The 55,382-nt window shown below is 68.7% G+C and carries 60 protein-coding genes, 4 pseudogenes and 1 riboswitch; of the genes and pseudogenes, 35 read left to right on the top strand and 29 right to left on the bottom strand.

All coding sequences use genetic code 11. The features are described 5' to 3' along the window. Positions 1-56: 56 nt before the first annotated feature. The 4 genes from E1258_RS01010 to E1258_RS00995 are packed head-to-tail and all read right to left on the bottom strand — an operon-like array spanning position 57 to position 5,239. A complete protein-coding gene (locus E1258_RS01010; protein ID WP_132395910.1) occupies positions 57-452 on the bottom strand; it encodes a hypothetical protein in 396 nt (131 codons plus the stop codon). Between the two features lie 60 nt (positions 453-512). Continuing rightward, positions 513-1,268: a thioesterase II family protein gene (locus tag E1258_RS01005; RefSeq protein ID WP_207919354.1), complete on the bottom strand. Its 756-nt coding sequence runs from the start codon at positions 1,266-1,268 to the stop codon at positions 513-515. A gap of 1 nt (position 1,269) precedes the next feature. Beyond that, a complete protein-coding gene (locus E1258_RS01000; RefSeq protein WP_132395908.1) occupies positions 1,270-4,380 on the bottom strand; it encodes a non-ribosomal peptide synthetase in 3,111 nt (1,036 codons plus the stop codon). Positions 4,381-4,420: 40 nt separating this feature from the next. Continuing rightward, positions 4,421-5,239, bottom strand: a complete 819-nt coding sequence (locus E1258_RS00995; protein ID WP_132395906.1) for a hypothetical protein — start codon at positions 5,237-5,239, stop codon at positions 4,421-4,423. Between the two features lie 261 nt (positions 5,240-5,500). Between E1258_RS00995 and E1258_RS00990 the strand changes: the two genes are divergently transcribed. Then, entirely contained in the window at positions 5,501-5,707 is a 207-nt protein-coding gene (locus E1258_RS00990; RefSeq protein ID WP_132395904.1) for a hypothetical protein, read from the top strand. Between the two features lie 249 nt (positions 5,708-5,956). Next, a pseudogene (locus tag E1258_RS00985) lies at positions 5,957-6,031 on the top strand (glyoxalase); the annotation flags it as partial. A 56-nt stretch (positions 6,032-6,087) separates the two neighbouring features. Here the strand turns inward: E1258_RS00985 and E1258_RS00980 are convergent. Next, positions 6,088-6,510, bottom strand: coding sequence for a MarR family winged helix-turn-helix transcriptional regulator (locus tag E1258_RS00980; RefSeq protein WP_132395902.1), 423 nt, complete (start codon positions 6,508-6,510; stop codon positions 6,088-6,090). Positions 6,511-6,597: 87 nt separating this feature from the next. Here E1258_RS00980 and E1258_RS00975 point away from each other — a divergent pair, with 87 nt between their 5' ends. Then, positions 6,598-7,596 (top strand): NADP-dependent oxidoreductase, encoded by a 999-nt coding sequence (locus E1258_RS00975; RefSeq protein WP_132395901.1) that lies wholly within the window; start codon positions 6,598-6,600, stop codon positions 7,594-7,596. Between the two features lie 226 nt (positions 7,597-7,822). Here the strand turns inward: E1258_RS00975 and E1258_RS34230 are convergent, their stop codons facing one another. Continuing rightward, positions 7,823-8,017 carry a thioredoxin domain-containing protein gene (locus E1258_RS34230; RefSeq protein WP_243715099.1) on the bottom strand — a complete coding sequence of 65 codons (195 nt, stop codon included), beginning with the start codon at positions 8,015-8,017 and terminating at the stop codon, positions 7,823-7,825. A gap of 526 nt (positions 8,018-8,543) precedes the next feature. Here E1258_RS34230 and E1258_RS00965 point away from each other — a divergent pair. The 4 genes from E1258_RS00965 to E1258_RS00950 all read left to right on the top strand — a co-directional run bounded on the left by E1258_RS00965 (position 8,544) and on the right by E1258_RS00950 (position 12,266). After that, positions 8,544-8,888 (top strand): helix-turn-helix transcriptional regulator, encoded by a 345-nt coding sequence (locus tag E1258_RS00965; RefSeq protein WP_132395899.1) that lies wholly within the window; start codon positions 8,544-8,546, stop codon positions 8,886-8,888. Then, positions 8,888-9,658: a cation transporter gene (locus E1258_RS00960; protein WP_132395897.1), complete on the top strand. Its 771-nt coding sequence runs from the start codon at positions 8,888-8,890 to the stop codon at positions 9,656-9,658. Before E1258_RS00965 ends, E1258_RS00960 begins: the two co-directional genes overlap by 1 nt. 331 nt (positions 9,659-9,989) lie before the next feature. Then, the gene (locus E1258_RS00955) at positions 9,990-10,778 is read left to right on the top strand and encodes an AraC family transcriptional regulator (RefSeq protein ID WP_132395895.1); all 789 of its coding nucleotides are present in this window, start codon (positions 9,990-9,992) and stop codon (positions 10,776-10,778) included. Positions 10,779-10,874: 96 nt separating this feature from the next. Continuing rightward, positions 10,875-12,266: an aminotransferase class V-fold PLP-dependent enzyme gene (locus E1258_RS00950; RefSeq protein ID WP_207919353.1), complete on the top strand. Its 1,392-nt coding sequence runs from the start codon at positions 10,875-10,877 to the stop codon at positions 12,264-12,266. A 557-nt stretch (positions 12,267-12,823) separates the two neighbouring features. On the opposite strand, the gene E1258_RS00945 is transcribed toward E1258_RS00950, so the two are convergent. Next, positions 12,824-13,540: an NUDIX domain-containing protein gene (locus E1258_RS00945; protein WP_243715098.1), complete on the bottom strand. Its 717-nt coding sequence runs from the start codon at positions 13,538-13,540 to the stop codon at positions 12,824-12,826. Further along, positions 13,537-13,914 carry a DUF4406 domain-containing protein gene (locus E1258_RS00940; protein WP_243715097.1) on the bottom strand — a complete coding sequence of 126 codons (378 nt, stop codon included), beginning with the start codon at positions 13,912-13,914 and terminating at the stop codon, positions 13,537-13,539. The genes E1258_RS00945 and E1258_RS00940 overlap by 4 nt, the downstream gene beginning before the upstream one ends. Before the next feature lie 57 nt (positions 13,915-13,971). On the opposite strand from E1258_RS00940, the gene E1258_RS00935 reads away from it, so the two are divergent. After that, a complete protein-coding gene (locus E1258_RS00935) occupies positions 13,972-14,727 on the top strand; it encodes a DeoR/GlpR family DNA-binding transcription regulator (RefSeq protein ID WP_132395891.1) in 756 nt (251 codons plus the stop codon). A 275-nt stretch (positions 14,728-15,002) separates the two neighbouring features. Here E1258_RS00935 and E1258_RS00930 read toward each other — a convergent pair whose 3' ends face one another. Beyond that, positions 15,003-15,476, bottom strand: a complete 474-nt coding sequence (locus tag E1258_RS00930) for a DUF3618 domain-containing protein (RefSeq protein WP_132395889.1) — start codon at positions 15,474-15,476, stop codon at positions 15,003-15,005. After that, complete coding sequence (locus tag E1258_RS00925; RefSeq protein WP_132395887.1) at positions 15,473-15,904, bottom strand: phage holin family protein; 432 nt, start codon at positions 15,902-15,904, stop codon at positions 15,473-15,475. The genes E1258_RS00930 and E1258_RS00925 overlap by 4 nt, the downstream gene beginning before the upstream one ends. Before the next feature lie 831 nt (positions 15,905-16,735). Here E1258_RS00925 and E1258_RS00920 point away from each other — a divergent pair. From E1258_RS00920 to E1258_RS00910, 3 genes are read left to right on the top strand one after another with little or no spacing between them, the layout of a single operon-like run. After that, positions 16,736-17,191, top strand: coding sequence for a hypothetical protein (locus tag E1258_RS00920; RefSeq protein WP_132395885.1), 456 nt, complete (start codon positions 16,736-16,738; stop codon positions 17,189-17,191). Then, entirely contained in the window at positions 17,188-17,643 is a 456-nt protein-coding gene (locus E1258_RS00915; RefSeq protein ID WP_132395883.1) for a phage holin family protein, read from the top strand. Before E1258_RS00920 ends, E1258_RS00915 begins: the two co-directional genes overlap by 4 nt. After that, on the top strand, positions 17,624-18,244 hold the full coding sequence (locus E1258_RS00910) for a DUF3618 domain-containing protein (protein WP_165949590.1): 621 nt from the start codon (positions 17,624-17,626) through the stop codon (positions 18,242-18,244). Before E1258_RS00915 ends, E1258_RS00910 begins: the two co-directional genes overlap by 20 nt. A gap of 143 nt (positions 18,245-18,387) precedes the next feature. Here the strand turns inward: E1258_RS00910 and E1258_RS00905 are convergent, their stop codons facing one another. Then, complete coding sequence (locus E1258_RS00905) at positions 18,388-18,894, bottom strand: alpha/beta hydrolase (RefSeq protein ID WP_132395879.1); 507 nt, start codon at positions 18,892-18,894, stop codon at positions 18,388-18,390. A 244-nt stretch (positions 18,895-19,138) separates the two neighbouring features. On the opposite strand from E1258_RS00905, the pseudogene E1258_RS34225 reads away from it, so the two are divergent. Together E1258_RS34225 and E1258_RS00900 are read left to right on the top strand one after the other, a co-directional pair. After that, positions 19,139-19,210, top strand: a pseudogene (locus tag E1258_RS34225) (hypothetical protein); the annotation flags it as partial. Between the two features lie 55 nt (positions 19,211-19,265). Beyond that, complete coding sequence (locus E1258_RS00900) at positions 19,266-19,775, top strand: helix-turn-helix transcriptional regulator (protein WP_243715096.1); 510 nt, start codon at positions 19,266-19,268, stop codon at positions 19,773-19,775. Positions 19,776-19,840: 65 nt separating this feature from the next. Here E1258_RS00900 and E1258_RS00895 read toward each other — a convergent pair. Then, positions 19,841-20,140, bottom strand: a pseudogene (locus tag E1258_RS00895) (response regulator transcription factor); the annotation flags it as partial. A 32-nt stretch (positions 20,141-20,172) separates the two neighbouring features. Between E1258_RS00895 and E1258_RS00890 the strand changes: the two are divergent. From E1258_RS00890 to E1258_RS00870, 7 genes and pseudogenes are all read left to right on the top strand, one after another. After that, positions 20,173-20,712: an ABC transporter permease subunit gene (locus tag E1258_RS00890; RefSeq protein WP_132395877.1), complete on the top strand. Its 540-nt coding sequence runs from the start codon at positions 20,173-20,175 to the stop codon at positions 20,710-20,712. 36 nt (positions 20,713-20,748) lie between these two features. Beyond that, positions 20,749-21,549 (top strand): alpha/beta fold hydrolase, encoded by an 801-nt coding sequence (locus tag E1258_RS32980; RefSeq protein ID WP_165949589.1) that lies wholly within the window; start codon positions 20,749-20,751, stop codon positions 21,547-21,549. A 340-nt stretch (positions 21,550-21,889) separates the two neighbouring features. Further along, on the top strand, positions 21,890-22,282 hold the full coding sequence (locus tag E1258_RS32975; protein ID WP_165949588.1) for an alpha/beta hydrolase: 393 nt from the start codon (positions 21,890-21,892) through the stop codon (positions 22,280-22,282). Positions 22,283-22,696: 414 nt separating this feature from the next. After that, positions 22,697-23,278, top strand: a complete 582-nt coding sequence (locus E1258_RS00880) for a hypothetical protein (protein ID WP_132395873.1) — start codon at positions 22,697-22,699, stop codon at positions 23,276-23,278. Positions 23,279-23,501: 223 nt separating this feature from the next. Beyond that, a pseudogene (locus E1258_RS35630) lies at positions 23,502-23,699 on the top strand (FAD-dependent monooxygenase); the annotation flags it as partial. Positions 23,700-23,725: 26 nt separating this feature from the next. Beyond that, on the top strand, positions 23,726-24,085 hold the full coding sequence (locus E1258_RS32970) for a hypothetical protein (RefSeq protein WP_165949585.1): 360 nt from the start codon (positions 23,726-23,728) through the stop codon (positions 24,083-24,085). Between the two features lie 290 nt (positions 24,086-24,375). Next, complete coding sequence (locus E1258_RS00870; protein ID WP_132395871.1) at positions 24,376-25,389, top strand: hypothetical protein; 1,014 nt, start codon at positions 24,376-24,378, stop codon at positions 25,387-25,389. Positions 25,390-25,676: 287 nt separating this feature from the next. On the opposite strand, the gene E1258_RS00865 is transcribed toward E1258_RS00870, so the two are convergent. The 5 genes from E1258_RS00865 to E1258_RS00835 form a co-directional block, all read right to left on the bottom strand. Beyond that, entirely contained in the window at positions 25,677-26,000 is a 324-nt protein-coding gene (locus E1258_RS00865) for a sensor histidine kinase (RefSeq protein ID WP_165949587.1), read from the bottom strand. 484 nt (positions 26,001-26,484) lie between these two features. Continuing rightward, positions 26,485-27,369, bottom strand: a complete 885-nt coding sequence (locus E1258_RS00855) for a fructosamine kinase family protein (protein WP_207919350.1) — start codon at positions 27,367-27,369, stop codon at positions 26,485-26,487. Positions 27,370-27,559: 190 nt separating this feature from the next. Beyond that, the gene (locus tag E1258_RS00850; protein WP_243715095.1) at positions 27,560-28,126 is read right to left on the bottom strand and encodes a hypothetical protein; all 567 of its coding nucleotides are present in this window, start codon (positions 28,124-28,126) and stop codon (positions 27,560-27,562) included. 737 nt (positions 28,127-28,863) lie between these two features. Further along, complete coding sequence (locus E1258_RS00840) at positions 28,864-29,451, bottom strand: hypothetical protein (protein ID WP_243715094.1); 588 nt, start codon at positions 29,449-29,451, stop codon at positions 28,864-28,866. A gap of 23 nt (positions 29,452-29,474) precedes the next feature. Then, positions 29,475-30,029, bottom strand: coding sequence for a C39 family peptidase (locus E1258_RS00835; RefSeq protein WP_165949586.1), 555 nt, complete (start codon positions 30,027-30,029; stop codon positions 29,475-29,477). 250 nt (positions 30,030-30,279) lie between these two features. On the opposite strand from E1258_RS00835, the gene E1258_RS00830 reads away from it, so the two are divergent. Continuing rightward, a complete protein-coding gene (locus E1258_RS00830) occupies positions 30,280-30,495 on the top strand; it encodes a hypothetical protein (RefSeq protein WP_207919349.1) in 216 nt (71 codons plus the stop codon). A 260-nt stretch (positions 30,496-30,755) separates the two neighbouring features. Here the strand turns inward: E1258_RS00830 and E1258_RS00820 are convergent, their stop codons facing one another. After that, positions 30,756-31,100 carry a hypothetical protein gene (locus E1258_RS00820; protein ID WP_132395860.1) on the bottom strand — a complete coding sequence of 115 codons (345 nt, stop codon included), beginning with the start codon at positions 31,098-31,100 and terminating at the stop codon, positions 30,756-30,758. Between the two features lie 322 nt (positions 31,101-31,422). Continuing rightward, positions 31,423-31,490: riboswitch (guanidine-III (ykkC-III) riboswitch) on the top strand. 11 nt (positions 31,491-31,501) lie between these two features. Here E1258_RS00820 and E1258_RS00815 point away from each other — a divergent pair. Then, positions 31,502-32,380 carry an MBL fold metallo-hydrolase gene (locus E1258_RS00815; protein ID WP_132395858.1) on the top strand — a complete coding sequence of 293 codons (879 nt, stop codon included), beginning with the start codon at positions 31,502-31,504 and terminating at the stop codon, positions 32,378-32,380. Positions 32,381-32,941: 561 nt separating this feature from the next. On the opposite strand, the gene E1258_RS00810 is transcribed toward E1258_RS00815, so the two are convergent. Next, positions 32,942-34,132 carry a low temperature requirement protein A gene (locus E1258_RS00810; protein ID WP_132395856.1) on the bottom strand — a complete coding sequence of 397 codons (1,191 nt, stop codon included), beginning with the start codon at positions 34,130-34,132 and terminating at the stop codon, positions 32,942-32,944. A 587-nt stretch (positions 34,133-34,719) separates the two neighbouring features. Here E1258_RS00810 and E1258_RS00805 point away from each other — a divergent pair. Next, positions 34,720-35,307: a GIY-YIG nuclease family protein gene (locus E1258_RS00805; RefSeq protein ID WP_243715093.1), complete on the top strand. Its 588-nt coding sequence runs from the start codon at positions 34,720-34,722 to the stop codon at positions 35,305-35,307. Between the two features lie 138 nt (positions 35,308-35,445). On the opposite strand, the gene E1258_RS00800 is transcribed toward E1258_RS00805, so the two are convergent. Continuing rightward, entirely contained in the window at positions 35,446-36,135 is a 690-nt protein-coding gene (locus tag E1258_RS00800; protein WP_132395852.1) for an NAD(P)/FAD-dependent oxidoreductase, read from the bottom strand. Positions 36,136-36,210: 75 nt separating this feature from the next. On the opposite strand from E1258_RS00800, the gene E1258_RS00795 reads away from it, so the two are divergent. From E1258_RS00795 to E1258_RS00780, 4 genes are all read left to right on the top strand, one after another. Then, on the top strand, positions 36,211-36,930 hold the full coding sequence (locus E1258_RS00795) for a helix-turn-helix domain-containing protein (protein ID WP_132395850.1): 720 nt from the start codon (positions 36,211-36,213) through the stop codon (positions 36,928-36,930). A gap of 10 nt (positions 36,931-36,940) precedes the next feature. Next, a complete protein-coding gene (locus tag E1258_RS00790; protein WP_132395848.1) occupies positions 36,941-37,822 on the top strand; it encodes a hypothetical protein in 882 nt (293 codons plus the stop codon). A 508-nt stretch (positions 37,823-38,330) separates the two neighbouring features. Further along, the gene (locus E1258_RS00785; protein WP_132395846.1) at positions 38,331-39,050 is read left to right on the top strand and encodes a TetR/AcrR family transcriptional regulator; all 720 of its coding nucleotides are present in this window, start codon (positions 38,331-38,333) and stop codon (positions 39,048-39,050) included. A gap of 5 nt (positions 39,051-39,055) precedes the next feature. After that, the gene (locus E1258_RS00780; RefSeq protein ID WP_243715092.1) at positions 39,056-40,033 is read left to right on the top strand and encodes a VOC family protein; all 978 of its coding nucleotides are present in this window, start codon (positions 39,056-39,058) and stop codon (positions 40,031-40,033) included. Between the two features lie 371 nt (positions 40,034-40,404). On the opposite strand, the gene E1258_RS00775 is transcribed toward E1258_RS00780, so the two are convergent. Beyond that, positions 40,405-41,007, bottom strand: a complete 603-nt coding sequence (locus E1258_RS00775) for an ABATE domain-containing protein (RefSeq protein ID WP_132395842.1) — start codon at positions 41,005-41,007, stop codon at positions 40,405-40,407. A 21-nt stretch (positions 41,008-41,028) separates the two neighbouring features. On the opposite strand from E1258_RS00775, the gene E1258_RS00770 reads away from it, so the two are divergent. Next, positions 41,029-41,412, top strand: coding sequence for a VOC family protein (locus E1258_RS00770; RefSeq protein WP_243715091.1), 384 nt, complete (start codon positions 41,029-41,031; stop codon positions 41,410-41,412). Here E1258_RS00770 and E1258_RS00765 read toward each other — a convergent pair. Then, positions 41,381-42,259 (bottom strand): alpha/beta fold hydrolase, encoded by an 879-nt coding sequence (locus E1258_RS00765; RefSeq protein WP_132395840.1) that lies wholly within the window; start codon positions 42,257-42,259, stop codon positions 41,381-41,383. The two genes, E1258_RS00770 and E1258_RS00765, sit on opposite strands and share 32 nt — an antisense overlap. A gap of 104 nt (positions 42,260-42,363) precedes the next feature. Between E1258_RS00765 and E1258_RS00760 the strand changes: the two genes are divergently transcribed. Then, positions 42,364-44,331 carry a BTAD domain-containing putative transcriptional regulator gene (locus E1258_RS00760; protein WP_132395838.1) on the top strand — a complete coding sequence of 656 codons (1,968 nt, stop codon included), beginning with the start codon at positions 42,364-42,366 and terminating at the stop codon, positions 44,329-44,331. 497 nt (positions 44,332-44,828) lie between these two features. Then, positions 44,829-45,491: an organomercurial lyase gene (gene merB / locus E1258_RS00755; RefSeq protein WP_132395836.1), complete on the top strand. Its 663-nt coding sequence runs from the start codon at positions 44,829-44,831 to the stop codon at positions 45,489-45,491. 330 nt (positions 45,492-45,821) lie between these two features. On the opposite strand, the gene E1258_RS00750 is transcribed toward merB, so the two are convergent. The 3 genes from E1258_RS00750 to E1258_RS00740 all read right to left on the bottom strand — a co-directional run bounded on the left by E1258_RS00750 (position 45,822) and on the right by E1258_RS00740 (position 47,112). Further along, the gene (locus E1258_RS00750; protein WP_132395834.1) at positions 45,822-46,187 is read right to left on the bottom strand and encodes a hypothetical protein; all 366 of its coding nucleotides are present in this window, start codon (positions 46,185-46,187) and stop codon (positions 45,822-45,824) included. A 41-nt stretch (positions 46,188-46,228) separates the two neighbouring features. Next, on the bottom strand, positions 46,229-46,552 hold the full coding sequence (locus tag E1258_RS00745) for an ABC transporter ATP-binding protein (RefSeq protein ID WP_243715090.1): 324 nt from the start codon (positions 46,550-46,552) through the stop codon (positions 46,229-46,231). Positions 46,553-46,758: 206 nt separating this feature from the next. After that, on the bottom strand, positions 46,759-47,112 hold the full coding sequence (locus tag E1258_RS00740; RefSeq protein WP_132395832.1) for a helix-turn-helix domain-containing protein: 354 nt from the start codon (positions 47,110-47,112) through the stop codon (positions 46,759-46,761). A gap of 75 nt (positions 47,113-47,187) precedes the next feature. On the opposite strand from E1258_RS00740, the gene E1258_RS00735 reads away from it, so the two are divergent. Then, the gene (locus E1258_RS00735) at positions 47,188-48,156 is read left to right on the top strand and encodes an NAD(P)-dependent oxidoreductase (protein ID WP_207919348.1); all 969 of its coding nucleotides are present in this window, start codon (positions 47,188-47,190) and stop codon (positions 48,154-48,156) included. Between the two features lie 254 nt (positions 48,157-48,410). Here E1258_RS00735 and E1258_RS00730 read toward each other — a convergent pair whose 3' ends face one another. Then, the gene (locus tag E1258_RS00730) at positions 48,411-49,073 is read right to left on the bottom strand and encodes an NADPH-dependent F420 reductase (RefSeq protein ID WP_243715089.1); all 663 of its coding nucleotides are present in this window, start codon (positions 49,071-49,073) and stop codon (positions 48,411-48,413) included. A gap of 91 nt (positions 49,074-49,164) precedes the next feature. On the opposite strand from E1258_RS00730, the gene E1258_RS00725 reads away from it, so the two are divergent. After that, complete coding sequence (locus tag E1258_RS00725) at positions 49,165-49,530, top strand: helix-turn-helix domain-containing protein (RefSeq protein WP_132395828.1); 366 nt, start codon at positions 49,165-49,167, stop codon at positions 49,528-49,530. 378 nt (positions 49,531-49,908) lie between these two features. On the opposite strand, the gene E1258_RS00720 is transcribed toward E1258_RS00725, so the two are convergent. Then, a complete protein-coding gene (locus tag E1258_RS00720) occupies positions 49,909-51,012 on the bottom strand; it encodes a winged helix DNA-binding domain-containing protein (RefSeq protein WP_132395826.1) in 1,104 nt (367 codons plus the stop codon). A gap of 75 nt (positions 51,013-51,087) precedes the next feature. Continuing rightward, a complete protein-coding gene (locus tag E1258_RS00715) occupies positions 51,088-52,203 on the bottom strand; it encodes an epoxide hydrolase family protein (protein WP_132395824.1) in 1,116 nt (371 codons plus the stop codon). Positions 52,204-52,265: 62 nt separating this feature from the next. Between E1258_RS00715 and E1258_RS00710 the strand changes: the two genes are divergently transcribed. Then, entirely contained in the window at positions 52,266-53,222 is a 957-nt protein-coding gene (locus E1258_RS00710; protein ID WP_132395822.1) for a YafY family protein, read from the top strand. Here the strand turns inward: E1258_RS00710 and E1258_RS00705 are convergent. Then, entirely contained in the window at positions 53,215-54,036 is an 822-nt protein-coding gene (locus E1258_RS00705) for an AraC family transcriptional regulator (RefSeq protein WP_132395820.1), read from the bottom strand. The two genes, E1258_RS00710 and E1258_RS00705, sit on opposite strands and share 8 nt — an antisense overlap. A gap of 110 nt (positions 54,037-54,146) precedes the next feature. Here E1258_RS00705 and E1258_RS00700 point away from each other — a divergent pair, with 110 nt between their 5' ends. Beyond that, complete coding sequence (locus E1258_RS00700) at positions 54,147-54,509, top strand: VOC family protein (protein ID WP_132395818.1); 363 nt, start codon at positions 54,147-54,149, stop codon at positions 54,507-54,509. Positions 54,510-54,554: 45 nt separating this feature from the next. Then, positions 54,555-54,989 carry an SRPBCC family protein gene (locus E1258_RS00695; RefSeq protein ID WP_132395816.1) on the top strand — a complete coding sequence of 145 codons (435 nt, stop codon included), beginning with the start codon at positions 54,555-54,557 and terminating at the stop codon, positions 54,987-54,989. The last annotated feature ends 393 nt before the right edge of the window (positions 54,990-55,382 follow it).

Raw genomic sequence — 55,382 nt, 5'->3', positions numbered from 1 at the left:
ACAAGCGGCGGCGCAAATGGGTTGAGGTGCCGCATTCGGTAATCTTGCCGCTGCCTTCAAGTGGTTCGCAAGTGGCGCCCGTCGCAGGCAAAGTGATATTCATCGCAGTCAAAGTGCGGCTTGATTGTGCCCGAATGGTTCCTTAAATTCGTCCCAAAGCGGTCGAATCTTCCGCCGACCCATGAGGGTGGGGTGAGAAGGGGGTGTTCTACTGGTCGGTAAAGACTAAGATTCCGCGGAATTTGGAAGTGTGCGGGATTTGATCCAGGCGAGAAGAAGTGTTGATTATGCGACACAGGCGGCGGGCGGGCGGTGGGAACAGTCACGTAGTCATCGATGAGCGCCTTCTTGTCGAACTCGGCGTTGATCTCGACCAATGCCGGATCGGCGACATCTTCGCCGCCGCGTTGCACCTGACCCATTTTCGCGGACAAGATGCTCGTGGAGATCACCTCAGCGACCTCTCCGCGCACGCGGAGAGGTACCGTGCAGCTGCGGAGGTGGTACGGGATTCAGGTGCGGGTCACGGCGTCTGCGGCCGCGGCCAGGATACGGAGGACCCTCGGCGCCTGCTCGACGACGAAGAAGTGACCACCGGGCAGGACCTGCACCTCGACCTCCGCGGTGCTGTGCTCCCGCCAGGCCCGCGCTTCTTCGAGGGTCACCTGCGGGTCGGCGTCGCCGGTCAGCACGGTGATCGGGCAGCCCAGGGGCGCATCGTGCGTGTGCCGATACGTCTCGATGGCCCGATAGTCGGCCCGCACCGACGGCATGGCCAGTCGCATCACCTCGGGGTTGGCCAGCGCGTCGGCGTTGGATCCGCTGAGACGGCGCAGCTCCGCGATGATCCCCGGATCGTCCCGCAGGTGCACGGTCTCCACACGGTGTCGCGACGGTGCCCGCCGGCCGGAGGCGAAGAACCGTATCGGCGCGCGGGCACCCGCCGTACGCAGGCGTTGGGCCAACTCGTAACCGACGACCGCGCCCATGCTGTGCCCGAAGACCATCAATGGGCGGTCGTCCAGGGCGGACATCACCTCGGCGAGCTGGTCGGCGAGCGCGGCGATGGTCGGCAGCGGCCGTTCCCGGTGCCGGTCCTGGCGTCCCGGATACTGCGCCGTCACCACCTCCACCCGCGGCGCCAGCGCCCGTGAGACCGGCCGGTAGAAGCTGGCCGAACCACCGGCGTGCGGCAGCACCAGCAACCGGACTCCGGCTTCCGGCGCCGGCTCGAACCGACGCAGCCAGGTGTCGACATCGGGTCGCACCCTACTTCTTCCCGCGCAGCAGGGCCGCCAGCTCGGCCGGGGACGGGTTGACGAAGACGTCGGCAAGTTTGAGCCGCACCCCGGTCGCGCCCTCGATCCGCTGCACCAGCTGGGCCGCGAGCAGCGAATGCCCGCCACTGACGAAGAAGTGCGTGTCCGGTGTGACGTCGGCTCGTTCCAGCAGCTCCCGCCAGAGCGTCAGCAGCAGCCGGATGGTCTCGTCCGCCGGCTCCTGCGAAGCGGGCGCCGTGACGTCGCCCCGGACCCGGCCCTGCTGGGCCAACCGGGTCAACGCGAGCGTGTCCACCTTCCCGTTGACGTTGCTGGGCAGCGCGTCCATCACCACGACGTCCTGCGGCATCCAGGAGCGCGGTAGCCGCTCGGCGGCCAGCCGCCAGGCATGCTCGGCGAGGTCCGGGCCCGCCGCGGACTCCAGGAAGGCGACCAGGATCCCGTCCGCCCCCGGATCGCCGGCGACCACCACCGACGCGGCCTTCACCTCCGGGTGGTCGGCCAGCACCGCCTCCACCTCGCTCAGCTCGATCCGGTTGCCGCGCAGTTTGATCTGCCGGTCGCCGCGCCCGAGCACCTCCAGAGTGCCGTCGATACGCCACCGGGCGACATCGCCGGTCCGGTAGAACCGCCCGTACTCCGGGTGGTCACCGAAGCGCCTCGCGTTCAACTCGGGGCGCTCGTGATAGCCGAGCGCCACCCCGTCCCCGGCGATGCAGAGCTCACCGCGCAGCCCGATCGGCAGCGCGCGGCCGTACGGGTCGGCGACGAAGATCTCGGTGTTCGCGATCGGCCGGCCGATGTCGACCACCTCCGGCGCCGGAGTGCCGATCTCCCCGGACGTGGACCAGATCGTGGTCTCGGTCGGCCCGTACACGTTCCAGAGCCGGCAGCCGGTGCCGGCCAGACGGGCCGCCAGCGGTGCGGGCAGCGGCTCCCCGCCGCACAGCACTCGCCGCCCGCCCAGCGTCCCCGCCAGATCGTCGACGATCAGCCGCCAGCTCGTCGGCGTCGCCTGCAGGATGGTCACGCCGTGGCGCTGGACCAGCGCGGCCAGCGCGGCGCCGTCGGTGCGCGTCTCGTCCGGCGCGGGAACCAGCCGCCCGCCGGTAACCAGCGGCAGGAACAACTCCAGCGCCGAGATGTCGAAGGCGAACGTGGTGAGCCACAGGGTCGCGTCGTCCGGGCCGGCATCCAGCTGCCCGGCGAAGTACTGGACCAGGTTGCCGAGGCTGCGATGACTGATCCGGGTGCCCTTGGGCCGGCCGGTGGACCCGGATGTATAGATCAGGTACGCGCACTCCGCCGCTGCCGGCAGTACCGCCTGCCGCGGCACGGCTGCCTCGTCGGTGCACGCGACCATCGGCAGCACCGGCACGTCCGGCAGGCTGACTCCGGGTGCCACCAGCACCGCCCGCGCCTGCGCGTCGGCGAGCTGGTAGGCGATCCGCGCCGCGGGATGGTCGGGGTCCAACGGCAGATAGGCCGCCCCCGCCAGCCACACGCCGAGCACCGCGGCGGCCAGCTCCGGCCCGCGCGGTGCGGCCAGCGCCACCACGTCACCGGCGGAGACGCCGTGGCCGGCCAGCGCCGCCCGGGTCCGCTCGGCCGCGTGCCAGAGCTGGCCCCGCGTCACCGTACGTTCGTCGTCCCGACAGGCCACCAGGTCCGGGCCGGCCGCGACCCGGACGGCCACCGCCTCAAGGACGGTCGCGAGCTCCACCGGGGCGGCCGTGTCGTTGGCCGCGTCGATCGCGGCCCGGTCCCGGGGCGCGAAGACGTCCAGCTCACCCATCGCGGTGCCGTCGTCGTCGGCGAGCGCCACCAGCAGGGCGTCGTAGCGTTCCAACATCAGCTCGACCTCGTCGCGGTCGAGCACCTCGGCGTAGTAGACGGCCCGAACCCGGACGGCCTCCGCCGTGGACAGGATGAAGAACTCCAGATCGAACTTGCTCGCGCCGTTCTCCACACCGATCGGCGTGGCACGCATCCCGTCCAGGTCGAACGGCTGCAGGCCACCCGCCGGCACGTAGTTGAACATGTGCCGGAACAGCGTCGTACGCCATCCGCCGCCGACCCGCGACACCTCGGGAAGCAGGTGGTCCACCGGTACGTCCGCGCGGGCGAGCGCCTCGAAGAACACGCCACGCGCCCGGGCCACCAGGTCGGCGAACTCCCGCTCCAGGTCGACCTGGAAGCGCAACGGCACGGTGTTGATGTGGTAGCCGATCGCACGCGGCGCGTCGGGTGGCCGTACGTTGACCGGCGTGCCGATCACCAGATCCGCCGGCCGGGCGGGCTCGTCGGCCAGCGGCACCGCCAGGCCGGCGCCGTGTCGGGCGAGAAGCAGACCGTACGCCGCCAGCATGATCACGGCCTCTGGCGCGCGCAGGCGCTTCTCCAACCGCCTGATACCCTCGCGGGCCTGGGCCGAGAGCAGTCGGCTCAGCTGCCCGCCGGTCAGGGTGGGCTGGGCCAGGTCGGGTCTGCCGCACCACAGGTTCAGGGCGTCGGAGTCGACGTCCCGAACCTGCGCACGCCAGTAGTCCAGGCTGGTGTCCCGGGGGGCGACCTCGGGCGTTGCCGGCACCGGGACGAGCAGCGCGCCGGGCACCGCCGCGCCGGCGCGCAGCGCCTCGTACGCCTGGGTGAACTCCTCGACGAAGATGGACGTCGACACCGTGTCGAACACCAGGTGGTGCACCACCAGGCAGACGATGTCGCCCTGCGGCCCGCGGAAGAGGCCGAGGCGCAGCAGCGGCGAACCGTCGACCGGGAACGGGCGGGCGGCGTAGGCGTCGAGAGTGGCGGAGACATCCTGCGGGTCGTACTCGTCGGTCTCGACCATCACCCGGACCGTCTCCAGCAACCGCTTGCGCAGCTCACCGTCGGCCTCGTCGAAGACCGTACGGAGGATCTGGTATCGCCGCACGAGCAGGTCGAGGGCCGCCTGGGCGGCGTCCGGGTCCAGCAGGCCGGGCACCGCGAAGGCGAACGAGATGTTGTTCGCCGGGGTTCCGGGCACCAGGGTCTCCAGGACGCGGAGCGACTTCTCCTTCAGCGTCGCTTCCTGTCGGGCGGTACCGGTCTGAGGTTGCATCGGGGTTCCCCTCACGCTGCGACGCGTCGGCAGAAGCGGGTCATCGAAGAAGTTCGTCGACCGCCTTGGCGACGCCGGTGTCGCGCAGAAGGTCGGCGTGCACGAGGTCGAAACGGACCTCGTCGGCGACCAGGCCGGCCCGGTCTGCCTCGGCAACCAGGTTGAGGCCGTTGTTCGGCGATGCCGAGCTGATCGCGGTGGCGGCGGTCCAGACGGGGGCGGGCTCGATCTGGACCGCCGCGGCCAGGAAAGCCAGGAACGAGCCGAAGGTGGCGGCGAACTCGTCTTTGCGCGTGTCGTCGATGCCCAGCCGGTCGAACGCCGGACCGGCTTCGCTCCGAAACACGCCCTTCAGCTCCTGGCCGAGCAGGCGCAGGTCGCTCTGCCGCCGCTGGGCCTCCCAGCCGAGCTTCTGCGCCGTGGCGATCTCCTCTGCGGACAGCACCGTGGACATGTTGCCGATCACCTTGTGGAACTGGCCGTACATGCCCAGCGGGGTGACCGCCTCCGGGTCGAACAGCACCACCCTCGGCCGCTCCTGCCACTGGGCGATCCGCTCCGCCAGCGTCACCGCGTAGTTGCTGCCGGCGCAGTACCCGAAGCAGGCCCGTACCACCGGCCGGTGCTCCTCGACGTCGGCGAGCCACCATCGTGCGTAGTCGGTGCCGCTCATGTCGGCCTCCGTACCGACCGGCGGCGGCACCGTCTCCCAGATCGCGTGACCGGAGGTCAACCGGGGCGCGAGGTCGGTGAACCCGGCCTCCGGCCGCCCGGTCGCGAAGAAGTCGACGGCGAGGACGACCTCCGGCGCCGGGCCCTCGCCCGGGGCCAGGACGTTCCAGTTGCGCAGCGGAGCCATCGTCTCCTCCTCGAGCACGGCACGACGAGCGATCAGGCATCACCCGTGCGTCACGCTATTGAGGCCCGTCGCGGCGGAGAACCCCTATCGACCCGAACGCCGCCAGGACGGCGAGGTCAGCCGTTTTGCGACTGGACGGTCTACCCGGGCAGCCGGTCCCGACTCGGGTCGGTCTGCGCGCTACCGTCTGCGTATCGCGGCGGCCGCGCTTCAAGATCCGCAGCGAGTAGCCCCAGTCCTGATCAGCACGAGGAGACACCGATGACCGACGCCACCAGCGACGCCGATCCCACCGCTGACGTCGAGGCGGGAACCGAGGAGCAGCCGCAGCCCTTCGAGAACCGGGCGGCACGCCGGTCCAAGGGCAAGGCCACCCCCAACCACACCGGGGGTACCGCGAGCCGCGCCCACGGCCGTTCCGGCACGGTGCAGAGTCCTCGCCAGTACGGCAACCGTCGAAGCGGCTGATCTTCGGACCTCCTGGTCACGGCCGTGTTCAGTAGCTGCGGCCGCTACCGGCGTCCAGCCGCAGTGGTGGTTGCAGGCCGGCGAGGGCCAGCCACTCGGTGACCCTGAGGGCACGGCCTAGTCCCGGCGCTGTTGCAACAGCACACTCGACTCGGCAGGAGCCTGCGTCGTCCTCCGAACGGGCCGTGACCGTCGGGCAGCGCGTGACTCTCGGCAGAAGCGGATGCCTGTCGCTGGCGTGCGGTCCGTTCCTTCTACCGCCGGCTCGGCCTGGAGTTCCCGGCCGGTGCCGAGCAGGAGCCGCACGCCGAGACGACAGTCGCCGCCGCACGCATGAAACCGTTGGGTCCCACCTTGATTGGGTGGGCTGCGGGTGCGCGTCAGCTCAGGGCTTTTCGCAGCAGCGCCGTCAACTGGTCCTGTTCGTCTGGTGAGAGTCGTCCGACCGCCGTGCGGGCGAAGGTGAAGGCTGTTGTGAACCGGTGGTTGATCTCGTCTCCTCGGGGAGTTCGCGCGACGAGTCGTGCGCGGCGGTCCCGGGGGTTCGGTTCGCGGGTCACGAGGCCGAGCGCTTCGAGACGCGCGACGATCTGGGTGATGTTGGAGGCATCGCAGCCGAGTTCCTCGGCCAGGGCGCCCATGCCGCGTCGCTCGTCGAGTCGCCCGAGCACACATGCCTGCGCCGGGCTGAGCGACAGCTCGGCCGCAGCCGCCTCGTAGGCGCGCTCGTAAACGTCGACCAGTTCGAACAAGACGGCCTCGGCCTCCGATGAGGTGGTTACGGGCCCGTTCGGCAGCGCCATGGCACCCAGCCTAGAGGAGATGCTTGATTCGCTCAAATAGCTGTGATCCAATATTCCTTGATTCAATCAAGTAATGAAGGAGGGGCGATGGACAGCAGAGTCGAGCGCACCGCGGGCGGCGTGGTCGTGGAGCCGCGGATGAACGCGGTCGTCCTTGACCGGTTCGGCGGAGTCGACGAGCTCTCGTCGCGCCGAATACCGCTCCCGGAGGTTCGGGACGACGACGTCCTCATCCGGGTGGAGTTCGCCGGGGTGGGGTCCTGGGACAGGGTCGAACGGGAGGGGGACTACGACGGAGCTTTCGGCGTAGCGTCGACCTTCCCCTATGTCCTCGGCTGGGACGCGGCGGGCACGGTGGCCGCGGTCGGACGCAACGTCACCCGGTTCGACGTGGGCGAGCGTGTCTACGCTGCGGCGATGCCGGTGCCGCGGGGCGGCTTCTACGCCGAGTACGGCGTCGTTGAGGCGGAGTTCGTGGCGCGTGTGCCCGACCGATTGCCGACCGAACAGGCCGGCGCGATGGCTTGGGATGCCCTGACTGCGCTGAGTGGTCTTGAACTGCTCGGCCTGCGGCCGGACGAGACGCTCATGGTCTTCGGGGCCAGCGGGGGTATCGGGCACATGGCCGTGCAGCTGGCGCGGCACAGCGGCATCCGAGTGTTGGCCGTGGCCTCTGGCGACGACGGTGTCGCCCTAGCCCGGCGGCTAGGCGCTGACCACGCCGTCGACGGCCGCAAAGACGATGTGCTGGCTGCGGCATTCGAGTTCGCCCCAGGCGGCTTCGATGCTGCTCTGGTCACCGTGGGAGGCGAAGTTGTTGAACGGTCTCTTCGCGCGGTCAAGAAGTCGGGACGGATCGCTTGGCCGAACGGTGTCCTGCCCGTGCCTGTGACGCCGCCGAGCGCGACGGTGTCCCACTACGACGGAGATCGAGGCCGCACCGCCACCGACCGGCTGAACGCGATCATCGAGGCGAGCTCCTTTGAGGTCCACGTCGCCCGGACCTTCCCGTTGGAGCGAGTCGGGGATGCGCATCGCACTCTCGACGATCACTATGTCGGGAAGCTGGCCCTCAAAGTGGGATAGGACGCACAAACGGTCGTTCGACATGTAACGCAGGCTGCTCAGCTCTGAACGGTCGCACTCGCCTCTACGAGGTAGCGGTGCAGCGAGGTCCTGGGGGATGCCGGTCTTGGTGGCGATGGTGTGCTGAGGCTGGCGACCCTGGCCAGCATCCAGGCGATCAGCCGGTCGCTCAGCGTGGATGTGTCGCCAGGCGCGTGCCCGGGGGCCGTGCCGGCAAGGGTGGTGGTCACGAGTTCAGCGAGGCGTCGATGGCGGACTTGAGCCCGGCGTAGTCGGGGCGGCCGTCGAACTTCTCGCCGGTGACGAAGAAGGTCGGGGTGCCCTGCACGCCGAGCGTTTCGCCGTCGGTGGCGTCGGCTTTGACGGCCTTGACCCGGGCGGCGACCTCCGTGCTGGCCACGTCGGCCTTGAAGCGGGTCATGTCCAGGCTTCAGCTCCTGGGCGTAGGTCTCGAAGACGGCGGCCTGTGGCTGCTGCTGGTGGCCCCAGACTGTCGCGGTGTCGAACAGCTTCCGGCGTGGTGTCGCCGACGCGGTTGACGAGCACCACGCCGGTGAGCACGGCGAGTGCGACGGCTAGCACGCCGAGGGTCACCCTCAGGCTCGTCTGATGCGCGTCTTGCGGATCTTGCGCGTCGCCTTGGCCGCCCGCGCGGCCTTGGACGGGGCCGTGCCCGCCGTCGTGCGCGCCGCGGCCTTGCCGCCGCTCGCACCCGATCCCGGACGCCGGTCCGGGCGTCGCCGGCTTCTGACAAGCCCTCGGTCGTGCGCTTACGAGCGTTGGCGTTGTTCGCCGCCATCAGCATCCCTTCGTCGGCGTGCCCGTCCGCTCGGGCGTCTTCCCCACAACCCCGCGAGGACAGTGGCCGCATTACTCAGTGGCTGAGCGACGGCTGGGAGTTCGCTGTCAGGCCGTCTACCGCACCGCTGTGATCAGTACAGCGTTTCATGTACCGTCTCGGTGTGGAGACGTTGACGTACGGGCAGGTCCTCGCTCGCTTCGGCCACGCCCTGTCGGATCCGACCCGGGCGCGGTTGCTACTGGCGCTGCGCGACGGGCCCGGGTATCCCGCGGAGCTGGCCGAGTTGCTGGGCACCACCCGGCAGAACTTGTCCAACCATCTCACCTGCCTGCGAGGTTGCGGCCTGGTCGTCGCCGCACCGGAGGGCCGGCGCATCCGCTACGAGCTGGCCGACCCGCGCCTTTCGCACGCCCTCGGTGACCTGCTCGGCCTGGTCCTCGCGGTCGACCCGGCCGCGTGCCCGGACTCCGACGAGAAGGACTGCTGCTGATGAGCCTGCCGCTGATCCAGCTGGCCCCGGCCGGGCCCTCGGCCGCCCGCCGGGCGGTGCTCGCCCGCCGGGTGCGGCTGTTCGTCGCCGCGACGATCACCTACAACGTCATCGAGGCCGTCGTGGCCATCACCGCCGGCACCCTGGCCTCATCGACCGCGCTGATCGGCTTCGGCCTCGACTCGATCATCGAGGTCGCCTCCGCAGCCGCGGTCGCGTGGCAGTTCGCCGGCCGCGCCCCCGAAGCCCGCGAGAAGACGGCGCTGCGCATCATCGCCGTGTCGTTCTTCGCCCTCGCCGCCTACGTCACCGTCGAGTCGGTGCGTGCCCTGCTCGGCGGCGCCGAGGCCGAGCACTCCTCGACCGGCCTGGTCCTGGCCGGGCTGTCGTTGCTGGTCATGCCGGTGCTGTCGTACGCGCAGCGCCGCGCCGGCCGCGAACTCGGCTCCCGTTCGGCGGTGGCCGACTCCAAGCAGACGCTGCTGTGCACCTACCTGTCCGCCGTCCTGCTCGTCGGCCTGGCGGTCAACAGCCTGTTCGGCTGGTCCTGGGCCGACCCGCTCGCCGCCCTGGTCATCGCCGCCGTCGCGGTCAAGGAAGGCCGCGAGGCGTGGAAGGGCGACAGCTGCTGCGCCCCGAACGCTGCCCTGCACGCGACCGCAGGCGCCACCACCAGTGACGCGCCGGCCGAGGCGGCCACGGCCGCCGCCGGTGAGGCGGACGCGTGCGGTTGCCAACCGGGCTGCTCGTGCTGCGGGACGTCGTCATGATGCTGCGCCGGATACCCGCGCCGGTCCGCACGGCCTTCGCGGCCGAGCTGCACACCACGCGCCGCTGACCCGACCTTCGACAGGTAGTGCGGGTCCTTGTCCGGGTTGCCGTGGTCGCCGGTGCGTTCACGGGCGTCGCCGGTCTCCTGCGGGGTGGGGTTCTTCCCACGCTCCGGCAGCTACCGCACCACCAGCCAGTGACGGCGACCTGTTGCCCGACCGTCACCATCGGGGGGCTGCTCCACAGCGGCGGGGCTACCACCTCCGGCTACGGTCGACGGGTAGCGGAGCCGCGGCATTGCTGTGATCACCCCGCACGGACGGAGTCAGGATGCTCGACGTGGTCAAAGCTCTGACGCTGGCCTTCGATGGACACCGCTTCCCTCGGCATGCCCACGAGCACTGGTCGATCGCGGTCATCGACGGCGGCGGTGGGTCGTTCCGATGCTCTGGTGCCGGCCACCGGTTCGCGTCCGGCAGCGTGACCGTCCTGCATCCGGCGGAGGCCCACGACGGTGCCCCGGGCCCAGGCGGTATCCGGTACCGAAGTCTGGCGGTACCGGAGGCGGTGATCAAGGACGCGCTGGGGACCAGTGGAACGCCCTCGTTCGTCAACCGAGTGTTCCAAGACGACGCCGCCTATGCCCTTCTCGGTCGGGCCCATCGCGCTCTGACCGGCAACCCCCCCGACCTTTGGTCGGACGGGGTCGTCGTTGACGCACTCGACCACCTGTTCGGGGCGCATGCCAGCGGCGGTCGCGGTCGAGCCTCGGGCGGCCACGCGTCGGTGGTGGCGGCAGTCAGCCGGTACGTGGACGAGCGCCTGGACTCGCCCATAACGCTCGCGGACCTGGCGGCCCACCTGGAAATCAGCCCCGTCGTGCTGCTTCGGCGCTTTCGGGCCGAGGCTGGCATGGCGCCGTACGAGTACGTGGTGTCGCGGCGGGTGGACGTCGCACGGGGCTTGCTCGCCCGCGGCGTTCCGATCGCCGACGTGGCGGTGCACGCCGGATTCGCCGACCAGAGTCACCTCACGCGGCACTTCAAGCGGGTCGTCGGGATCACTCCCGGCGACTATCTACGGCGTCCAGCCGTGTCGAGATCGTTCAAGACAGGCTGACTCCGGGCCGCCAGGATCGGTCAGGTTCAACAAGCCCGGATCTGGAAGGCCCTGATGTCGGAGATTTCGCTACCCCTCCGTTTGCCCGCCGGGAGCATGCGCAAGATCGGCTATCGAGCAGTGGACGAGATCGTGCACCACTTGTCGACGTTGAGGGAACGCCCGGTCGGCCGGCCGCACGACAGGGCCGAGCTGGAACGGACCCTGGACGTCGACATCCCGACCGGACCGACCGAGGCGCAGGACGTCCTCGACCACGTCGTCCGGCTCCTTTCGAGCACGATCACCCACACCGACCACCCCCGGTTCATGGCCTACGTTCCCGGCCCCTCCACCTTCGCGGGCCCCTTGGCGGACTTCCTCGCGTCGGGCTTCAACGTCCACGCGGCAGGTTGGATACTCGGGGCTGGCCCGGCGATCGTCGAGCAGGCCACGATCGACTGGCTCCGCCGGATGTGCCGGCTACCGGAGACCTCCGGCGGTCTGTTCCTCAGTGGCGGCACGATGGCGAACCTGGTCGCGCTCCACGCCGCCCGAGTGGACCGGGGTGCCGCGGCCGGCGGGCAGGAACTCGTCGTGTACGTCACCGCGCAGACCCACGCGTCGATCCGGCGGGGCCTGAGCTTCCTTGGTTTCGACGATCGCCAGGTGTGCACGGTGCCAGTGGACGCAAGATATCGGCTCGACCCGAGCGCATTGGACGCGGCGATCCGGCGTGACCGGCAACTCGGGCGGTGGCCGCTCTGTGTCGTGGCGACGGCCGGCACCACGAACGCCGGCACGGTCGACCCGCTGCCGGCGATCGCCGAGGTCTGCGAGCGTCACGGCGTATGGTTGCATGTCGACGGCGCGTACGGTGCTCCCGCGATGCTCACCGAGGCGGGCCGGAAGGTTCTCGCTGGCCTGGACCTGGCCGACTCAATCGCCATCGACGCTCACAAATGGCTATTCCAGCCGTACGGCTGCGGCTGCCTTCTGGTCCGCAACGCTCGTACGCTGACAGCTGCATACAGCCTGCACGCGGAGTACCTGACAGAGAACCGCCTCGGCGACGAACCGCTGAGCTACTACGACTACGGTCCCGAGCTCACCCGTCGGTTCCGGGCACTCAAGCTGTGGATGTCGCTACGTACGTTCGGGGCCGACGCGTTCCGCGATGCCGTCGCGCACGGCCTCGCGCTGGCCGAGCGAGCCCAGGCGCTGCTGGCCGCCCGTCCGCACTGGTCGGTCACGACGCCGGCGCAGCTCGGTATCGTGACCTTCCGGCCGCACACTTCGGAGCTGCCGCCAGCCGACATCGACGCACTGACCAGGGACATCGCCGCGAAGACGCTGCCCGACGGGTTCGCCATGGTGTTGTCCACGGAACTCGGCGGCAGGCCGGTTCTGCGGCTGTGCACGACGCATCCCGAAACCAGCGAGGACGACTTGGTCGCGGTCATCGACCGGCTAGAAGCGCTGGCTGCGGAAGGTGTCGCCTGGCCGTAGGAACGAGGGTTGGCTGGATAGCTGGCCGTCATCAGGGGCGCGTCTCAGGTGGCGGTCGGTTGATCTCTGTGGTAGATCTTTCCGCCACGGGTCGGCGGGGTGGACCGAGCCGGCGACATGTCAATTGGTTGGTGGTGCCAGGGGCCCCGCTTCGTGGTACCGGCTCTGGCCCGACCACCTCGCCAATCACCAGATTGCCCAGCCGTCGCGGTCGCCTGTACCGCCGTCGACCGCACGTCGTTGTTCTGTTCGGTGGCGGCGCTTCGCGGAGCCACGGCAGGGTGTCCGGGTGTTCGGCCCAGCCCGCCGCGACCCGCCGTCGCCGCGGTGGCGGCGGCGGATCAGCGTCGAGGCCGGGCTCAGGTGGTCGAGGAGTGCACCGGCTCCAGTCGGTGACGGCGGCGTCGGTCAGCTCGTCCAGCGGCCGTGTGCGGCCGGCGATCGTCAGCCGGGGCCTGCACCCGACGGTGGATCTCTACCGTTGGGGCACGACGCCGACGGCTCCGATCGGAGCACCTGGTTCGTCACCGGCCTCCACCCACCTTCCGCTCCGGCCGTCAGCGAACGGCGCGGAACGGGCCGCGCAGTGCGGCCCACTGCAGCAACATGATGGTCTTCGCATCGACGATGCGCCCGTCATGCGCCATGTCGAGCGCCTCCGCGAACGGCAGCTCGACGACGGTGATGTCCTCGCCCTCGTCGGCGACCCCGCCACCGGCCCCGGTACGCGCGGCCGGCGTGTACCCGGCGGCGTAGCAGTGCAGCCGTTCGGTCACGGAGCCAGGGCTGGTGTACACGTCGAACACGCGCTCGAGCTCACCGACGGTGACGCCCAGCTCCTCGGCCGTCTCCCGGCGGATCGCCGCGTCGGGGGCGTCGTCGTCGAGGAGCCCGGCCGCGGTCTCCAGCATCATCCCGTCGGGGTGCCCGTTGACGTAGACCGGGTAGCGGAACTGGCGGGTGACCAGAACCGTGCCGCGGTCGACGTCGTAGAGCAGGACGGTCGCGCCGTTGCCCCGGTCGTAGGTCTCGCGTTGCTGCCGGCTCCAGGTGCCGTCGGCGTGCCGGTAGTCAAACGTGGTGCGCCGCAGCACGCACCACGCGCTGGCGAGCAGTTCTACGTCACGGACGACCACGTCGGGGTTGCCGGTGAGGTGACGACCGGCCCGGTCCAGACCCGTGCGGCCGCGCGCGTCGGGCACGTCAATGCCCGGCACGCCGGTCGGCCTCGACGGCGCGTCCGGCTCGGTCAGTGCCGACCCGCCGCCGCTCACGCCGCGACGCCCGGCACGTCGGCGATGTCGTAGTACACCGGCACCCCGCGCTCGCGCGCGATGGCCACGTCCTGATCGGCGCCGGTGGAGACCCCGGGCAGTCGTAGCACCGCGTCGCAGTGTTGCAGCAGCCGTTGCGCGGTGGGGTAGAGCACCTCCTGCGCGATCGGGTCGCCGACGCCGTCGGCACCCGCGCCACGCAGCACGGGCAGGGCGACCCACTCGCCGATCATCGGTACATGCCCGGCCCGGAAGATCGGCCAGGCCGCTTCCTCGAGACGGTGCAGGTTGGCCGCCAGCAGGTCGGGGTGGTCGCCGGTGCCCGACCGGTACGGGCCGGCGATGAGGATCATCAGGGGTTTCGCTGTGGTCATGAGCATGAGACTATCGGCAGATCGTGCATAAACAAAGAACAACGTGAAGGAACGTGCATGTTGGCTGCGCAACGTCGAGACCTGCTGCTGGACCGGCTGCGCCGGGACCGGCGGGTCGTCGCCAAAGACATCGCGACCGAGCTCGGCATCTCGGAGGACACGATCCGCCGCGACCTGCGCGACCTGGCCGCCGCCGGGATGTGTCAACGGGTGTACGGCGGCGCGTTGCCCGCCTCGCCGGCGGTGGCCGACTACCCGACCCGCCGCCAGGTCGGGGTCGACTCCAAGGAACGGGTCGCCACGGCCGCCGCCGCGCTGGTGCAACCCGGCATGACGATCGTCGTCGATGGCGGTACCACCGCGCTCGCGGTCGCCCGGGCGCTGCCCGCCTCGCTGCGGGCCACCGTGGTCACCCACAGCCCGACCGTGGGTGCCGCGCTCGCCGAGCACCCCGGCGTCGAGGTGTACCTGCTCGGCGGTCGGCTGTTCAAGCACTCCGTGGTCGCGTGCGGCGCAGCCGCTGTGGAGGCCGCGCAGGCCGTCAACGCGGACCTGTTCCTGCTCGGGGTCACCGGAGTCCACCCCGATGCCGGCCTGACCACCGGCGACGCGGACGAGGCCGCGATGAAACGCGCCCTCGCGCAGCGGGCGGCCGACACCTACGTGCTGGCGAGCGCGGAGAAGATCGGCGCGGCGTCGCGGTTCGTTGTCCTGCCGCTGACCGCCGTCGCGGGCATCATCACCGACGCGCCGCCGGAAGATGACACCCTGCGGCGACTCGTCGACGGCGGCATCACGATCGTCCATGCCTGAGCGGCGGTGTCACTCGGCGTCGTCGTGGTCCGGTGCGATGAGTGCCCGCCGTACGGCCGCGCGCTGGGCCGCGACCGGGTAGGTCGCCGGGAGTCGACCGCGCTGAGCGTGTTGAGCCCTTCGACGAGCGCCAACCGCGGCGGCGGATGTGCCCCGACGATGGGCGCTTGACGAGGAGTTGAAGCAAGTCGTCATGTCGTCGCCGCGAGGGCACGGTCGGGACGACCAGTTGGAGGGCGGGTGGCAAATTCTTGCAGTTTTGCGGTGTCGGTCGGTCACTTCTGCAGGCGGCGTCGATAAGCCATGACCGCGAGGGTGGCGGCGGTGCCGGCGGCGGCGAGGACCGGCGCGGGTTTCGCGCGCACCGAGCTGCCGATCTTGGTTGTCGCGGCGCGGGCGGAGCTGACCAGGGTCGACTTGGCCTTACCGGTGTTCTGTGCGCCGGCTTTCGCTGAGTCGCGTACTGCGGCGCTGGCATGTTGGGCTTTCTGCGAAACCGGCTTGGCGCGCTGGGATGCCTTCTGGTTCATCGTTCGGGCTAACTGCGTCGCTTTGGTCTTCGCCGACTGGCTGGCCTGGGTGACACGCTGTCGCAGTCCGCCGATGGCGGTAGTGGCTTTGGTGCGTGCACGGGTCTTGACGTCGGTCTTGGCGGTCAGTGCGGCTACGGTCTCACCGAGTTCCGCGCGTGTCTGCTGGATGTCGCGTCGGGTCTGGTCCGGGTCGCTGCTTCCCGGTGGCGTCCTCATGGCTGCCTCCGACTCGCTGCGCTACGTATCGCCTCGGTGTCGGCTCGCACGCTGTCTCTGGTCGTCGTGGGCGTGATGGGCATGGCCTTGCCGACCTGCTTCTTACCGCGTTGGGCCGTGATGGCGGCGGCGGTGGCAAGGATCACCGTGACGATCAGTGCGGCCACAGCATCGGGCATGATCGCGGCTAGGGCCAGCACGATCGTGGCGGCGGCGGTCCCGCCGGCGAGGAGCCCGAGCACCGCACCGCCACCGAGCAGTCCAGCACCGACGCCCGCGCGCTTGCCCTTGGCGGTCATCTCTGTCCGCGCCATCGTCAGCTCGTCGCGCACCAACCGGGTGATCTGCTCAGTGGCGCGCTGCACCAACTCGGTGGCCGGCGTGTCAGCAGACGCAGCGCCGGGGTTGCCGCCAGGTCGTTCTGGCATCATTAACCTCATCTCTCACACAACGGAGTAGTCCGAGGCGCTGCCCGGGTCAGCCGTGCTGCGCTGCAGACATGCTCACAGCCCCCTGAGACGGGGCGTCGATACGCCCGCCGAGCGACGGATCAAGGCCTTCGTCGAACTTCCCGGCGACATCACCCGTCGGGAAGCCGCCATCCTGCCGGCGTCGCAGCCTGGACGTGCACGCCACTCCGGTCACCGCCCCAGCCGCGAAGGCAAGGATGAGCGCTTGCCGCGCGGTGGATTTTCTCTTCCGTGCCATGACTACCCCTTGGGTCCAACGTGCCCGCATAGTCTTGATTGTTGGGCTCGGCCGACGAAGCTACGCACCAAATCGGCAGACTTGCATAAAGGTGGGCGCCGCCTGCGTATCGGTCGCGGTGAGCTGCCGTTTTCTCACGCGGGGACGTGGCGGTGAGGAAGACCGGGACCATCAGCGGCGGTTCGCTTGTCGATCTCTGTGGCATCACGGGGTCACGGTGCGCTGCCGCGCGGAGTCGGATGGGGCAGCCAACCGAGGGGCTGGCCCTAGCGGCCAAGCGGTGAGACGCCCGTCTGCCCGGCGGATCCGGGCTGGGTCGTTTCCCTACACCGGCCCGCACCCGACTTTGGTCAACCTGGCGGGGTCGGGGTGTGACCTGCGCGGTTTGGGGTATCCGCCGCTTCGGCTGACGGGGCTGTTTCGCCCACGAAGGGGGCACACGTATGACCAAGCAACAGAGCCCGGCAATGGGCAGCGTCCAGTCGCAGGTGCAGGCGGCTCGTTCGCAGGCCCCCGCGGCTGCTCACAGTGTGCAGCATGCGGGTAGCGAGATGGCGCATGGTGCGGTCGAGCAGGGCAAGGTCACTGCCGCGGAGGCGAACCGGCAGGTGCGCAACCTGCTCGGTCAAGCCACTAGCCAGCTCAACCAGCAGGCCGACACCCAGCAGAAACGCGCAGCCGCCGGGCTTCGGGCACTCGGCGACGAACTGGAGTCGATGTCCAGCCAGGACGAACGGCACGGTCTTGCCGGCGATTTGGCCCGGCAGGCGGCGGAGCAGGCCCACCGGGCCGCGCACTGGCTGGACGAGCGCGAGCCCGGTGCCGTGGTGGCAGAGGTACGCGACTTCGCACGCCGCCGGCCCGGTCTGTTCTTGGCTGGGGCGGCGGTGGCCGGGATGCTGGCCGGGCGATTGACCCGCAGCCTCGCCTCGGACGGCGAGGCAGGTGCCGGCGGGTCCGAGGGACAACAACCCCCGTCGTCGCACAGAGGTCAGGTGGGCACATGAGCGCCTCAGCACGGGGCCGAGCCGAAGCTGCGCCCGACCGCACACAGGCATCCCTCGGCGAGTTGCTCGGGAACGTCACCCGTGACGTGTCGACGCTCGTGCGTCAGGAGGTTCAGCTCGCCAAGGCCGAGGTGCGCCAAGAAATGCGCGCTGCCGGTCAAGCGGCCGGCATGGTCGGTGGTGCCGCCCTGGCGGGGTTCATGACCCTGCTGTTCCTGTCGTTCGCGCTCTGGTGGGCGCTGGCGAACGTTATGGATCAGGGGTGGGCGGCACTGATCGTCGCCGGAATCTGGGCCGTCATCGGTGCAGCCCTGTTCACGGTGGCGCGCGGCCGGCTTCGTCGGGTCAAGCCCGGCCTGCCCCGTACCACCGAAACGGTCCGCCAGGTTCCGGGCGCCTTCACCCACCATCGCAACGCAGAGAGGAACGACGGTGACAGCCGATCCAGATGACATCCGCTCCGACATCGAGTTGACACGCACCCGTCTCAGCGGCGACGTGGACGTGCTGACCGACAAGGTAAATCCACGTCGGGTCGCCGATCGAAAGGTGCACGAGGCGCGGGGCCGGCTATCCGCCCTCAAGGATCGGATCATGGGCAGTGCAGCCCACGCGGGTGAGACCGGCCGGGCGAAAACCTCGTCGGCCGCCCACCAGGTGGCCGCCGCCGGCTCACATGCCAAGGAGACGGTGGGAACACTTCCGCAGAAACAACGCGAAGCCACCCAGGGCAACCCGCTCGCCGCTGGACTCATCGCGTTCGGGCTCGGTGCTCTCATCTCGTCCCTGCTGCCCCCGTCAGAACCGGAACGACGGGCGGCCGGTCAGGCGAAGGGCAAGGTCACCGAGCACTCCGAGGAAATCAAACAACAGATGCAGACCACCGCCCACCAGATGCAGGACAACCTACGTCAACCCGTGCAAAAAGCAGCCGGCGCAGTCAAAGACCAGGCAGCCAAGAGCGCCTCGACAATGCGCGAACAGGGACAGGCCACCGCCGGGGAACTACGCGGGCAGGCAGAACAGACCAAGGAGAACATCCGCCGCCAGTAACGGGCGCAACCTGCGAGGCCGTGGGGAGTGTAGCGGCCCTCTAACGCAGTCCCGCCACCAAGAGCGAACGTGTACACCGCTACTGCTGCCGCTAGCTGGCCAGAGCGCCCGCCGACGATCGCGATCGTCGGCGGGCTCGCTGATCAGGCCCCAGCAGATGGCTCGGGCAGCCTCATGGGCCAGCCCTCAACAGGCCATGTCGCCCCCGGGAGCACTCCGGTGACGAAATAGTCGACGACGGCGCCGTTGAGGCAGGCGTTGCCGAAGTGCGGGAACGGCGCATGGGTCTGCGCGTCGATCGTGACCAGCCGAGAGCCGTGGACCGCCGCAGCGACCGCGCGTGATTTGGCGATGGGCACGGACACGTCCCGCAGCGCGGCCGTCACCAGCACACCCGGCGCACGGTTGCCGGCCAGCGGCACCGGGTTGTCCGCACCGGACGGCCAGAAGGCGCAGGCGTTGATGTTCGCGTTGGCCGGGCCGAAGCTTGGGTACTGGGCTGAATACCGGCGCACGTCGACCACATAGGTGTGCAAGGCGCGCGGCCAGGCGTTGTCGCCACACCGGTAGGCCATGTTGACCGCCGTGTGGTTGTCCGTTGGTACGTCGGGCACGCCCGGCCGCGCGGAAGGGTAGAGCGGGAACGGCACCGGCGGCGGCGAGCCGTCCCGAATGGCCGCTGCGGGTGGATTGGAACGTGGTCATCGAGCCCGACTACCGGCCGGGGGATGGTGTGCTCCACTACACGGTGCATCCCCGTAAGCGCATACTGACCGCGAGACTGCGGTGGCATGCCCCGGTGGGGGGCAGGAGTTCGCCTCCGTACCGGGGTCGGCGGGTTTCAGGCGGTCCTGCAAGGCTCCTGCTGGCTACGCCCTGTAGAACGCAGAGCCCGTGCCGCTGGGCGTGGGCGATGTGGTGTTCCTGCCCCACGGCAGTGGGCACACCCTGGCCGACAGCCCCGAAACCTTGGCGACGGCCCCCGCCCGCGACCCCGACGACCCCGGAACTGCGCTCGGCCGTGGGGCTACTGGCCGCCGAACTGGAGCGCCCGCGCCTCGGCACGGACGCGGCCGTCCCCGCGCTCCTGGACACATTGCTGCTGTACATCCTGCACATCTGGTTCAACGAACAGCCCGCCCGGGGCAGCACCACCGGCTGGGCCGCCGCGCTCAACGACCCGCCGGTAACCGCCGCCCTCCACGCCATCCACCGGGCCCCGGCGGCGCCGTGGACAGTGGCGAAACTCGCCGCGGAAGCGGGGCTCTCCCGCGCACCGTTCGCCAGGCGCTTCGCCACGCTGATCGGCCAACCACCCCTCAGCTACCTGACCTGGTGGCGGATGACCACGGCCGCGCGCCTGCTGCGGGCATCGGACGCACCATCGAAATCCATCGCCGCCCAGGTGGGCTACGCCTCCGAGTTCGCCTTCGCCAACGCGTTCGAGCGCACGCACGGGACAGCCCCCGGCACGTTCAGACGGCGGAGCTGCATCCGCGCAGGCATCCTGGGCACGCTCAGCTGTACGTGACTGGGCACATCCCGAATGCACTCCGACAGCGGGTAACCGTTGCTGAGACCGCTCCTAGCCTTGGGCTAGGTGCCGAGGTACTTGAGCACGGCCAGCACCCGGCGGTGGTCCGTGTCGGTGGGCGGTAGGTCGAGCTTGGTGAAGATGTTGCTCACATACTTCTCGACCGCGCTGTGGCTGACCTTCAATGCCTCCGTGATGCCGGTGTTGGAGCGGCCCTCCGCCATCAGCCGCAGCACGTCCTGCTCGCGTGGTGTCAGGCGCTGCACCGGGTCGTTGCGGCGCACCAGTAGTTGGGCGACAACTTCGGGGTCCAGCGCGGTGCCGCCGGCGGCCACCCGGCGCAGCGCGTCGAGGAAGTCCGACACTGGCGCAGTTCGCGATCGGCGTCCTGGGCATGCTGTTCATCACCGGCGAGTACGCCACCGCGTCGATCCGGGTGAGCCTGGCGGCGGTGCCCGGCCGCCTGCCGATGTTGTGGGGCAAGGCGGTCGCGTTCGGACTGACCACCGTCGTGTTCTGCGTTCCGGCCGTGCTGGCGTCGTTCCTCGCCGGCCAGTCGATCCTGTCCGCCAAGGACCTGGATATCGGGCTCGGCGAGCCCGGTGTAATGCGGGCCGTGCTCGGCAGCGCGCTGTTCCTGACCGCGGTGGGCCTGCTCGGCCTCGGTCTGGGTGCCCTGCTGCGCGACACCGCCGGCGGGATCTCGGCCCTGTTCGGGCTGCTGTTCGCGCCGCAGCTCGTGCTCGCGCTGCTGCCGGAGTCAGTGTCCGACGCGGCGTACCGGTATCTGCCGACCCCGGCCGGCGCGGCCGTCAGCTCTGTCCACCAGGACCCACTCGCGCTCAGCCCATGGACCGGGTTCGCTCTGTTCTGCCTCTACACCGCAATCGTGCTCGGGCTCGCCGCGTGGCAACTGTGCCGCCGGGACGCCTGAGCCGTCCACCTCCACAATCCGATCAGGAGAAATCCGATGAACCGACCACGACGGCGCACGCTGCTTGTCGCGGTGCTGGCCACGACCGCGGGACTCGCCGCGTATGCCGGCACGACGCAGGACGCCGGGCTCGCCCCGTACCACCATCAACACGTCAACTGGAAGTCGTGCCAGCGCGGCGCCGACGACACCGACGGCCGCGCGCTCGACGAAACCGGCGTGCAGTGCGCCGACATCCGCGTGCCGCTGGACTACCGCCGGCCCCGCGGGCGCACCATCACGGTCGCGATCGCCCGCAGCAAGGCCACCGACACGGCCCACTACGCCGGGCCATTGATCTTCAACCTGGGCGGCCCGGCCAACCCGGTACTCTCCACCGTGCCGCTCGCCAGGGAAGGGCTGGGCGCGACCGGGGCCAAGTTCGACATCATCGGCATGGACATCCGCTTCTCCGGGCGCAGCACGCCGATCGACTGCGGCTGGCCGGCCAGCTGGCTGCCGCGCTCCGCTGGCGCCGGCCGGGAGAGCTTCAACCGGATGGTCACGCTGTCGAAGGACCTCACCCGCCGGTGCGCCCGGACCAACGCCGACGTGCTGCCATACGCGTCCACGGCCAACGCCGCCCGCGACATGGACGTCATCCGGGCCGCGCTCGGCGCGCCGGAGCTGTCGATCCTCGGCTACTCGCAGGGCAGCTACCTGGGCGCGCAGTACATGCAGCGATTCCCGCAGCGAGCCGGGCGGATGGTGCTCGACAGCGCCATCGACCCGGATCACCCCGGCGTCACCTCCTTCCCGGACCGGACAATGGCGGTACGGCGCGAGGCGGCGCTGTGAGAGTGGGCCGCACTGGTCGCGGCGCACGAGGACCAGCTCAACCTCGGCACGACGACCGGGCAAATGCTGGGCACGGTGGACCGGGTCTACCGGGCCGCCGCGCACACGCCACTCGGGTGGGCCAGTACCTGGTGGACGACACCGTCATTCCCGGACTGATCGTCAACCTACTGGTCGACGACAGCGAGGAGTGCGCCCTCGAACTCGCGGCCACCGTGCAGGTGCTGGTACAGGCGGCCGACACCGGCAACGCCGAGCCGACGGAGACCCTCGCGACCGCGCTGGCGGGGCAACCGACCGGCCGGGACTCCGCGCAGCACAGCGCAGCGACCGCCATACAGTGCGGCGACGCGCCGGTATCGCGCAGCGTCCAGGCGTACTGGCGTACTGGCGCGACATTCAGGCGGTACGCGCCGAGGCACCCCTGTTCGGCCCGCTGGGCAGCAACATCACGCCGTGCGCGTTCTGGCCCAACCCGCCGCGGGAACGCCCGATCCGGATCCGCAACGGGGTGCCGGCCCTGGTCGTCCAGGCCGCCGGTGACGTCAGCGCGATCCTGAAGATGGGCCAGGCCATGCACCGCGCCCTCGGCGGTTCCCGCATGATCACCCTGGCCGGTGCCCGCGACCACGGCGTCTACCTGTTCCGAGGCTCCGGATGCGTCGACGCGGCCGTGAACGCCCACCTCGACACGGGCAATCTGCCCGCGGCCGATCTGACCTGCTTCCAGTAGCCCCGGTTCCCGCACCGCGCCGAAGTCCGGCTCCTGTGCCTGTGAATCGATCACAGTGGCCGACCCGGGGTGTCGGCCAGGCCCGACCAGCACTGAGAATCGTCGATGTTGTGGGAGTGGATCCGGGCGTGGTGGAATGGCTCACATCGCCGCAGCGCGGGGGCAACCGTGCTGGGAACGGCCGACACGGGAGCATTGCAGTGCCCGCAGCACGCAGCTACGCCAGAATCTCGCGTGCCGCACTGCCGGGCCATCGCTACGACGACGGGCGTCTGCCGGGCAGGGCGTTTTCTCGCCCGTCGTACGTACTCCCAGTACCCCCCCGGTGGCCGACGCGTTCGACGTCTGACACGTCGGGGGTGTCCGATGCGGTCTGCCAACGCACCAGAACCGGCGACGAGGTGAGAAGCAATCATGGTTGCTCAGCAGAGTTTCGCGGGGTGGTACCGAAACCGCCTGGTGTGGGTGGCGGTGATCCTGCTGGCGACGTTGGCCGGCACGATCGTACTGGTCAACCGGGCCGGCCCGGAGGCGGAGCCGGCGGATGTGCAGGCGCAGATCATGACCCGGATGCGGGCCACGCTCGAACGGGCGGACCCGGGGCAGCACAACCACGCCGGACACGGCGGCCAGCAGGCGGCGACCGGGAAGGAGAAACCGGCGGTGATCTGCGGGGTCCGCGTCTACGGCTACGAGCCGGCCGAGGTCACCGCGCTCGCCGAGGTGCGGACGGTCTACGGCTTCCACCTCTGCGGCATCGCTGAGCAGAAGCGCCCCTGGGACGTGGCAGTCAAGCTGGCCGGCCCGGTGATCATCGACATGTCCAGCGAGCCCCCGGGCATCCAGGTGGTCGAGGCGACCGCCGACACCAGGTTTGTCGACCGGCTGCGGGAGATGTTCCCGGACAAGTACGAGGAGTTGGCGCTCAAGGAGGCGCTGGCCGAATCGGAGATGGCCGACCTGCGCCGCCGGTACGACGCCGCCGCCGGAATCTGACCATGCTGGACGGCCGGACTGCGCGGTGGTACCCACACCTGCCCACCCTCGGGTGAACGCGCGAAACGAGAGCCGTGTGCGGGTACGACGGGTCCAGTGGCGCCTGGGGCTCGTCTAGGCCGGTTGTCCTGCTGGCAAAAAGTAGGTCTCCACAAGTCCTGCCACCTGGCGAAGTCCACGCCGACGAGGGTCGACGGCGGGCCGCCAGGGTCGTGCCAGCGGCATGTGCGGTCGATGCCAGTGGGCCGCGGCAGTCTGCATGTCGAGGGCGGAGCCGGCACGGCCCCGGTCCGAGACGGAAGGACAAGGCATGAGCGATCTTGTGCTGCACGACGTCGTCATCGTCGGCGCTAGCCCGGTCGGGCTTCTCCTCGCAATCGAGCTCGGGACCGCGGGGGTGAAGCCGCTCGTGCTGGAGCGGCTCGTGAAGCCCGACCGCGGAATCAGGTGCGCTCCAGCACCGCCTGCTTCCTGGACCTGGCCGGCGCGCCGATGCCGTCACCGACCGGCAAGGGCTGGTTGCTCCGGTTTTCCGCCGACCAGCAGGGCTGCCGCTACTGGTATCTGTATCTGGCCGAGGGCGGCGCCGACCACGCCGTCCTTTCCACCATGGAGTTCGACGACCCGCAGGACCGCGGACCTTCCGACCCGGAGACGGAGGCACCGAACGACATCAGGTTCTGCGCCGAGTCGTTCGAGGCGTTCATCTGCCGGTACTGGCTGGAGAACGAGATCTTCTTCGCCGATGTCGACGGGACGCCGCTGCCCGAGGGGGCGGCCGAATACCTCGAGCGCTATCGGAAGTGACGAGCTCATCTAAACGACAGGGGCAGCGGGCGACCAGAAATGTGCGGACGGATCGCGTCCCTTATACGCGCGGACATTTCTGAGGCGGGCCCCGCGGGTCGCGGTGATCATGGCCAAACCGCCTGGGCGGCGCCGTTGTCGAGCCGCTCACCCAGGTGGGCATTGGTAGGGTTGACCCCCGGGCAAGTCCGGGGGTCTGCGGGATGGTGATGCCGGAGCGTAATCGTCGAGGCTGATGGCACGCGGCATCAAGACGGACGGCTGCGGATCCTCATCTTCGGGAGCGCCACATGACCATTGGCACCATGTCGCTCAGCGTGACGCGTGGCTGGCATCACCCGCTGATGGCGCACGCGACGCTCATGTTCGCCCTGGCTGCGGTGTCCGCCGTCGGTCTGTTCGTCGACGATCGTCTCCTCATGGGCGAGCCGGTCTGGATGAAGCCGATGAAGTTTGGCTTCGCCATGGGGGTGTACGGCCTGACGCTGGCGTGGCTGCTCAGCAAGCTGGACAAGGGCAGACGCATCGGCTGGTGGCTGGGCACCGTCTTCGCGGTGGCCGGTCTGATGGACGTCGCAGCCGTTGCCTACGCTGCCGCGCACGGCACCTTCAGCCACTTCAACGACAACACCGACCCCGTCGCCCGGACGGTGCAGACGGTGTTCTCGTTCGCAGTCATGCCGCTGCTGCTGACCACCCTGGTCATCGCGATCCTGGTCCTGATCCAACGCACAGGCGACCTCGCCGCGACCCGTGCCTTGCGCGCCGGACTCGGGCTGGCCGTCGCCAGCATGGCCGTGGCCCTGTGGCTCAGCGGTCCCTCAGGCGAGTCGCCCCGCACGGTGACCGACGCCAGCGGCCACCCGGTATCCATGACCGGTGGCCACGGCATCGGCGACCCCGACGGTCACGGAATGCCCCTGACCAACTGGAGCACGACCGGCGGCGACCTGCGTGTACCGCACTTCATCGGCCTGCACGCCATCCACGTGCTGCTGCTCCTCACGGCCGTCCTGCGGGTACTCGCGACCGACCGCAACTGGCTAAGCGACCAACGGGTCCGGGCCCGGCTGGTCGGCGTCGCGGGACTCGGCTACACCGGCGTGTTCACAGTGCTCAGCTGGCAGGCCAAGCGAGGCCAGTCAGTGATCCACCCCGACCGGCAGACACTGACCGCCTTCGCTGGCGTAACGGTACTCACCCTTGTGGCGGCGGTCGCAGTGACCATCGCCGCGCGTCGGAAATCCGAGCCGCCCACCGCCGAGAGACAGCGCGACGACGTGCCGAGCATCCCGACCCGCTAGGCGGCCAATGGATCACGGTCGCATGACCCGCCTGATCAGGTGCGCGGTTCTGCCGCCGATCGTGCGCGCAGATCCGCCGGACGGTTCCACGGGATGACCTGCCCTTGATCCTTCTTGATTCTCGGCACCGAGCGGCTACTGGTCCGACGCATCTGGACACTCGGCACCTCCCGTGCTACCGGTAGCGCTGCCACACTGCCGATCGATCACCAGCCAGCGTAGTCGGGACCGGGGTGCCGCACACTGTTAGCGACCTGGTCACCGGCTTTGAGCTTGACAGCGGGGCGTCAGTGCTCAGCGGCTGGTAGCCCGGCACGGACCTCGGTGCCGCTGCCGGGCGCCGCGGCTACCTGGAGCGTGCCACCGAGCGCGGCGACCCGGTCGGCGAGCCCGGCGAGCCCGGAGCCGGGTCGAATGGCCGCGCCGCCGACCCCGTCGTCGGTGATCTCGATACGCAGCACACCGCGGGCGTGGTGCAGCCGGACGATGGCATGGGTGGCATTGGCGTGCTTGATGACGTTGGTGAGGGCCTCGCTGATCACGAAGTAGGCCGTCGTCTCGACGGTGGCGGGCAGGCGACCGGTGAGCCGGCTGTCGACTCGGACGGGCACGCCGCTGCTCAGTGCCAGATGCTCCAGCGCGGCGGGCAACCCCTGGTCGGCCAGGACCGCGGGGTGGATGCCGCGGGTCAGGTCGCGTAGCCCGGCGACTAATTCAGGGTTTGCAGGACGAAGAACTCATCGCCGAGCCGCACCCCGAACGCCGACCCGGCGTGCCCGAGGGCGACCACCAGCGCGACGCCCAGTTAGGAGCGAGTCATGGACGGAATTGAATTACCAGCCACCCGATGGATGCCACAGTCCAATTCCTCACCGAAATGCTCATCATCGAGATCGGCTCGCCGATGACGAGCCGCCTACCGAACCCTGACCTGTACGACGTGCCACAACTACGGTTCGGCCAACGAGGCGGCACCGAGACGTGGTCCGTACGAGGGCAGCTCTATGACCGGCCCGTCATCCGTGTCGGGCTGGCTCGCGACGCCACAACGCCGTCGCCCGTCTTATCGGCAGCACGTCTTGACCGGGGCTGTGGTCAGGTTCGCGTCCGGAACGGGGCGAGGGTGGCTCGGATCTGGTCACCCGCGCCCCAGTCGTCGTCGAACTGGGCCAACACGGCGAGGTGTTGTCGCAGCTGGACGATCGGCATGCGGGCGCGCCAGTCGCTGTCGAGGCGAGTCAGCTCTGCATAGACCTCGAAGAAGCGTTGCGCCTCGGGCGGAGGCGAGGTGGACCACACATGGGCGAGGTCGACCTCAGCCCACATATAGGACACCGCCGGGTCGATCAGCGCGGGCTGCCCGTTCGAAGTGGCCAGGACGTTCTGTGCCCACAGGTCGCCGTGCGTCAGGCACGCCGGCCGGTCCGGCAGCAGGTCGGGCAGCCTGTGACACAGCCGTTCCAACGCCGCTCGATCTGTGCGGTCCAGTGCCGCCTCGACGCGGGGCTGCCCAAGCCACCGAAGCAGCCGGTGCTGCGCGAAGAACGCGAAGCCGTCGTCGTGCCAGGTATTGGTCTGGCGGCGGCGGCCCAGCCAGTTGTCGCGGTGCCATCCGAAGCGAGGATGGGTCGTGCTCGTGTGCAGGTGGGCGAGCATGTGCGCGAACTGCTCCCAGAAGGTCTCGCTGTGCGGCCTGGGCCGCAGCACCGACAACACAAGCAGTTCCCGGTCCGCCAGGATCACCTCGGGGGTCGCCACGCCGCCAAGTTCGCGCAGGGCGGCCAGCCCTTCGGCTTCCGTGACGAAGACATCGTCGGCCGGCGCGTCGGCGAAGGCCTTGACGAACACCGGCGGCGCGTCTCGGCGGGTGGCTATGCCGGCGAGCGCCGCCAGCCCGCCCGCCGCCGGCTCCACTGTGACGACATCGCGCATCCCGGCCCGGCGCAGGCATTCCAGCAAGAACGTTGCCGAGCGGACCACGACGGGCTCCTCCTACTTCGGGCGCATGGTCGCAAGGTCTTATGCGACCACCGAGGACCATTTGCGACCGGTACGGACCGGCCGAACTGGTGGCCTCGCAGTGCAGGGCCCGGCAAAGTCGCTGCCACGACCCCGGCCGCCTGCTCCCCGGACGTAGATGCGCGGTGGGCCCGGGCAGCCCTGACCGCGGTCAGGTGTGGGCGCTCGGGGTCGGCCTCTCGGTGAGCTCCCACCGGTTGCCGTGACCCGTGGCGATGGCGATCGCCTCGATCACCCGCCGGGCCGCCGCGGGATCATCGACGAAGCTGACGGCGGCTTCGAGGTCGACCGGCGGCCCACCGGCGAGGCTCGCGGCCACGGCGGTCATCTGCCGGTCACGGTTTGGCACGTCGGCGGCCGCCGCGAAGCCGACCACCGCTGCCCAATCGGTGACCTGCCCCATCCGCACGGTGTCACCCATGTCCCACACCAGGTTTAGGGTCCCCACGAGGTCACCGAAGCCCGGCTGGTCCGGAACCGAGGTGAAGGTCAGCAGATGCACGGCGGCCCGCCGGCCGAGCGAGGCGCCGGTGGCGATGTCGGTGCGCAGGACGCCCCGAATCTCATCGCCGGTGAACCCGGAGGCGAAGTCCGGCCGAGGAGTCCTCCGGTGCAGCGGCGGCGCCGTGTCGGGGTCGGCCAGCAACTCCGCCACCCGCAGGCACTGCACACACGGCGGCAACGCGGCGATGTCGACGCACGTGTCACTGAGATGCATGTCGTACGCAATGTTGATCGCCCACTGATCACTGCCCCACACCGGACGCTTCGGAGCTGAACACAGCGTGAGACCCGTCTCCCCGCCGTCCCCGCCGGCCACGTCGTCGAGATCCACGGACAGATGCCGCAACGTGCCGTCCGTACACGGTCGAGGTGTCATCGGATCCTCCCCACCACCGGATGCTTCGCCGGTCGCCCGTGACAACAAAGCCTATCCATGCCCCGCAACCTCTGCTGAGTGCGGCGTGCTCGGTTTCTGGTGTCCTGAAGATCCGTAGGTCCTCGCGTGCGCGGGTGACTAACGTGTAGGAGATGTTGTTCGTGATGTCATCTTCGTAGGCGTCGGTGATGCGATCGCGGTGAACGGCGATCGCCACGCGCAAGACCTGGACAACCCTGACCAAGCTGCGCTGTTGCCCATGCCGAGCCACCGCGCTCATGCAGGCGATCCTCGCCCTCTCGACCGCTCCGGAATCCTACCGCTACGCGGGATGAAAAGGCTCAACACGGGTATGGTCCTCGACAGGTCACGTCCTTGCAGGCAGGGTGCGCTTTCTGCATCAGGTTTCACCGCGACGATCAAGCCTCAGTATCCGAGGCCGATCGTAGATCTGGAGCAGAGCCGAAGCTGAACTGGCGGTGTGTGGATGACCTGCTGTGACAGGCCATCCACACCATTTCAAGGTCGTCCTCGTTCGGGGGCCCGGTTAGGGAACCGGTGCTCCCTGGTCCCTGTTAGCGGTTGGGCCGCGGTTGGCCTGCTCTCTGGCCGGGTCCACTGGCTTCCCGGTCGCGGGCGTGGTCGACGAGTTCCCGGAAGAACACCGGGGGTGGTACGACCTTGCCCTCGCTTCCGATCGGTGAGGGCGCCAGCGGTATCAGCAGGTCGGTGTTGGGTGAGTGCAGCCACAGGGCCATCAGGTACAGCGCGGGGATCCGCAGCAGCCGTAATTCGAAACCGGCTGTCGCGAGCTGCGGCAGCGCCCGTGCCGCCTTCACCGCGGTCGCGGTGGCTCCCACGTACGGACCTTCGTTGAATGATGGTGGACGAGCGCCTTCCGGTGTTTCCGCAGTCTCGGCGCTGGCGATTACCTCGCCGCCGGACTCGAGCAGGAAGCGCCAGCCCCCCGGGCGCGCCCGCTCCAGGCCGCCACCGGCCTCGACATCGTCGAGTCCCATGGTGAACACCTGGTGCGGGGTGGACATCTCCACGTCCTCGGGGGCAGCCGCACCCAGCGCAGGCAGGCCCATGCCTCGAATTCCAGCCACGCGGCCGAGCTTGGCGCGTGTTTCCTCCCGCATCCGCCCCGGCGGCTCAGGCATATTCAACGGCATTGCGAACCTCCTTAGGGCCGAGATTTCATGGAAGCGGTCCAGGTGCCATTTGTTTTGTACTTGTCCCGCAACTCCTCGTACGGGATGATGTACATGCCGTCCCACGGGTCATGCACCCAGACATCTGTCACGGTGCCATCCGCGAGGTGATGATATCCGAAGATGTTTACTATGTGGCCACCACCGCCTGCCCACGCAATATTCACGAGAATCGGCCGGTTGCCGGTTACTTCTTGCGTGATTTCTTGCTTCGATAGCACTCCGAGCCTCGGGCCGTCGGCCTTATGCCCGACTTTTTGCAGCGGCCCTTCATCCGGCCACCAACCCGTGTTGCAGTTCCAGGGCCCCCCATTGGGTCCGCAGCAATCGAACTTCGGCTGGCCAGGGTTCTGCGTGAACCACCCACTGTACTCGTCGTTGAGCACCGCGGTGGCCAGACTGCACTGAGTCCAATCGGTCATCTTGTTGTAGTGATGGGCGACGCTGACGGTAGTCGCATTCCAGCACCAATTGTTTTTCTGCTGCAATTGGCCCACATAGCCAGCAAGTGCCTGGAATTGGGTCATCCGACGTCCTTTCGCTATGTCGGTCGGCACCGACGACGCACCCCAGGTGGCGGAACTCGAAGTATGCCACATGGAGGGCCGAGGCAATCCAAAATCATCACTCGATGACCGGAGGGTGGGCGCTTTGTTGCGGTTCGCTAGATATGCACATGGCACTTGTGAACATCATTGTTCAATTGTTGTCGCCCAGGCGAACAATGAACCTTTCAGCGTGACGGTTCGTGTCGCTGACTGATCAGGTGGCGCGGTCGTGTTCGAAGTGCAGGAGTGCGAGGCGGCACTACGCCGGCAGGTCCGAGGCCGGCGGCGGTTGTCCTGGCCGGACCGGATGGTCCTGTCCGCCCTGGCCCGCCTGCTGCCGCGTCGGATGCGGGAACACCCGATCGTCACACCGGCGACATTGCTGACCTGGCACGGCCCGCCGGCTGGTGCGACGCCGCTGGACCTACCCGAACCGACATGTTGATCTACAACGAGCGACAAGCGTTGACCGTAGTCGGCGAGTACGTCGACCACTTCAACAACCGCCGGCCACACCGATGACGGCAGCAGCGGTCACCCAACCATGTCCCCGGCCGTCGTCATCCCCATGGACAAGTCCGTACGGCGCCGACGGCGATTCAGCGCAGTGATCCACGAGTGCCGCCGGGCGGCGTGACACGATCTTCGAAACATCAGGTCAACGCCATAGAACGAGTTTTGGCACGGCACAGGGCATCGTCACCGTCACGACCCCTGCTGTGATCGGCGGTCCGACGGGTCGCACTGCACGTCCACCTCCGTCACGTGGGCGCTGGCTGGGCGGCGGACAGCCCGGTCGAAGGCGAGGCGGGTGAGCCAGCCGAGACCTGCGGTGAACAGCGGTGGACAGAAGATCGGCCCGAACGTGTAGCCGACGAGCAAGGCCACGGGAATCCACGGCCACCTCAGTGGCCGCCACGGATTGCTCGGCACGGCGAGGGAGAGGGCGGCGGCGGCCGTGGTGGGCAGGCCGTGCTTGACGCTTTCGAAGATGGCAAACGCGGTCAGCAACACCGCGCACATACCCCAGCCAATCCGGGCAGTGATCACCAAACCGAGCGTAGCTGACCGTGCTGGCGCCGAGCCGGCGGAAGCTGCTCGCCCTTTTCCGCACCGCAGCCGACGTCCACACCCCGAACATGTCCGGTCGCTGGATTCCGAGCGTCTGCTCGCGGGGTGTGTAGCGATGAACCCTGGCCGGGCGCCCTCGGTCAGAACTCACGACCTTGTTCGGGAAGGTCACGTGCGACGCGGGGAGCCTCGACTCCGACCGGAGCAGGAAGGCGCACCAAACGTTGACGGGCAATGACCGCGATCCGCCGAACGGTGGGGGCGGCTGGACACGGTCCGCGGCTGCTGGCTATCTTTGGCGGCGGAGGCGTGATGATCGCCTACCCCGGACGAGATGTGCGCCGTACCCGGTCAGCAAGACGACGCTCAACGGGAGCAGCATGACCGTCGCACATGTCGTCGACTTCACCCGCCCGGCCAGGCCCGGCAAGCTGGACGTGGCGTGGATCCACGGATCGCCGTCGGCTAAGCACAACACCGACCCCGACATTCAGGTGCACGCCTACGACGAGCACACCTTCATCCTGCGGCAGAACATGGCTGTCGACTACGAGGCGCCGTTTCTGTTCCTGTTGTTCGGCAACGAACGTGCCGTGCTGCTGGACACCGGCGCTACCGCCAGCCCGGAGTGCTTCCCGCTCCGGCGCACTGTCGACGAGCTGATGCGACGGTGGCTGACCGCGCACCCGCGGACGGGCTATGGGCTGTTGGTGCTGCACACCCACGCCCACGGCGACCATGTCGCAGGTGACGGGCAGTTCGCCGGCCGGCCCGACACCGTGGTGGTTGGCGCGGACCGGGCCGTCGCGTGGGGTTACCTCGGCCTCGACGCCGCCGATCTGGGCCGCGTGGCGTCGGTCGACCTCGGCGGGCGCGTGCTGCAGTGCCTGGCCACGCCCGGGCACCACGACTCGGCCGTCACGTTCTATGACCCGTACACCGGCCTGCTGTTCACCGGCGACACCGTCTACCGGGGGCGGCTCTACGTGCAGGACTGGCCGGCGTTTCGCGACACCATCGAGCGGCTCGTCCGGTTCGCCGAGTCGCGTCCGGTCAGCCACGTTCTCGGCTGCCACATCGAGATGACCACCGAGCCGGGCGTCGACTATCCAATCCGCACCGTCTACCAGCCGGATGAGCCGCCGCTGCAGCTGAGCCCGATGCAGCTACACGACGTCCGGGCCGCGGTCGAGCAGGTCGGCGGCCGCACAGGCCGGCACGTGTTCGCCGACTTCGTCATCTGCCATGGACAGCAGTGAGCGCACCGGCTTGGGAGCCGCACCCGTTTGCCGGAGACCGCCGTACTGGCCGTGGGCTCGGCCTCCGTCGACGCTGACGACCCGGTGGGGCAACGCGGCACCCCCTTCGCTGTCCTGCTGGGTGGCGACCTGGCCGACCGGGACGCCGTGCTCGGTGCCTGCGCGTACGGCTTCATGGGTGCCGTTCGGGTCCTGACGATGTCGGCAGCGGGCGCCGGCCCGCGCCGATTCGACGTGGTCAGCTCGACCGGCTCCGCGAGCGGCTTGACCAGCTCGACTACGACCGGCTGCTGGCGCTGCAGGCAGAGGGGGCGTCCGGACTCACTGCGGTCCCTGTCCGGGGTCAACCCGTCGTGGTCACGCTCGTTGCAGGTTCGCCGGGCCTTGCCACTACTGGCGGGGGCTGGCAGTCGCGCCGTCCGCCCGTAGTAGCGATCAGCGGCAGGGGTGGGGGTGGAGGCGGATTCGCTAGGCCCGGAGGTGAAGCGCGACGGTCGACCGTCCTGGAACTGTTCTTCGACGGCGGGCACACGCCACCCTTTCCGCCACGGGTCGTCTGCTTCACGGGGTGTGAGGGGTCGGCGGGGAGGGCTGGGCCGGTGGCCGATGCCGGACGCGCAGCGCGTCGGCCAACGCGATGCAGGTCAGCGCGACGACCACCGAGGCGGCGGCCACCAGCGGCGGCGCGAGGAGCAGCGGTGCCAGGAGAGCTGCCAGCACCAGCACCCCGATCAGCCGGGTCGGAGAAACACCGGCGTACACGGTGTACTCGAAGCGTGCCCGGCCGGCGAGGAACAGTGCCGGGCCGCCGAGGATGACCAGGAGCCACGCAAGTGGCGTGTGCCCGGTCGGTTGGCCGATGAAGGCCTGGTAGCCGACCGAGGTGACGACGACTCCGGCCACCATCACCAGGTGGGCGTTCGCCGCCGCTCGGCCGAGCCGGTTCGGTTGGTTCGACGATTTGAGGGTGTCGGCCAGCGTGAGTGCCGCCTGGTAGAAGTAGATGCGCCAGAGCAGCGCCGAGGTGGCGAAGGCGACTATCAGGGCGACGGTCCGGTGGATCGTCGATTTTTCGGCGATGAAGGTGGCGCCGAGGATCAGGACCGTTTCGCCGAGTGAGATGTTGAAGAACTGTCGGTACCGCTCGGCTAGATGGTCCGGGGCGAACGCCCACTGCGACTCCAGCATCCGGCCCAGTTTCGGGGTCGGCCAGAGCAGGATCCCGCCCAGGTAGTCGATGGCGATCGCCAGCGCCCACAGCGCCAGGCGGACCGGGCTCGGCGCGAACGCGCCGAGGATCCAGGGCACGGAGGAGAGGCCGAACCAGCAGAGCACCAGGTAGGGAACGTGCTGCAGCTCGTGGCCGAGCAGCAGGTATCGCAGGGTGAGCGAGCGGCCGAGGTGGATGAGCAAATAGCTGCCCGCGAACAGCAGGCCCCGCGCCTCGAACGCGCCGGGCACCGCGATCGTCAGCACGACGCTGCCGAGCATGCTCGCGATGACGAGGAGCTGGATCTGGACCCGCTCTGGATTGAAGAAGTTGGTTGACCACGCGGTGAAGGTCCAGACCCAAAAGATCGCGAGCAGCAGCACCAGCGTCTGCGCGGCATTGACCAGGTCGAGGCTGTCGCTGAGGCGCCGCGAGATCCGGGTGAACGCGAAGATGAACGCCAGGTCGAAGAAGAGTTCCAGGTAGGTTGCCTGCTGCGGATACTCGGGAGCCCGGAGATAGCGCTCGAAGTTGTGCCGCATCGGTATGGTCACCTACCGCCGGTTGACCCGCAGCCGAGGCCGCCCGCCGCGCCGATGCCGGCCCATCCGGTTAGCGGGTACCGGCGGTGACCGTCAACGGTGATCGCCTCCAAGACAGACCGTACCGCCGCGTGGTCGCAGCAGATAATGGCCAGCACCCCGACCCCTCGTCCGGACCGACTTGCCAGCTACGTACCCAACGAGCCAAGCCGCAGGGTGGACGTGCGGCCTCGCCAGTGGCTGTTGGAGCTGTCCTCCAATTCGAGTCGTGGCGGCAGGCGGCTCTCGCCTGGCCGTATCTCGTCGGGTGTCCACACGAACACCGGGGCGCGATGCGCGGACTCCGCACCGACCACAACGCCCAGACAATCACCGGCCACGCCTTCGTTTAGAACCTACGACGCGGACACTACGAACTCGCCAATTACATCCACCCGTGCACCGACTGGCCGCCGCCTTCACCGAACTCGCCCGAGCGATCTGACGGATGCACCCCGCCAATTGCGGCGCTGCCGAATCTTGCGTGGAGAGCCCCGTGTCCCTGCGGTCCCGGCCACGATCGGTCTGCAACGTCTAGGATGGCCTCGATGACCACTCCCGAAACGCGACCCGACGCCGTCCCAACCGACAGAGTCCGGGTCGAAGAGGCCCTGCGGCTGCTCTCCAACGTGCCGGTCGGACTCGATGTCGCCGTCAAGCGGCTCGGCCGTGGCAGCGGTGTCTACGCCTGGTGGGCTGATCCTTCGATCTTTCCCGACCTCCCCGGGCCGCCAAGTGAAAGCGTCCCGTCGCTACAGCTGCTGTATCTCGGCCGGGCAACCAGCCTGCGGGGCCGGATCCTGCGCAACCATCTGAGGCGTTCGGGCAGCTCGACTCTGCGCCGTACGTTGGCCGGGCTTCTTGTGTCCGAGGGATACCGAACGACCTGGACCGATCGGGTTGTCCTGGTTCCTGAGGATGAGGCGCGGCTGACCGCGTGGATGTACGCGAACCTGCGCTTGACCTGGGCGGAGGACGCGGAGCCGGCGACCATCGAGGCCGAACTTGTCCGGCGTTTGCACCCGCCGCTCAACGTACACGGCGTCGGCCCCGAGCACATCCAGGCGGCCGTGGTATCCGCCAAGAACTCATACAACGCCAGCAGCCGCCCGGTCGAACCCTCGCGAACGCCGTAAACGATTGCCCGGCACGCGCACGGGCACCGATGCGCGCTCATACCGCCCAGCGCGGGCGTGCTGCCATGCCCTGCACCGGAGCAAGCCCTGCCGCGACCGTCGTGTAGCCGGCACGCCGTGGCCCGGACGATGATTTGTTCAACAGCATTGTCCACCGCCCATGTGCCCCACTACTCCAACAGGCATCAACCGCCCAGCTTCGTTGGGACTGAAGCTACGTTCAGTGGGCCCGGAGGACAGTCCACTACGACCGCGCATTCGCGTTGCCGGCCAGCCCGGGGTGCATTCCTGGAGCCGGGCAATGGCCTTCTCGTAGAAGAAAGGTACGAACAGGCGCATGATCAGCGCTTGTAGGCGTCGCTTGACGGGTCCGGCCTTCTTGGTGTCACGGTTGTCCTCGGCCGCGTCGAGCAGTTTGATGATCCGCGGGCGGCGTTCGGCGTCGTATGCCTTCCACGCGGCGGCGATTGTCGGCTCCGCCCACAGCGCCGCGGCCAGGACGAGGGCGTCCTCGATCGCCATCGAGGTGCCCTGCCCGGCACCGACCGGGTGGGCGGCGTCGCCGATGAGGGCGATGCGGTCGCGGTGCCAGGTAGCTACCGGGTCGACGGCGTGAAAGACCACGGCGGGGTGTAGCCGGGTCGTTGCCGTGATGACCGCTGACGGCACCGTCTCCGTCTGGCAGAACTCGGCGGTGCGGCGCAACCACTGCGCCTTGCTCACGCCAGCGCGATCCGGCTGGACCGGCTCGGCGATCTGCGCCTGCCACCACACCTCGCCATCGCCGGCGGCCAGATGGATGAAGGCGCCGTCGCGGGCGAAGGTCATGTTGGATCCGGACGTTCGCTGCCATTCGCCATGCTGTTCGGCGAGACCCGGCGACCGGTTCCGTAGGGTGAGGTTGTGACCTCGCAGTACCGGGAGGACGTGGTCTCTGGGCCGGCGGCCTCAATAGTGGCGTGCATGTGGGAGCAGCGCGTCAGCCATCGGCATGCCCAACTGGTAGTGCCCGACGGCTGCCTCGACCTGATCTGGCTCGGCAACGGGAAGTTGGTGGTCGCGGGTGCTGATACGGGCCCGCGGCTGGTCGACCTGCCGGCGAACGCAGAGGTGGCGGGTGTCCGGCTCCGTCCCGGAGCTGCGGGTGCGGTGCTGGGCTGGCACGCTGCGGAGCTGCGCGACCGCCAGATCGATGCCGCCGACCTGTGGGGCCAAAAGGCATTGCGGCTCGCCGAGACGCTCGCCGTGGTACCCGCCGATTGTCAAGGTCGTCACCTGCTCAAGGCGGTGTCCTCTCGCGGCGCTACACCCGATCCGCTGGTCCAGGCAGCGACATTGCGGCTGGCTCGTCCGCGCGCTCGGGTCGCGGCGGTGGCAGCAGAGCTGGGCGTTAGCGAACGACAGCTGCATCGGCGGGCGGTGGCGGCGGTGGGGTACGGACCCAAGATGCTGGCGCGTGTCGGCCGTCTGCGCCGGTTCACGCACCTGCACGCCCCTGACCTGGCGGGCAGGGCGTTCTTGGCGGGCTACGCCAGCCAGGCACACATGAACGACGAGGTGCGGCGGCTCACCGGCATGACGCCCGTCCGATTTCTGGAAGCACTCGGCGGCGCCTCCGCCTAGCGTGGGCACCGTGCCCGTCGACATCGCTGCTGCCGAGCGGTTCATCCACAACACGGCTCGCCTTCTGGACAGGCACCGACTCGCGGTGCTACTCCACAACGCCCCGGTGGAACCGGTCCTCACGGCATTGCGCGCCTATCAGAACCCCGACCACGGCTTCGGTCATGCCCTGGAACCCGACGTCCGGGACCCCGCGAGCCAGCCGACTGCCACGCTGCACGCACTCGAGGTGCTCGCTGAAGTCGGCGCGCTGGGCGACCCCATGATCACCCAAGCTGCGAGCTGGGCGACCCGGAATGCCCGTTCCGACGGGTCCTTGCCCTTCGTCCTGCCCAGTGCGGCCAACCATCCGCACGCACCGTGGATGACGCCCGACCCGGACGGTTCGTTCATCACGTTCGGGGTCGTATCCGTCCTGACCCGGGCCGGCGTCCAGACCCCCTGGCTCGATGCCGCGAGATCCTGGTGCTGGTCTCGACTCGATGGCCCTGACGAGCTCGACGCCTACTGGGTCAAGTTCGCCCTTGACTTCCTCGACCACGAATCGGACGAGGACCGCGCCTGCGCGGCGATCGAGTCGCTCCGACCCAAGATCGGGCCCGACGGCACCATTCCCGTCCCTGGTGGCACCGAGGACGAGCGCCTCACCGCCCTCGTGCTCTCACCACGCCCGAGTGTGCGCAGCCGAACCCTGTTCACCGAGGAACATATCCAGGCAGAGCTGGACAAGCTCGAGGAGGAACAGCTCGAGGACGGCGGCTGGATGTTCGACTGGCTCGACTGGTCCCCGGGGCAGCGCGTGGAGTGGCGCGGCTGCGTGACACTGCGCGCCCTCGCCACCCTCGCGGCACACGGGCGCGCTGGACGATCACGTCTGCGCTCGTCGACCTGACCACTGGCTTCACGGCTCAAGAAGTACGCGTGGTCGGTGACCTGGCGCAGTGCTGACGTAGCTCGCGGTACTTCGTCCTCAGCTCGTCGCTGCTGGCACTCAGCGTGCCCGGCGATCTCTCTCTGGGTCTTCGTGGCAAGCCGTTGAAAGTGATCGCGTAGATCCGTGTGCTTCTGGACGCCATCGCGGTCGCGGATGAGGAAACCGGAACTGGTCGGTGTGCTCGCCGAGGTCCGTGGTGAGGTTGCGGGCCTGCTGGGTCGTTCATCGGCCGGTGGGTGCGCGGTGATGCCAAGTAGGTGGAGCGCTGGCGGGCGGCGGGCCGACACGTCGGCGGGTCAGGGTTCGTCGGATCGTGCCGGCCCCGATGCGGTGGCCAAGCCGCTGTAGCTGGCCCTGAACCCTTCGGTCACAGGGGACCTGAAGGCGCTTACGCGTACGTGCGGAAGTCGACTCCAGTGGCCGATGACCAGAATGCTACTCTGGTCATCGGTCACGAGGGGGTGCCATGACGGAGTCACAGCCGACCAGCCACATCGACCGCGCGGGCCGGATCCTCGATGCGGCGAAGGAGTTGCTGCTGCGCTGGGGATACCGGCGGACGACCATGGACGAGATCGCCCGGCGCGCTGGCGTCGGGAAGGGGACCGTGTACCTGCACTGGCGCAGCCGTGAACAGTTGTTCTTCGCGGTCGGCGCGCGGGAGGCCGTGGCGATGCTCGACGCGGTGGTGGCTGCCATGCGCGACGATCCGCAGCAGGTCGCCCTGCACCGGTACATGCGCCACTTCTTCCTGGAAGCGATGGCACGGCCGGTGCTGCGCGCGATCTTCACCCGGGACGCCGACGTCATGGGCCAGTTTCTGGCCAGCCCAGCCCGTCGACCGCTGCAGAGCGGCAAGCTGCTTGCCTCCCGCGAATACCTCGGCGTACTCGCCGACAACGGCCTGCTGCGGGTCGGACTGCGCCCCGAGGATCTGGACTACACCCTGCCCGCGGTCATGTTCGGCTTCTTCGGCATCGACCCGTTCCTTCCCTCAGAAGTGGAACTGACCCTTCAGGCGAAGGCCGATCGACTCTCCGACACCCTGCGCCACGCGTTCGAGCCGGCGAAGCCGCCACCGTCGACGCGGTTCACCGCCGCCGCGCCCCAGGTCATCGCCATCTTCGACAGGCACGCCGACGACTACCGCCGCGCCGCCTACGGCGCACCCATCGACGAAAGGTGACCAGCGTGGGCAACGACCTGGGCGGCCTGCATCATGTAGGCCTGGTTGTGGAAGATATGACCGCGGCCATCAGCACCTATCGACGGCTGGGTTTCGCCCTGCCACCGCCGGCCTATCCGACGCTGTCCACCGCCCCAGGAGCGCCCGCCCGCCCGGTCGGCGCGGCGAACACCCACATCTACCTGCGCCGCAATTTCGTCGAGCTCGTGACCGTCATCAGGGATGGCCAGCCGATCCCGGACGAAGCCCACGTGGTTCCCCTCAAGGTTCCGGCCGACAAACTGCCTGCGCTGCTGGCCGCCGTGCGCGGCGCCGCCGCGAACCTCACCGCCTGCCTGGACCGGTTCCAAGGCATGCACATCCTTATCTTCGATTCGTCGGACATCGATTGCGCCGCTGCCCGGCTGGACACCGCTGGCGTTGGCCACGGTGGCGTGCACGCGGTGCAGCGCCCGATCGAAACCGCCGACGGTACCCAAATGGTTCCCGCCCGCTACCTGGAGATCAACAGCGACGACCCGACCGCGCCCCGCGGCCTGTTGCCCGAGGGCAGGGTTGGCGTCGCCGAGAACACGCCCGTCGCCGGACAGCAGCGGCCGGAGCACGCCAACAGCGCGATTGATCTAGTCGGATGCATGCTGTGCGTCCCCGACGAGGCATTGCCCGACGTCGAGCACCGCTACGCGACGTACCTCGGTGGCGCCACCGAGGTACGTCACAGCTCCACGCGGACCTTCGAACTCGACGACACCACCGTCACTCTCGTCGCCGCCTCCGCCCTGCCCAACGTCCTGCCCGGCGAGTGTCCGCCAGCCCTGCCCGCCTTCGTCGGATACACAATTTCGGTGCACGACATCGTCCAGACAGAGCACCACCTGCGGGCCGCGGCGGTGACATGTACCAAGGGGCACGCGGGTGAGATCGTCGTACCCGCCAGCGAAGCTCTCGGCGTCGCTGTGATCTTTCAGCCCAGCGCCGACTGATTTCTTGGCTGCGGGGGAGTGGAAGACCACCTTGTCGGCCCGGCCGCCGCGGGCCGTGCCCGTCGGGTGCAGGGCGTCGATGACCAGGCTTGTGCGCATGTGGGTGGTGGCCGACCAGGCGGCGGTGGCGATGTCGATGACCGTGGCCAGATGCAGCCAGGCCGCCCCGACGCGCAGGTAGGTGGTGTCGCCGCACCACCGCTGGTTCGGCGCGGTGGCGGTGAAATCCCGTCCGATCGGGTCCGGCGTCGGCGGGGTGGCCGGGTCCGCGATGGTGGTGCGTCTGCGCCGGCGCGGGTGCCGGCCCATGATGTCGGCGCAGGATCGCCGGTCTGCCCGCCGGTCCTTGGTGAGTCCAGTAGTCATCGCCGTCATTCATCCTCGGACTGGCGAGTGCGCAGCGCCCTGACCTTGTGACGGTTGCCGCAGTGCTCCATGGAGCACCACCGGCGGCGACCGGGGCGTGAGGTGTCGACGTAGATGAGATGGCAGTCCTCGGCAGCGCACGTGCGGATGCGGTCCGTGAACGGGCCAGTCAGCAACTCGACGGCGTCCCGTGCGACGGTGGCCAGCAGGTGCGTGCCACTCAGGGGCCCGGTCCACTGCCGCTTCCCGGACGGCGCGATGGCGGGTGCCAGAGCCGGACGGGCGGCTGCCTCGTTGATGGTCTGTCGATCAGCGGGCGGGTGTGGCTCGCCGCGCGTGTGGGCGAGGACCACCCGAAACAGCGCGTCGCGGAGCCTTCGCGCGTCCACCACCTCGGCCCGGGAGATCTCCAGCGCGGGCGTCGGCGTCAGCCGCGACCGGCTTGTCCAGGCGGCTAGGTCGGCGGGTTCGTGCAGGACCTCGTACCGGCGGTATGGGCCGGGACCGCCGGTGGTCAGCAGCTCTAGGCACAGCGCGCCGGGATCGAACCGGTATGCGACGCCGGTATGGGAGCGCAGCGTCATCCCCTTGGTTGCGGAAGAAGCCATGTAACCACTATATCTGGTTACATGGCATTGAGTTGGAAGTTGGTTGTCGACAGCACGAACGCACCCGCCCTCGCGGACTTCTGGGCTGCGGCCCTGGACTACGAGGTGGAAGACCCCAGTGCGCTCGTCGAGCAGTTGCTGGCCGCCGGCCACATCGGCGACGAGGCAGTCATCGAGCATCGGGGCCGCAAGACCTTCCGCGGCTACGCCGCAATCCGGCATCCCGAGGACCCGTTCGACGAGACCAGCGGTGTCGGCCGAGGCCGGCGGCTGCTCTTCCAGGACGTGCCTGAGGGGAAACGCGTGGAACCAAGAACCGATGTCGGCCCGCCACAGCCAGCGTGCGCGATGCCGTCGGCGGGCAGGCGATTCGCTACCGCGCGAGCAGGGAGCGCAGCACTTTGATGATCTCGTCAGGTGCTTCCTCGGCCATGAAGTGCCCGGCTGACGTGGTGCGGTGTTCCAGGTCGGTGGCCCAGGTGCGCCACAGCGCGGCGGCGTCGAAGCCGAGTGCGGCTCCCCAGTCCTGCTGGACGACGGTGACGGGCATGGGCAGCCGGTTTTCGGCTACGCGGTCGGCTTGGTCGTGTTCGATGTCGATGCCGGCCGAGGCGCGGTAGTCGGCGACGATGGAGGGGACCGCCTCGCGGGAGGCTTTCAGGTACTCCGCCCGCAGGTCTGCGGGAATGGCCTGCGGGTCCTTGGCCCATCCGTCGAGGAAGTAGCCGAAGAAGGCGTCCGGGCTGGCGCTGATCATTTGTTCGGGCAGGCCGGGCGGCTGGGCCATCAGGTACAGGTGGAAGGCGACCGCGGCGGTGGACCCGTGCAGGATGTCCCACATGTCGAGGGTCGGCAGGACGTCTAGGGTGGCGAGGTGGGTGATCGTAGCGGGGTGGTCTAGGCCGGCGCGGATGGCGACGAGGGCACCGCGGTCGTGTCCGGCCAGGGCGAAGCGCTCGTGGCCGAGCTTGCTGGCGAGGGTGACGATGTCAGCGGCCATGGTCCGCTTGGAGTACGTGTCGGCGTCGCGTGCATCGGGCTTGTCGCTGGCGCCGTAGCCACGCAGGTCGGGACAGATCACGGTGTGGTCGGCGGCCAGGTCGACGGCGACGTGTCGCCACATGACGTGGGTCTGCGGGAAGCCGTGCAACAGCACGATCGGGCTGCCGGTACCACCCACCGCCACGTTCAGTGTCACGTCGTCGTCGACCGCGACGCGCTGGTAGTCGAACCCGGGAACGGCAGAAGTCATGATCGTCCTTTCGTGTCGGTCGGAGAATTCCAGCGTGCCGGTCGCGGATGAGCAACCGATGAGCGCGATACCTTGAGTTGAGGCGCGGAAGGACGGTTCGGTCGGTGCAGGTCAGGTTCGGTGTTCTCGGTCCGGTCGTGGCCTGGGACGGCGTCGGCGCGCCGATCGATCTGAAGGGGCCGAAACACCGCGCGGTGCTGGCGCGACTGATCGTCGCGCGCGGCCAGGTTGTACCGGTCAGCCGCCTCGTCGATGATCTATGGCAGGAGCCTTCACCGGGCGCGGTGAGCGCCGTCCGCACGTTCGTGGCGGCGTTGCGACGCGCCCTGGAGCCGCAGCGTCCACCGCGTGAGCCGGCTCGGTTGCTGGTCACCGAGGGCCCGGGCTACGCGCTTCGGTCGGCGCCGGACGCCGTGGACGCCTGGCGGTTCGAGGACGGGATCGCCGCCGCGTCCACGGCGCCGCCGCATGAGGCTCTCGACCGGCTCGATCGTGCCCTGAGCTGGTGGCGGGGGCCAGCGTTCGCCGGCTTCGACGACGAGCCGTGGGCGCGCGCCGAGCGCTCCCGCCTCGAACAGCTACGGCTGAACGCGATCGAGCAGCGGGCCGAGGTGCGACTGACTGTCGGGCGCGCCGCCGACGTCGTACCGGATCTCGACGCCCACGTGGCCGAGCATCCGTGGCGGGAGGAGGCGTGGCGGCTGCTGGCTCTTGCCCTGTACCGCGCGGGACGCCAGGGTGAGGCGCTTGCGCTCCTGCGCCGAGCCCGCCACCTGCTCCTAGAACAGCTCGGCATCGATCCGAGCCCGCGGCTGCGTCGCCTGGAGACCGACATCCTCCGCCAGGCCGATCGGGTCAGCTACGGTCCCGGTTCATCCGGACCGGAACGGGTCTGGGCGCAGACCACGGCGGCATACGACCGTACCGTGGCGTCCGGTTCCGCGGCTCGGCTGGAGTCTACGGTCGGCCTGCTGCGAAGCCTCGCCGTGACGGGCGCGGGCGGACTCGAGGCGGCGCGGGGGCAGCGGATCGCGGCCATCGTCGCAGCCGAGCAGTTGGGCGATCCTGAGCTCACCGCCCGGGTAATCGGCGGGTACGACGTACCGGCGATCTGGACGCGCTCGGATGATCCAGCGCAGGCGGCGCAGATCGTGGCGGCGGCCGAGCGGGCCCTGGCCGCCCTACGCCCCGGCTCGTCCGAGGCCACCCGAGCCCGGCTGCTGGCCACGATCGCGGTGGAGTCACGCGGCACGCGCGCGGCACGCGGGCCCGAGGCGGCTCACGAAGCGGAGCGAATCGCGCGCCGCCTGGGCGACCCGACCCTACTGGCCTTCGCCCTCAACAGCGTGTTCATGCAAACCTTCCACCGCGCGGGCCTGGCTCCCGAGCGTGACGCGATCGGCGCCGAACTGGTCGCACTCTCCGCCCGGCACGGCCTGGTGACCTTCGAGATCCTCGGTCATCTCGTCCGACTACAGGCCCGCAGCGCGCTCGCCGACTTCGCCACCGGTGACCAACACGCCGCCGCAGCGGACCGGCTCGCCGAGCGGCACGACCACCCGCTGGTCGGCGTGTTCACCCGGTGGTACCGCGCACTGCGGCTGGCCGCGACCTGGTCGTCGCCACAGACCGCGGAAGCCGCCTACTGCGACGCCGCGGCGCAGCTCGCCAACGCCGGCATGCCCGGCGTCGAACGGGGCCTCCTACCGCTGGCGTTGCTGTGCCTGCGCGTATGGCACGGCGACCCGGTCCGCTTCGACGACACCGACTGGGGCCCCTACACGCCCTGGGTGCGCCCGCTCGTCCTGCTCGCCCGGGACCGGCCGGCCGATGCCGCCGCAGCGCTGCGTCAGACCCCGGATCCGCCGCGCGACTTGCTGTTCGAGACCCTGTGGTGCCTCACCGCCCAGGCTGCAATCGCCCTGAACGACCGGACGGCGATGAAACGCGCCCGGACCGAACTCACTCCGGCCGCCAACGAGCTGGCCGGGGCCGGCAGCGGCATGCTCACCATCGGCCCCGTCGCACATCACCTCGACCAGCTCGTCGCGGCCCTCAGCCGCACCCGCTGAGCCGAAAGCTACGGCCATACGATCCAGGTCGTCCCAGGACCACCAGGCCACCGCGATCACGGTCCTCCCGCATCGCGTTCGGTCTGCCGCCGACGACCGTATTTGCCTTGATCACCTGTCCGGATCTAGCCGCCGGTAATGCGCACTGGACACAACTGGCCATCCGCCCGCGAGGCCTTGGGCTGCCGCCGAACGAGCCGGCATTGCTCTACTGGGCGCGGGCCAATGACGATCGGTTCTTGCTTCACTCATGTTGCCCCCAGCGCCTGCGGCAAGAATATCCGCTTTGTTCGTTGTTGTCGCCGAGGGGAAACGTGATGAACCAAGAACCGATAACGGGTCACCCGTGTCCGCTGGTGCACGGTCGGTCGCGGTGGGCATGGCCGGTCACAATGCCTGACCACCAGCCTGGCGGATGGACGCCGCCCCGAAGTTAGTCGCGGTCGACGCGCTGAGGCAGTCGCGTCACGGCATCTCGGACGTGGGAGGATGCCAGGGTGGATCTCGAGGAGGAGTTGCGGCTTGCGGTCTACAGCTCGTTCGCCGGTACCAGCCGCCCCCCACGCGCCGACGACCTCGCCGAACAGTTAGCGTTGGATATCGCGACGGTCCAGGTGGGGTTGGGCGAACTCGCCCGCGCCCGCCACCTCGTTCTCGACGAGTCCGGCCAGATCGTCATGGCACATCCGTTCTCCGCAGTGCCACTCGGCTTCGCGGTCATGGGCCGGCAGACGCTGTGGTGGGGCGGCTGTGCCTGGGACTCCTTCGCGCTGCCGCACCTGCTCCGGGACGAGGGCGAGGTTCTCGTGTCCACCAGATGCCCCGCCTGTTCCCGCCCGCACGCCTGGAACGTCGGCACCGATCAGCCACCGCACGGCGACCAGATCGCCCATTTCCTCGTGCCCGCCGCGCACATGTGGGACGACGTCGTCCACACCTGCCGTCACCAGCGTCTGTTCTGCTCCGAAGACTGTGTTGACGCATGGTGCCGGCAGACCCGATCCACGCGCGGCTACGTCATGGATCTACACACTCTGTGGCGGTTCGCCTCCCACTGGTACGACGGACGCCTAGAGCCGGGCTACGCCAGGCGAGAGCCGGCTGCGGCCAAGGATTATCTGCAAAGCGTGGGACTGTCGGGTCCGTTCTGGGGCCTGTGAAAGCGACCCGTCGGCGTGCCGCCGGCTCCTCAGCTGCCGCCGATAATGCGCGCCAGGCACGTGCGCTTCACTGCCGACCGCCGGCCTGCCATCGAACGAGCTGGCTCGGCGCTCCGCCGGGGACGCAGCTCTGAGAGGAGCGGTTCTTGGTTCACCGGGTGTGCCCTTGATGACATGCATCAAGATGTCCGATTCTTCCCATATGAACCTGAGGGGAACGCGACAAGCCAAGAACCGATGTCGGGTTCCCGGTGGTGGCCGGCCCTACGTCGATCGAGTGATGTTGTGGCTGGGTTCGGGCTCGGTGCTCGCGGCGTGTTCTGCGGCTATTTACCAGCGCTTCTCCAGGTACACCGGAACTCCGAACCCGTCGCGGCGCCCAAGTAGGCCGCTGATCGCTTCGCGGTCGGACTTCGAGCTGTAGGTCACGCTGATCAGTGCTCGGTCCTGTCCGGCGGGGCACGGCTTGCCCACCACTACCGCGATGCCGTCACCCAGCGCCTTGATCTCGTCGGCCAGGTCCTGGTTCCTGGCAAGGCCCGCGGTGGCCTCGGCTTCGGTCGGCAGTTGGTCACACGACGGGTGTGCGTCGCCTGACTGGGGGAACAGTCCGTACAACGGGGATGCGGCGGCGACGCCCGCCGCGAGAAGTGCGGCGGCAGAGACACCGACGGTGGCCTTGTAGATCAACTTCATGGGTGGCGTTCCTGGGCTGGCGTGATCGTTGATTGGGCGCGTCATGCGGCTGAGAATCCGATCTGGTGTCGCGAGTCGCACGCGTTGATCATCTCGGCGTCGTGAGTGGACACGATGACCGTGCGGCCATTTGCAGCGAACTCCGCGAACAGGTCGATGACCTTTCGCCGGTTGGCGGCATCGAGCGATGCGGTGGGCTCATCGACGAAGACGATCCTGGCTTGCTTGTAGATGGCCCGAGCCAGAGCGAGTCGCTGCTTCTCGCCGCCGCTGAGATGGCTCGCGCTCTCGTCCCGACAGGCCGGTCGGCTGGAGCGCCTGCTCCAAGCGCCTCTGGTCGCCCGTGGCGCGCCGGGCCAGCACACTTCCTCGCATGGTGACGTTGAAGGCGACCGATTCGGCGTCCATGATGCCGTAGTCCTGGAGGACGAAGGCCGCCGGTTGGAGGCGATGGGGGCAAGTGTCGCGTCCGGTTCGAGGTTGCGGGTAAGCAAGGCGGTGACGGGTGACTCCCGAGGCAGACCCGGACGATGGCGCTGCCCAACGCGGCCTGCGGATCGATTCGAGCCGGTCAGCCGACCTGGTCCCAGGAAATGGCCTCGATGCGCTCGATGTTCTTCTCACCCCACTCCCCAAGCGACGCCATCGCAGTGTTGAGCGACTGACCGAACTCGGTGAGTGAGTACTCCACCTTCGGCGGGACCTGGTGATAGACCTCGCGATGTAGGAGCCCGGTGGTCTCCATCTCCCGAAGCTGCAGGATCAGCACCCGCTCGCTGACGCCAGGGACCGCGCGCCGCAGCTGCCCGAAGCGCAGGGAGCCATCCTGAAGCGCGAACAGGATCAGCCCCTTCCATTTGCCTCCCATGACGGCGATGGCAGCGTCGAGCCCGCAGGTGAAGGTCCGCTCCTTCGTCTTCTTCATCGACCAATACTTACATTTTTGTTAGTACCAGGCAAAATTGTCGGTACTTGAAAGAATGTCTGTACGCGTTCCAGGATGGATCAGCAGCCGCACAAGACCACCAACGGCATCGAAGGCGGCGCGCTCACTTTCCGTTCACTCTGCGACTGGAGTACGTACGTGACTGACAATCACCCGACCACGGTGACCATCATCGGACTCGGCTCGATGGGCGCGGCCCTGGCCGAGGCGTTCGTCAAGGCCGGGCACCCGACCACCGTCTGGAACAGGACCGCCGCCAAAGCCGCACCCCTGATCGCCATGGGAGCCGAGCATGCGGAAGCCATCGAGGACGCGCTAGCGGCAAGCCCTCTGATCATCACCTGTCTGACCACTTTCGAGGACACTCGGCTGGCTCTGGAGCCAGCCGTCACGTCGCTGCCCGGGCGGATCCTTGTCACCCTGAACAGCGGTTCCCCGGCCGGCGCCCGTCACATGGCCACCTGGGTCATCGACCACGGCGCCCGGTTCCTCGCCGGGGCCGTCAAGAATGTGCCCTCGGCCGTGGGAGCGCCGGACACCCTGCTCTACTACAGCGGCGACAAGACCGTCTTCGACGAGTTCGAAGCGATGTTGAAGGTACTGGGTGGCGACACCGTGCACCTGGGCGACGAGCCCGACCTTGCCGCCCTGTACGAGATGGCCGTGGGTGCCATCCTGCTGCCCGCACTCGTTGGTTTCTTCCAGGGCGCCGCCGTCGTTCAGGCGCGCGGGCTTGAGGCGAAGTCCATGGTGCGGTTCGCAGGAAAGTGGCTGGACATGATCAAATCCCTGCTGCCGATCTATGCCAAAGAGATCGACAACGGAGACTATGACAATGCCGCCTCCTCCGTGAACCTCTTTCTCGCCGGCGCGGCCCACGACGATGACCTGGTTAAGGAGACTAACGTCGACACGACCTGGCTCGCCCCGCTCAATGACCTGGTCAGGCGGGCGGCTGAGGCCGGCCATGGCGATCACAGCATCTCAGCCCTCACCGAAGTGCTCAGAAAGTCAGCGCGCTGACACCTGAGCTGACGACCGGTTTTTGGTTCACTGCGAACGCCCTCGGCATCGGCGCCAAGAATGTCCGATTCCTTCTCTATGCCCCCGAGGGGAAACCTGGCGAACCAAGAACCGATTTCATCACCTGTTGTCGACGTGGAAGACCAGACCAGCGTCGGCCGCGTATGGCTCTGTCCGGAGGTGCGAGACCGGTCTCGCGAGCGCGATGAGAGGGCCGCGACGGCGAGCCACGGCCCTCTCGAAGCGACCGGCGCCTAGTCGGACGTCTGCGCGGCCTGCGGGAGGGCTGGGTCCACATCGGGAACGGCGAGCCTCGGGTTGTAACCGGACGTGACGACCCTCATGACGAATCCGGCGGCCTCCTCCAACTGCCGAGCGCTGGCCAGCCCACCGACCACCCCGGCCCGGCCGCCAAGATCCCGGATAAGCGCCGTGGCGCGATCGAGGGCAGTAGGCTCGTCGCCGCAGATGGCCACCACCGGCGCTTCCTCCTCCTGCCCCGCATACGGCCACGAGGATCCTGCGAACAGGTGGAGAGCCTTGACGACATGGGCACCAGGAGCTATGCGGGCCACAAGCTCAGCCGCCGAGCCGGACGCTGGCTTCAGCGTACCGGTCGCGTAGTCGACCGCATTGGTGCAATCGATGATCGTCTTGCCCGCCAGCGATCCTTCGGGGGCAGCAACGAGGTGCAGCGCAGCTTGCAGCCCGTCCCACGCAACCGCAACCACCACCACGTCGACCCGAGGCGCGAGGTCGGCGGGGTCGATTGCCTGTGCGCCACCACCCATCTGGTTGGCGGCCTCCATGGCGTGCTGCGGGTTGCGCCCCGTCACCAACAGTGAGTGACCTGCGCCGGCCCAAGCCCGGCCGAGCGCCACAGCCAGCTTGCCGGTGCCCAAGATTCCTACGTTCACAACGATCTCCTTGATCGGAAGCGGTGTTGTCGGGAACGCTACGAGCGCGGCTCCTACCGATTGGTAGGCAACAAGTGCGACACTGGTTCCCATGATCGACGGGCGCTGCCAGACGTTCGTTTCGGACTGCCACGTGCGGGCGGCAATCGAACTCATCAACCATGCTTGGGATCCCGTCGTGCTTTCCGCTCTGCGTCTGGGACCGACGCGACGCAACGAGCTGCTCGTACGCATCGCGGGCATCAGCGACAAGGTGCTGACTCAGGCACTCCATCGCCTGCAAGCCCGGGGACTCGTCACAAAAGTTCGCCTCGCTGAGCCGGCGTCAGGGCGTGTGGGCGCGGTCTACCAGCTTTCCCCGCTGGGCCAGTCGTTCGCGAACGGACCCCTGGCGCAACTTGCACAGTGGGCTGCGGACAACCAAGCCGAACTCGTCGGGCTGACACCGGCGTCCTGACGCGCAACAGGTCGAAGCAGCTCCCGATCAATCAGGGCGCAGCCAACGCTCGTCCGCTTCTTGGTTCGTCAAGGTTGCCCTCAGCGCTAGAAGTAAGAATGTCCGATTCTTTCTATATGGGCCCGAGGGGAAACCCGACGAACCAAGAACCGGTGCCAGGATCGTGGCAGCGGCTGGCCGACCGTCGATCGTGTGATGTTATGGCCTGGGTAGCCGCGCAGTTGCATCACGCGGAATTCCCGCTGATTTGAGGGGTGTGGGTTCCCGCGGAGGCACTGGGCCATCGGTACTGCTGGCTGGTGGTACCTCGCGCATGGATGTCCTCTGCGGACTTGCCGCATTCGCGGCACCCTGTCCTCCGGTGTCCGAACCCAGTTCTCAGACAGAGGTGGTGAAGCGGATCTCGTGTGACGCTTTGGGGGCGAGCAGGTCCAGCAGGCCGCCGCCCTCAATGGCCAGCGCCTCGCGGTGGGACGCGGACAGCGGTGCGAAAGGGTGCACGGTCAGCGTTGTGGCGCCCTGTGCCGTAGCGAATGTCCAGGTCGCTGCGGTGAAGCCGTCGAGAAGCACCAGGCGCGGGACGGGTCCGTGCCGGGGGAAGTTCTGTTGGCGGAGGGTGTCGGTGACGACTCTGGTCCGATCGTGGTGTGACAGCAGGAGGTTGTCGAAGTCGTACAGGTACCGGGCGGGCGCGGTGATGTGCGGGTCGGGTCGGGGCGCGTCGGGCAGGTCGAACAGTTCGGCACCGTTCTCGTCGCGGAACGTCGCCAGGTGGGGCCGGAGCCGGTCGAGTACTTCCGCCAGCCGGGTGAGGCCGGACCAGGTCTGCACGTCGCGGACGGTCGCCGGGCCGAATGCGGCCAGGTATCGCAGGACCATCTGGTCGACTGGCTGGTCGGTAACCAGCGGCGCGCCGAGCCACGACTCGAGTGGCGCGTGGACGGGTTGGCCGCTGGCGCCCCACACGCCGCGCGGCGGGGTCTGTACGACCGGCAGCAGGTTGCGCACCGCGTAGGCGAGGCTTGCCGGGTTGCGGTCCGGCCACCGCCCGGCCAGCAGCCGGCCGAGCTCGCCCGGGGTGCGGGGCCGCTCGTCGAGCAGCTTCCGGCCGGCCGCAACCACCTCATCGGTGTCCAGCCCGCGCATCGATCGGCCGTGAGTGTGGTTGGCGAACAGATCGCGGTCCAGTACTGGCTGTACGAGCGGACGCAGTGCAAGCGCGTCGTCCGCACTGACGAGATGAATCGTCGAGCGCATGAGGGCGATCCGCACTGCCCGCCGCCCGGTGAGCAGCGTCGCGACGTCCTCCGGTCGGCAGTTGGTAAGTCGGGTCCATAGCCCGACGTACCAGGTGTGCGGGGTCTGCGCCTGCAGGCCGACGAGGTGCTCGATGGCTTGCAACGGGGTGAGATCGGCGCGGCGCAGGAGCAGCTGCCGGTCGAGGGTGGCGCGGTTGAGGGCGCGGCGGGTCAGGGTCGGCACGGTGGCACTTCCAAAAACATCAAATCGGGGGTACGCGCGGCGGGCACCCGCCGCGCGTACCGGACCGGGTATGGCTCAGCGCAGCTGGCGGAAGAAGCCACGGATGTCATCAACCAGTAGCTGCGGGGCGTCATGCGCGGCGAAGTGGCTGCCCGTGTCGTACACGTGCCAGGACACGATGTTCTTGTGGTCGCGTTCGGCGAACGGGCGGATCGATTGGAAGTCCCCGGCGAAGTTCGCCAGCCCGAGCGGCACGGTGGTGGGTTCGGTCGGCCTGTCCGCCGCGTGGAAGTCCTCGTAGTACAGGCGGGCCGATGATGCGGCAGTGTTGGTCAGCCAATAGATCATGGTGTTGGTCAGCACGTAGTCCGGGTCGATGTTCGGCCCGAGCAACTGCGCGTTCCAGCCCAACTGCCCCACCGGCGAGTCCGCCAGGGCATGCGCGAGGGTCTGCGGCGCAGTGGACTGCAGCTTGTCGTACGCGCCACCGTTCTTCATCCACCACTGCAGGAACTCGACCTTCTTCTGGTCCTGCTCGGACAGACTGACCAACTCGGCAGGGTCGCCGACGGGGAACGAAAAGATCTGGGTGACGTGCACACCGATCACGTGCTCGGGATCGCAGCGGCCCACCTCGGGCGAGATGAGCGAACCGCAGTCGTTGCCGTGGGCGCCGTACCGCTCGTACCCGAGGCGGCGTATCAACTCGGCCCACGCCTTCGCGATCCGGTACCGGTTCCAGCCGCGCTCGGTGGTGTGACCGGAGAAGCCGAACCCGGGAATCGAAGGGATCACCAGGTGGAACGCGTCGGCAGGGTCGCCGCCGTGGGCGCGCGGATCGCTGAGTGGGCCGAGCACGTCGAGGTACTCCACGATCGTGGTCGGCCAGCCGTGGGTGAGCAGCAGCGGTGTAGCGTCCGGCTCGGGCGAGCGGATGTGCAGGAAGTGGACGTTCTGCCCGTCGATGATCGTGGTGAACTGCGGGTAGGCGTTGAGTCTCGCCTCCCACGCGCGCCAGTCGTACCCGTCGTGCCACCGCTGCACGAGGCCTTGCAGGTACGGCAGCGACACGCCGTAGTCATTGCCGGCATCAGGCAGCTCGTCGGTCCAGCGGACCCGGGCTAGGCGCTCGTCCAGGTCGTCGAGGTCGGTCTGCGGTATGTCGATGCGGAAATCGCGGATCTCGCTCATGGCACCGACTCTGCCAAGCCATCAGGAAGACTTCGCTCCTGATTATCGGGGAACCTTGAGCAATGTTGGAAACCTCCGCACGCCTCCTACGGCTACTGTCGCTCCTGCAGACCCCACGTGACTGGACGGGCGCCGAACTCGCCGAACGCCTCGGGGTGAGCGGGCGGACCGTGCGGACCGACGTGAAGCGCCTGCGCAGCCTCGGATACCCTGTGCTGGCCACGCGCGGCGCCGTCGGCGGCTACCGTCTCGGTGCCGGCGCGGCCCTGCCGCCGCTGTTGCTCGATGACGAGGAAGCGGTCGCCGTCACGATCAGCCTGCGGACCGCCACCGGCGGCGCCATCGCGGGGATCGAGGAGGCGTCGCTGCGGGCGCTGGCAAAGCTGGAGCAGGTGCTGCCATCCCGGCTTCGCCGCCGGGTCAACACCCTGCAGACCTACACCGTGCCCGTGCCCCGCGACAGCGCCGGCCCGACCGTCGACCCGACCGTCCTGACCACCCTCGCCACCGTCTGCCGCGACCGAGAACGGCTCCGATTCGACTACCACGACCACGCCGGCGCCGCCACACTGCGCACCGTGGAGCCGTACCGGCTGGTCAACTGGGGCCGCCGCTGGTACCTGCTGGCCTGGGATCTCGACCGCCGCGACTGGCGAACCTTCCGGGTCGACCGGCTACAGCCCCGTACCCCGACCGGCCCCCGCTTCACACTGCGCGACCTGCCCGACGACGTCGCCGCGTACGTGTCACGCCGGGTGTCCGCCGCTGCCTGGCGATACCGGACAGAGGTCACCGTGCACGCCCCCGCCAGCATCGTCGCCGACCGGATCAGCCCAGCCGTCGGCACGGTCGAACCGGTCGACGAATGCACCTGCGTCCTGCACACCGGCGCGGACACGGTCGAGACCCTCGGCGTGTACCTCGGGCAGCTCGGCGAGGACTTCCACGTCACCGGGCCACCGGAACTCCTCGCCCACCTGCGCCGTCTCGCCAACCGGTACGCACAAGCGACTACCTGACAACCTGGCGGGCCAGGAGCCGGCGTAGCACGGTAGGGGTGTGTCCGAGGTGGTCGCGCATAGTGCGGGTGAGGTGTGCCTGGTCGGCGAAGCCGAGGTCGGCGGCGAGTGCGGCAAGGCGGGTTTCGCCGGCCTCCAACCGGTCGAGTGCGCGGGTCACGCGCAGCCGGTTGCGGTATCGGGTCAGTGATACGCCGAGCTCTCGGGTGAACGCCCGGCTCAGCCGGTACGGCGACACATCGAGGTAGGTGGCGAGCGGAAGCAGGCCGGTTGCCGCCGGATGTGTGTCGCGGATCAGGTCACGGACCGCGGCCACGAGTGCCCGGTCGCCGGGGCGGGCAGATGCGCCGGCGAGAGCTGGTGCGGCGATGACCTGTTCGACGATGTGGCGGATCAGGCCGGTCAGCCGCTCCGCGCCGGCATAGTCGATGTCCGGTGTCCGGGTGGTGGCAAGCAGCCGCCGGTGGGCGAGATCGAGCCGCGCGTCAACGTAAACCGCCGAGGTGGTCAGCCGCGGGGCATCGCCGGCCAGCCTCCACCACAGTGTCGGTGTGAGGCTGATCGAGGTGCACAGGTCTCCGCCGGCGGGATGGGCGAAATCCTCCTCCTCGCCGGGCATGCCGAGATAGCCGACGGTCGGGTCAATGTCGGTGCTGACGCCGCGGGCTCGTCTGCGGAACCGTCCCTGTCGCACGAGCACGACCTGGACGTGTCGGTGCGACTCCACCGCCGACCAATTCGTATGGTCGTTGCGGCAGGTCACCGCTGTGACAGCGAACTCTGGCCGGGCGGCGAGGTCGACAAACGAGAGCACCGGCCAAGGCTAGGCGGAGGGTCTGACAGTTCCGCAAGGATCTTCAAGACTGGCCGGAGAAGCGAGGGCAGGCTCTGTGTTGACACACCTGACGTGAAGGAGTCGACACCATGTCCGCATTGGCACAGCTCGCCACAGTCGTCATCGACTGTGCCACTCCTGGCCCGCTTGCCGAGTTCTACCACACGCTGACCGGTTGGGAGGTGACCTACAACGACGCGGATTGCGTCTATCTGGGCGACGGCGGACCGATCCAACTCGGTTTCCAACGTGTCGAGGGCTACCAGCCGCCGAACTGGCCCAGCCCGGGGAAGCAGGCCCATCTCGACTTCAAGGTCACCGACGTGGAACGGGCGGTCAAGGAACTCATCGAGCTCGGCGCGACCAGACCCGAGTTCCAGCCAGGTGGCGACGAGTGGGTGGTACTCGCCGATCCCGAGGGTCATCTGCTCTGCCTGGCCGCCACCGCCTGACAGCCCACAGTTTTGTCTCACCGAGTCGATTCACAAGTAGGAGCAATGGCTGCAATCAGCAAGGAAATCCTGATCCGGTCCAGTGCCGAAGACGTGTGGGCGGTAATCGGCGACTTCGCTGCGGGACCGTCACGCATGGCACCGGGATACGTGGTGGACACCCGTGTCGAGGCCGACACCAGGGTCGTCACGTTCATCGACGGCACTGTGGCAAGGGAACGATTCGTCGCTCTCGACCACCAGAACCGCCGGATCGTCTACGCCGTCGTCGGGGACAGCTTGCAGCCAGCCCACGACAACGCATCCATGCAAGTCCTACCCGACGGCGAGGGGCGCTGCCGGCTCATCTGGATCCACGACGTGCTACCCGACGACCTCGCCCCGACCCTCGACGCGGCGATGACCCACGGCAGCGCGGTCATCAAACACACCTTTGAGGACCGTCGCAGCCCGCAAGTCGGCCCAACGTCCGCGTCATGAGCATCGCGCAGGCCTCCGGGCACCTCTGGCTCGCACAGGGGCTGTACAAATCGCGGCTGATCGATCGATTCCTCTCACCGCACTCACCGTCGCCGAGCGCCGGGAACTCGACGACCGGGTTGAAGATATCGGGAAATCCTGAAGTGCGAACCGCAGTTGACCATCGGCACAGTGGCCGTAGAGTAGGCGACGACGCGTAACGCCAACGGCACACGATCCCGGCAACGTCCTCAATAGCGATCGGTTCTTGGTTCACCGGGTCTGCCCCTAACTTGATCTTTAACCCTTGCGTCGTGGCCTCGGGCTATTCGAGGTCTTCGTTTTCTTGGTGTTGCTGTTCGGCTTGTTGCTGGTAGCGGCTGTGACGATGTGGACGTCGTGGCGGGCGGCTCG

The organism is Micromonospora sp. KC207 (assembly GCF_004348615.1).
In the GTDB taxonomy this organism is placed as follows: Bacteria; Actinomycetota; Actinomycetes; order Mycobacteriales; family Micromonosporaceae; genus Micromonospora.
This window is presented reverse-complemented; position numbering and strand designations above follow the sequence as displayed.

Coding starts and splice junctions, on each gene's coding strand:
- E1258_RS01000 (WP_132395908.1), bottom strand. CDS start 4,380: ATGCAACCTCAGACCGGTACCGCCCGACAGGAAGCGACGCTGAAGGAG.
- E1258_RS00995 (WP_132395906.1), bottom strand. CDS start 5,239: ATGGCTCCGCTGCGCAACTGGAACGTCCTGGCCCCGGGCGAGGGCCCG.
- E1258_RS00990 (WP_132395904.1), top strand. CDS start 5,501: ATGACCGACGCCACCAGCGACGCCGATCCCACCGCTGACGTCGAGGCG.
- E1258_RS00980 (WP_132395902.1), bottom strand. CDS start 6,510: ATGGCGCTGCCGAACGGGCCCGTAACCACCTCATCGGAGGCCGAGGCC.
- E1258_RS00975 (WP_132395901.1), top strand. CDS start 6,598: ATGGACAGCAGAGTCGAGCGCACCGCGGGCGGCGTGGTCGTGGAGCCG.
- E1258_RS34230 (WP_243715099.1), bottom strand. CDS start 8,017: ATGACCCGCTTCAAGGCCGACGTGGCCAGCACGGAGGTCGCCGCCCGG.
- E1258_RS00965 (WP_132395899.1), top strand. CDS start 8,544: ATGTACCGTCTCGGTGTGGAGACGTTGACGTACGGGCAGGTCCTCGCT.
- E1258_RS00960 (WP_132395897.1), top strand. CDS start 8,888: ATGAGCCTGCCGCTGATCCAGCTGGCCCCGGCCGGGCCCTCGGCCGCC.
- E1258_RS00955 (WP_132395895.1), top strand. CDS start 9,990: ATGCTCGACGTGGTCAAAGCTCTGACGCTGGCCTTCGATGGACACCGC.
- E1258_RS00950 (WP_207919353.1), top strand. CDS start 10,875: ATGCGCAAGATCGGCTATCGAGCAGTGGACGAGATCGTGCACCACTTG.
- E1258_RS00940 (WP_243715097.1), bottom strand. CDS start 13,914: ATGACCACAGCGAAACCCCTGATGATCCTCATCGCCGGCCCGTACCGG.
- E1258_RS00935 (WP_132395891.1), top strand. CDS start 13,972: ATGTTGGCTGCGCAACGTCGAGACCTGCTGCTGGACCGGCTGCGCCGG.
- E1258_RS00930 (WP_132395889.1), bottom strand. CDS start 15,476: ATGAGGACGCCACCGGGAAGCAGCGACCCGGACCAGACCCGACGCGAC.
- E1258_RS00925 (WP_132395887.1), bottom strand. CDS start 15,904: ATGCCAGAACGACCTGGCGGCAACCCCGGCGCTGCGTCTGCTGACACG.
- E1258_RS00920 (WP_132395885.1), top strand. CDS start 16,736: ATGGCGCATGGTGCGGTCGAGCAGGGCAAGGTCACTGCCGCGGAGGCG.
- E1258_RS00915 (WP_132395883.1), top strand. CDS start 17,188: ATGAGCGCCTCAGCACGGGGCCGAGCCGAAGCTGCGCCCGACCGCACA.
- E1258_RS00890 (WP_132395877.1), top strand. CDS start 20,173: ATGCTGTTCATCACCGGCGAGTACGCCACCGCGTCGATCCGGGTGAGC.
- E1258_RS32980 (WP_165949589.1), top strand. CDS start 20,749: ATGAACCGACCACGACGGCGCACGCTGCTTGTCGCGGTGCTGGCCACG.
- E1258_RS00880 (WP_132395873.1), top strand. CDS start 22,697: ATGGTTGCTCAGCAGAGTTTCGCGGGGTGGTACCGAAACCGCCTGGTG.
- E1258_RS00870 (WP_132395871.1), top strand. CDS start 24,376: ATGACCATTGGCACCATGTCGCTCAGCGTGACGCGTGGCTGGCATCAC.
- E1258_RS00850 (WP_243715095.1), bottom strand. CDS start 28,126: ATGCATCTCAGTGACACGTGCGTCGACATCGCCGCGTTGCCGCCGTGT.
- E1258_RS00840 (WP_243715094.1), bottom strand. CDS start 29,451: ATGCCTGAGCCGCCGGGGCGGATGCGGGAGGAAACACGCGCCAAGCTC.
- E1258_RS00835 (WP_165949586.1), bottom strand. CDS start 30,029: ATGACCCAATTCCAGGCACTTGCTGGCTATGTGGGCCAATTGCAGCAG.
- E1258_RS00815 (WP_132395858.1), top strand. CDS start 31,502: ATGACCGTCGCACATGTCGTCGACTTCACCCGCCCGGCCAGGCCCGGC.
- E1258_RS00810 (WP_132395856.1), bottom strand. CDS start 34,132: ATGCGGCACAACTTCGAGCGCTATCTCCGGGCTCCCGAGTATCCGCAG.
- E1258_RS00805 (WP_243715093.1), top strand. CDS start 34,720: ATGACCACTCCCGAAACGCGACCCGACGCCGTCCCAACCGACAGAGTC.
- E1258_RS00800 (WP_132395852.1), bottom strand. CDS start 36,135: ATGACCTTCGCCCGCGACGGCGCCTTCATCCATCTGGCCGCCGGCGAT.
- E1258_RS00785 (WP_132395846.1), top strand. CDS start 38,331: ATGACGGAGTCACAGCCGACCAGCCACATCGACCGCGCGGGCCGGATC.
- E1258_RS00775 (WP_132395842.1), bottom strand. CDS start 41,007: ATGGCTTCTTCCGCAACCAAGGGGATGACGCTGCGCTCCCATACCGGC.
- E1258_RS00770 (WP_243715091.1), top strand. CDS start 41,029: ATGGCATTGAGTTGGAAGTTGGTTGTCGACAGCACGAACGCACCCGCC.
- E1258_RS00765 (WP_132395840.1), bottom strand. CDS start 42,259: ATGACTTCTGCCGTTCCCGGGTTCGACTACCAGCGCGTCGCGGTCGAC.
- E1258_RS00750 (WP_132395834.1), bottom strand. CDS start 46,187: ATGAAGTTGATCTACAAGGCCACCGTCGGTGTCTCTGCCGCCGCACTT.
- E1258_RS00740 (WP_132395832.1), bottom strand. CDS start 47,112: ATGAAGAAGACGAAGGAGCGGACCTTCACCTGCGGGCTCGACGCTGCC.
- E1258_RS00735 (WP_207919348.1), top strand. CDS start 47,188: ATGGATCAGCAGCCGCACAAGACCACCAACGGCATCGAAGGCGGCGCG.
- E1258_RS00725 (WP_132395828.1), top strand. CDS start 49,165: ATGATCGACGGGCGCTGCCAGACGTTCGTTTCGGACTGCCACGTGCGG.
- E1258_RS00715 (WP_132395824.1), bottom strand. CDS start 52,203: ATGAGCGAGATCCGCGATTTCCGCATCGACATACCGCAGACCGACCTC.
- E1258_RS00710 (WP_132395822.1), top strand. CDS start 52,266: ATGTTGGAAACCTCCGCACGCCTCCTACGGCTACTGTCGCTCCTGCAG.
- E1258_RS00700 (WP_132395818.1), top strand. CDS start 54,147: ATGTCCGCATTGGCACAGCTCGCCACAGTCGTCATCGACTGTGCCACT.
- E1258_RS00695 (WP_132395816.1), top strand. CDS start 54,555: ATGGCTGCAATCAGCAAGGAAATCCTGATCCGGTCCAGTGCCGAAGAC.